General features: G+C 39.6%; 65 protein-coding genes and 1 pseudogene (1 of these 66 cut by a window edge). 42 read left to right on the forward strand and 24 right to left on the reverse strand.

The window, feature by feature from the left end:
* A protein-coding gene (locus tag ACYZ0U_RS08415; protein ID WP_461451640.1) for an HNH endonuclease domain-containing protein crosses the window boundary here: on the forward strand, window positions 1–780 show its 3' portion. Its footprint begins 309 nt before the window's first position; the window shows 780 of its 1089 coding nt (coding positions 310–1089); its start codon lies off the left edge, out of view; it ends in the stop codon at window positions 778–780.
* Here the strand turns inward: ACYZ0U_RS08415 and ACYZ0U_RS08420 are convergent.
* Window positions 737–1951 (reverse strand): cysteine desulfurase family protein, encoded by a 1215-nt coding sequence (locus ACYZ0U_RS08420; RefSeq protein ID WP_461451641.1) that lies wholly within the window; start codon window positions 1949–1951, stop codon window positions 737–739. The two genes, ACYZ0U_RS08415 and ACYZ0U_RS08420, sit on opposite strands and share 44 nt — an antisense overlap.
* A gap of 391 nt (window positions 1952–2342) precedes the next feature.
* Here ACYZ0U_RS08420 and ACYZ0U_RS08425 point away from each other — a divergent pair, with 391 nt between their 5' ends.
* From ACYZ0U_RS08425 to ACYZ0U_RS08495, 15 genes and pseudogenes are all read left to right on the forward strand, one after another.
* On the forward strand, window positions 2343–2672 hold the full coding sequence (locus ACYZ0U_RS08425) for a helix-turn-helix domain-containing protein (RefSeq protein ID WP_157526481.1): 330 nt from the start codon (window positions 2343–2345) through the stop codon (window positions 2670–2672).
* Window positions 2669–2989: a hypothetical protein gene (locus ACYZ0U_RS08430; protein ID WP_461451642.1), complete on the forward strand. Its 321-nt coding sequence runs from the start codon at window positions 2669–2671 to the stop codon at window positions 2987–2989. Before ACYZ0U_RS08425 ends, ACYZ0U_RS08430 begins: the two co-directional genes overlap by 4 nt.
* Window positions 2990–3402: 413 nt before the next feature.
* The gene (locus ACYZ0U_RS08435; RefSeq protein ID WP_461451643.1) at window positions 3403–4008 is read left to right on the forward strand and encodes a nucleotide-binding protein; all 606 of its coding nucleotides are present in this window, start codon (window positions 3403–3405) and stop codon (window positions 4006–4008) included.
* A gap of 70 nt (window positions 4009–4078) precedes the next feature.
* A complete protein-coding gene (locus ACYZ0U_RS08440) occupies window positions 4079–4339 on the forward strand; it encodes a hypothetical protein (protein ID WP_461451644.1) in 261 nt (86 codons plus the stop codon).
* A 177-nt stretch (window positions 4340–4516) separates the two neighbouring features.
* On the forward strand, window positions 4517–4939 hold the full coding sequence (locus tag ACYZ0U_RS08445) for a plasmid mobilization protein (RefSeq protein ID WP_461451645.1): 423 nt from the start codon (window positions 4517–4519) through the stop codon (window positions 4937–4939).
* A gap of 23 nt (window positions 4940–4962) precedes the next feature.
* Window positions 4963–5268, forward strand: coding sequence for a relaxase/mobilization nuclease domain-containing protein (locus ACYZ0U_RS08450; RefSeq protein WP_461451646.1), 306 nt, complete (start codon window positions 4963–4965; stop codon window positions 5266–5268).
* Between the two features lie 154 nt (window positions 5269–5422).
* On the forward strand, window positions 5423–6952 hold the full coding sequence (istA, locus tag ACYZ0U_RS08455) for an IS21 family transposase (RefSeq protein ID WP_461449803.1): 1530 nt from the start codon (window positions 5423–5425) through the stop codon (window positions 6950–6952).
* A 20-nt stretch (window positions 6953–6972) separates the two neighbouring features.
* Window positions 6973–7725, forward strand: coding sequence for an IS21-like element helper ATPase IstB (gene istB / locus ACYZ0U_RS08460; RefSeq protein WP_354431475.1), 753 nt, complete (start codon window positions 6973–6975; stop codon window positions 7723–7725).
* Between the two features lie 116 nt (window positions 7726–7841).
* A pseudogene (locus ACYZ0U_RS08465) lies at window positions 7842–7958 on the forward strand (conjugative transposon protein TraK); the annotation flags it as partial.
* A 5-nt stretch (window positions 7959–7963) separates the two neighbouring features.
* Window positions 7964–8293, forward strand: a complete 330-nt coding sequence (locus ACYZ0U_RS08470) for a hypothetical protein (protein ID WP_461451647.1) — start codon at window positions 7964–7966, stop codon at window positions 8291–8293.
* 3 nt (window positions 8294–8296) lie between these two features.
* The gene (gene traM / locus ACYZ0U_RS08475) at window positions 8297–9577 is read left to right on the forward strand and encodes a conjugative transposon protein TraM (protein WP_461451648.1); all 1281 of its coding nucleotides are present in this window, start codon (window positions 8297–8299) and stop codon (window positions 9575–9577) included.
* A gap of 10 nt (window positions 9578–9587) precedes the next feature.
* The gene (locus ACYZ0U_RS08480; protein ID WP_461451649.1) at window positions 9588–10418 is read left to right on the forward strand and encodes a DUF4138 domain-containing protein; all 831 of its coding nucleotides are present in this window, start codon (window positions 9588–9590) and stop codon (window positions 10416–10418) included.
* A gap of 33 nt (window positions 10419–10451) precedes the next feature.
* A complete protein-coding gene (locus ACYZ0U_RS08485; protein ID WP_461451650.1) occupies window positions 10452–11222 on the forward strand; it encodes a hypothetical protein in 771 nt (256 codons plus the stop codon).
* 57 nt (window positions 11223–11279) lie between these two features.
* On the forward strand, window positions 11280–11759 hold the full coding sequence (locus ACYZ0U_RS08490; RefSeq protein WP_461451651.1) for a hypothetical protein: 480 nt from the start codon (window positions 11280–11282) through the stop codon (window positions 11757–11759).
* A 100-nt stretch (window positions 11760–11859) separates the two neighbouring features.
* Window positions 11860–12207: a helix-turn-helix domain-containing protein gene (locus tag ACYZ0U_RS08495; RefSeq protein ID WP_461451652.1), complete on the forward strand. Its 348-nt coding sequence runs from the start codon at window positions 11860–11862 to the stop codon at window positions 12205–12207.
* Between the two features lie 13 nt (window positions 12208–12220).
* On the opposite strand, the gene ACYZ0U_RS08500 is transcribed toward ACYZ0U_RS08495, so the two are convergent.
* Window positions 12221–12883: an SOS response-associated peptidase gene (locus tag ACYZ0U_RS08500; protein WP_461451653.1), complete on the reverse strand. Its 663-nt coding sequence runs from the start codon at window positions 12881–12883 to the stop codon at window positions 12221–12223.
* 78 nt (window positions 12884–12961) lie between these two features.
* Between ACYZ0U_RS08500 and ACYZ0U_RS08505 the strand changes: the two genes are divergently transcribed.
* The 8 genes from ACYZ0U_RS08505 (at window position 12962) to ACYZ0U_RS08540 (ending at window position 18288) form a co-directional block, all read left to right on the forward strand.
* On the forward strand, window positions 12962–13381 hold the full coding sequence (locus ACYZ0U_RS08505) for a LexA family protein (RefSeq protein WP_461451654.1): 420 nt from the start codon (window positions 12962–12964) through the stop codon (window positions 13379–13381).
* A gap of 1 nt (window position 13382) precedes the next feature.
* The gene (locus ACYZ0U_RS08510) at window positions 13383–14747 is read left to right on the forward strand and encodes a Y-family DNA polymerase (protein WP_461451655.1); all 1365 of its coding nucleotides are present in this window, start codon (window positions 13383–13385) and stop codon (window positions 14745–14747) included.
* 98 nt (window positions 14748–14845) lie between these two features.
* Window positions 14846–15145, forward strand: a complete 300-nt coding sequence (locus ACYZ0U_RS08515) for a type II toxin-antitoxin system TacA family antitoxin (protein WP_461451656.1) — start codon at window positions 14846–14848, stop codon at window positions 15143–15145.
* The gene (locus ACYZ0U_RS08520; RefSeq protein ID WP_461451657.1) at window positions 15145–15645 is read left to right on the forward strand and encodes a GNAT family N-acetyltransferase; all 501 of its coding nucleotides are present in this window, start codon (window positions 15145–15147) and stop codon (window positions 15643–15645) included. Before ACYZ0U_RS08515 ends, ACYZ0U_RS08520 begins: the two co-directional genes overlap by 1 nt.
* A gap of 555 nt (window positions 15646–16200) precedes the next feature.
* Window positions 16201–16848: a hypothetical protein gene (locus tag ACYZ0U_RS08525; RefSeq protein ID WP_461451658.1), complete on the forward strand. Its 648-nt coding sequence runs from the start codon at window positions 16201–16203 to the stop codon at window positions 16846–16848.
* A gap of 67 nt (window positions 16849–16915) precedes the next feature.
* Window positions 16916–17044, forward strand: a complete 129-nt coding sequence (locus tag ACYZ0U_RS08530; protein ID WP_374949738.1) for a hypothetical protein — start codon at window positions 16916–16918, stop codon at window positions 17042–17044.
* A gap of 4 nt (window positions 17045–17048) precedes the next feature.
* The gene (locus ACYZ0U_RS08535) at window positions 17049–17216 is read left to right on the forward strand and encodes a hypothetical protein (protein ID WP_461451659.1); all 168 of its coding nucleotides are present in this window, start codon (window positions 17049–17051) and stop codon (window positions 17214–17216) included.
* 4 nt (window positions 17217–17220) lie between these two features.
* Window positions 17221–18288, forward strand: a complete 1068-nt coding sequence (locus tag ACYZ0U_RS08540; RefSeq protein ID WP_461451660.1) for a DUF932 domain-containing protein — start codon at window positions 17221–17223, stop codon at window positions 18286–18288.
* A gap of 509 nt (window positions 18289–18797) precedes the next feature.
* On the opposite strand, the gene gcvH is transcribed toward ACYZ0U_RS08540, so the two are convergent.
* From gcvH to ACYZ0U_RS08595, 11 genes are all read right to left on the reverse strand, one after another.
* Complete coding sequence (gcvH, locus tag ACYZ0U_RS08545; RefSeq protein ID WP_461451661.1) at window positions 18798–19178, reverse strand: glycine cleavage system protein GcvH; 381 nt, start codon at window positions 19176–19178, stop codon at window positions 18798–18800.
* Between the two features lie 10 nt (window positions 19179–19188).
* Complete coding sequence (locus tag ACYZ0U_RS08550) at window positions 19189–19359, reverse strand: hypothetical protein (protein ID WP_461451662.1); 171 nt, start codon at window positions 19357–19359, stop codon at window positions 19189–19191.
* 2 nt (window positions 19360–19361) lie between these two features.
* Window positions 19362–20054, reverse strand: coding sequence for a metallophosphoesterase family protein (locus tag ACYZ0U_RS08555; protein ID WP_461451663.1), 693 nt, complete (start codon window positions 20052–20054; stop codon window positions 19362–19364).
* Window positions 20055–20106: 52 nt separating this feature from the next.
* Entirely contained in the window at window positions 20107–21213 is a 1107-nt protein-coding gene (pstS, locus tag ACYZ0U_RS08560) for a phosphate ABC transporter substrate-binding protein PstS (protein ID WP_461451664.1), read from the reverse strand.
* Window positions 21214–21262: 49 nt separating this feature from the next.
* Entirely contained in the window at window positions 21263–22033 is a 771-nt protein-coding gene (locus tag ACYZ0U_RS08565; protein WP_461451665.1) for a metallophosphoesterase family protein, read from the reverse strand.
* Window positions 22030–23112 carry an ACR3 family arsenite efflux transporter gene (gene arsB, locus ACYZ0U_RS08570; protein ID WP_461451666.1) on the reverse strand — a complete coding sequence of 361 codons (1083 nt, stop codon included), beginning with the start codon at window positions 23110–23112 and terminating at the stop codon, window positions 22030–22032. Before arsB ends, ACYZ0U_RS08565 begins: the two co-directional genes overlap by 4 nt.
* Window positions 23113–23114: 2 nt before the next feature.
* The gene (locus ACYZ0U_RS08575; protein ID WP_461451667.1) at window positions 23115–23555 is read right to left on the reverse strand and encodes a VOC family protein; all 441 of its coding nucleotides are present in this window, start codon (window positions 23553–23555) and stop codon (window positions 23115–23117) included.
* A gap of 13 nt (window positions 23556–23568) precedes the next feature.
* Window positions 23569–24033, reverse strand: a complete 465-nt coding sequence (locus tag ACYZ0U_RS08580; protein WP_461451668.1) for an arsenate reductase ArsC — start codon at window positions 24031–24033, stop codon at window positions 23569–23571.
* Between the two features lie 67 nt (window positions 24034–24100).
* On the reverse strand, window positions 24101–24430 hold the full coding sequence (locus ACYZ0U_RS08585) for an ArsR/SmtB family transcription factor (RefSeq protein WP_461451669.1): 330 nt from the start codon (window positions 24428–24430) through the stop codon (window positions 24101–24103).
* A gap of 107 nt (window positions 24431–24537) precedes the next feature.
* Complete coding sequence (locus tag ACYZ0U_RS08590) at window positions 24538–25104, reverse strand: DUF6428 family protein (RefSeq protein WP_461451670.1); 567 nt, start codon at window positions 25102–25104, stop codon at window positions 24538–24540.
* A 49-nt stretch (window positions 25105–25153) separates the two neighbouring features.
* Window positions 25154–25477 (reverse strand): ArsR/SmtB family transcription factor, encoded by a 324-nt coding sequence (locus ACYZ0U_RS08595; protein ID WP_461451671.1) that lies wholly within the window; start codon window positions 25475–25477, stop codon window positions 25154–25156.
* A gap of 158 nt (window positions 25478–25635) precedes the next feature.
* On the opposite strand from ACYZ0U_RS08595, the gene ACYZ0U_RS08600 reads away from it, so the two are divergent.
* Genes ACYZ0U_RS08600 through ACYZ0U_RS08615 form a run of 4 tightly spaced genes read left to right on the forward strand, consistent with a single transcriptional unit; the run spans window position 25636 to window position 28364 of the window.
* Window positions 25636–26373 carry a DUF547 domain-containing protein gene (locus ACYZ0U_RS08600; RefSeq protein WP_461451672.1) on the forward strand — a complete coding sequence of 246 codons (738 nt, stop codon included), beginning with the start codon at window positions 25636–25638 and terminating at the stop codon, window positions 26371–26373.
* Window positions 26366–26701, forward strand: a complete 336-nt coding sequence (locus tag ACYZ0U_RS08605; protein ID WP_461451673.1) for an arsenosugar biosynthesis-associated peroxidase-like protein — start codon at window positions 26366–26368, stop codon at window positions 26699–26701. Before ACYZ0U_RS08600 ends, ACYZ0U_RS08605 begins: the two co-directional genes overlap by 8 nt.
* Complete coding sequence (gene arsS / locus ACYZ0U_RS08610) at window positions 26701–27750, forward strand: arsenosugar biosynthesis radical SAM (seleno)protein ArsS (RefSeq protein ID WP_461451674.1); 1050 nt, start codon at window positions 26701–26703, stop codon at window positions 27748–27750. The genes ACYZ0U_RS08605 and arsS overlap by 1 nt, the downstream gene beginning before the upstream one ends.
* Window positions 27751–27752: 2 nt before the next feature.
* On the forward strand, window positions 27753–28364 hold the full coding sequence (locus ACYZ0U_RS08615; protein WP_461451675.1) for a TIGR04282 family arsenosugar biosynthesis glycosyltransferase: 612 nt from the start codon (window positions 27753–27755) through the stop codon (window positions 28362–28364).
* On the opposite strand, the gene ACYZ0U_RS08620 is transcribed toward ACYZ0U_RS08615, so the two are convergent.
* Window positions 28361–29053, reverse strand: a complete 693-nt coding sequence (locus ACYZ0U_RS08620) for a TIGR04283 family arsenosugar biosynthesis glycosyltransferase (protein WP_461451676.1) — start codon at window positions 29051–29053, stop codon at window positions 28361–28363. The genes ACYZ0U_RS08615 and ACYZ0U_RS08620 overlap by 4 nt on opposite strands.
* 73 nt (window positions 29054–29126) lie before the next feature.
* Between ACYZ0U_RS08620 and ACYZ0U_RS08625 the strand changes: the two genes are divergently transcribed.
* The gene (locus tag ACYZ0U_RS08625) at window positions 29127–29603 is read left to right on the forward strand and encodes a TlpA disulfide reductase family protein (protein WP_461451677.1); all 477 of its coding nucleotides are present in this window, start codon (window positions 29127–29129) and stop codon (window positions 29601–29603) included.
* On the opposite strand, the gene ACYZ0U_RS08630 is transcribed toward ACYZ0U_RS08625, so the two are convergent.
* Together ACYZ0U_RS08630 and arsM are read right to left on the reverse strand one after the other, a co-directional pair.
* Window positions 29587–30576 carry an NAD-dependent epimerase/dehydratase family protein gene (locus tag ACYZ0U_RS08630; RefSeq protein WP_461451678.1) on the reverse strand — a complete coding sequence of 330 codons (990 nt, stop codon included), beginning with the start codon at window positions 30574–30576 and terminating at the stop codon, window positions 29587–29589. The two genes, ACYZ0U_RS08625 and ACYZ0U_RS08630, sit on opposite strands and share 17 nt — an antisense overlap.
* Window positions 30577–30588: 12 nt before the next feature.
* Window positions 30589–31560, reverse strand: coding sequence for an arsenosugar biosynthesis arsenite methyltransferase ArsM (arsM, locus tag ACYZ0U_RS08635; protein WP_461451679.1), 972 nt, complete (start codon window positions 31558–31560; stop codon window positions 30589–30591).
* A 171-nt stretch (window positions 31561–31731) separates the two neighbouring features.
* Here arsM and ACYZ0U_RS08640 point away from each other — a divergent pair, with 171 nt between their 5' ends.
* The gene (locus tag ACYZ0U_RS08640; protein WP_461451680.1) at window positions 31732–32433 is read left to right on the forward strand and encodes a sterol desaturase family protein; all 702 of its coding nucleotides are present in this window, start codon (window positions 31732–31734) and stop codon (window positions 32431–32433) included.
* 236 nt (window positions 32434–32669) lie between these two features.
* Here the strand turns inward: ACYZ0U_RS08640 and ACYZ0U_RS08645 are convergent, their stop codons facing one another.
* The 5 genes from ACYZ0U_RS08645 to ACYZ0U_RS08665 all read right to left on the reverse strand — a co-directional run bounded on the left by ACYZ0U_RS08645 (window position 32670) and on the right by ACYZ0U_RS08665 (window position 39070).
* Complete coding sequence (locus ACYZ0U_RS08645) at window positions 32670–34067, reverse strand: efflux transporter outer membrane subunit (RefSeq protein ID WP_461451681.1); 1398 nt, start codon at window positions 34065–34067, stop codon at window positions 32670–32672.
* 25 nt (window positions 34068–34092) lie between these two features.
* On the reverse strand, window positions 34093–36252 hold the full coding sequence (locus tag ACYZ0U_RS08650) for an efflux RND transporter permease subunit (protein ID WP_461451682.1): 2160 nt from the start codon (window positions 36250–36252) through the stop codon (window positions 34093–34095).
* A complete protein-coding gene (locus tag ACYZ0U_RS08655; protein ID WP_461451683.1) occupies window positions 36245–37243 on the reverse strand; it encodes an efflux RND transporter permease subunit in 999 nt (332 codons plus the stop codon). The genes ACYZ0U_RS08650 and ACYZ0U_RS08655 overlap by 8 nt, the downstream gene beginning before the upstream one ends.
* Window positions 37244–37248: 5 nt before the next feature.
* Window positions 37249–38421: an efflux RND transporter periplasmic adaptor subunit gene (locus ACYZ0U_RS08660; protein WP_461451684.1), complete on the reverse strand. Its 1173-nt coding sequence runs from the start codon at window positions 38419–38421 to the stop codon at window positions 37249–37251.
* Between the two features lie 61 nt (window positions 38422–38482).
* The gene (locus tag ACYZ0U_RS08665; protein WP_461451685.1) at window positions 38483–39070 is read right to left on the reverse strand and encodes a TetR/AcrR family transcriptional regulator; all 588 of its coding nucleotides are present in this window, start codon (window positions 39068–39070) and stop codon (window positions 38483–38485) included.
* Window positions 39071–39324: 254 nt separating this feature from the next.
* On the opposite strand from ACYZ0U_RS08665, the gene ACYZ0U_RS08670 reads away from it, so the two are divergent.
* On the forward strand, window positions 39325–39828 hold the full coding sequence (locus ACYZ0U_RS08670) for a cupin domain-containing protein (RefSeq protein ID WP_461451686.1): 504 nt from the start codon (window positions 39325–39327) through the stop codon (window positions 39826–39828).
* A 10-nt stretch (window positions 39829–39838) separates the two neighbouring features.
* On the opposite strand, the gene ACYZ0U_RS08675 is transcribed toward ACYZ0U_RS08670, so the two are convergent.
* The gene (locus ACYZ0U_RS08675) at window positions 39839–40180 is read right to left on the reverse strand and encodes an RNA recognition motif domain-containing protein (RefSeq protein ID WP_461451687.1); all 342 of its coding nucleotides are present in this window, start codon (window positions 40178–40180) and stop codon (window positions 39839–39841) included.
* A gap of 212 nt (window positions 40181–40392) precedes the next feature.
* On the opposite strand from ACYZ0U_RS08675, the gene ACYZ0U_RS08680 reads away from it, so the two are divergent.
* The 9 genes from ACYZ0U_RS08680 to ACYZ0U_RS08720 all read left to right on the forward strand — a co-directional run bounded on the left by ACYZ0U_RS08680 (window position 40393) and on the right by ACYZ0U_RS08720 (window position 50523).
* Window positions 40393–42789: a GumC family protein gene (locus tag ACYZ0U_RS08680; protein WP_461451688.1), complete on the forward strand. Its 2397-nt coding sequence runs from the start codon at window positions 40393–40395 to the stop codon at window positions 42787–42789.
* A gap of 9 nt (window positions 42790–42798) precedes the next feature.
* Window positions 42799–44085, forward strand: a complete 1287-nt coding sequence (locus ACYZ0U_RS08685; protein ID WP_461451689.1) for an oligosaccharide flippase family protein — start codon at window positions 42799–42801, stop codon at window positions 44083–44085.
* Between the two features lie 101 nt (window positions 44086–44186).
* A complete protein-coding gene (locus ACYZ0U_RS08690) occupies window positions 44187–44834 on the forward strand; it encodes an acyltransferase (protein ID WP_461451690.1) in 648 nt (215 codons plus the stop codon).
* A complete protein-coding gene (locus ACYZ0U_RS08695) occupies window positions 44827–46059 on the forward strand; it encodes a hypothetical protein (RefSeq protein ID WP_461451691.1) in 1233 nt (410 codons plus the stop codon). The genes ACYZ0U_RS08690 and ACYZ0U_RS08695 overlap by 8 nt, the downstream gene beginning before the upstream one ends.
* Complete coding sequence (locus ACYZ0U_RS08700; protein WP_461451692.1) at window positions 46049–46810, forward strand: glycosyltransferase family 2 protein; 762 nt, start codon at window positions 46049–46051, stop codon at window positions 46808–46810. Before ACYZ0U_RS08695 ends, ACYZ0U_RS08700 begins: the two co-directional genes overlap by 11 nt.
* 2 nt (window positions 46811–46812) lie before the next feature.
* A complete protein-coding gene (locus tag ACYZ0U_RS08705; protein WP_461451693.1) occupies window positions 46813–48114 on the forward strand; it encodes a glycosyltransferase in 1302 nt (433 codons plus the stop codon).
* Window positions 48115–48117: 3 nt separating this feature from the next.
* Window positions 48118–49275 carry a glycosyltransferase family 4 protein gene (locus ACYZ0U_RS08710; RefSeq protein ID WP_461451694.1) on the forward strand — a complete coding sequence of 386 codons (1158 nt, stop codon included), beginning with the start codon at window positions 48118–48120 and terminating at the stop codon, window positions 49273–49275.
* On the forward strand, window positions 49244–49984 hold the full coding sequence (locus tag ACYZ0U_RS08715) for an acyltransferase (protein ID WP_461451695.1): 741 nt from the start codon (window positions 49244–49246) through the stop codon (window positions 49982–49984). The genes ACYZ0U_RS08710 and ACYZ0U_RS08715 overlap by 32 nt, the downstream gene beginning before the upstream one ends.
* Window positions 49985–50205: 221 nt before the next feature.
* Window positions 50206–50523: an acyltransferase gene (locus ACYZ0U_RS08720; RefSeq protein ID WP_461453691.1), complete on the forward strand. Its 318-nt coding sequence runs from the start codon at window positions 50206–50208 to the stop codon at window positions 50521–50523.
* Between the two features lie 3 nt (window positions 50524–50526).
* On the opposite strand, the gene ACYZ0U_RS08725 is transcribed toward ACYZ0U_RS08720, so the two are convergent.
* On the reverse strand, window positions 50527–51192 hold the full coding sequence (locus ACYZ0U_RS08725; protein ID WP_461451696.1) for an acyltransferase: 666 nt from the start codon (window positions 51190–51192) through the stop codon (window positions 50527–50529).
* A gap of 235 nt (window positions 51193–51427) precedes the next feature.
* Between ACYZ0U_RS08725 and ACYZ0U_RS08730 the strand changes: the two genes are divergently transcribed.
* A complete protein-coding gene (locus tag ACYZ0U_RS08730) occupies window positions 51428–52579 on the forward strand; it encodes a DUF1972 domain-containing protein (protein ID WP_461451697.1) in 1152 nt (383 codons plus the stop codon).
* An 87-nt stretch (window positions 52580–52666) separates the two neighbouring features.
* Window positions 52667–53188 carry a hypothetical protein gene (locus tag ACYZ0U_RS08735; RefSeq protein WP_461451698.1) on the forward strand — a complete coding sequence of 174 codons (522 nt, stop codon included), beginning with the start codon at window positions 52667–52669 and terminating at the stop codon, window positions 53186–53188.
* Here ACYZ0U_RS08735 and ACYZ0U_RS08740 read toward each other — a convergent pair whose 3' ends face one another.
* Window positions 53189–55567 carry a hypothetical protein gene (locus ACYZ0U_RS08740; protein WP_461451699.1) on the reverse strand — a complete coding sequence of 793 codons (2379 nt, stop codon included), beginning with the start codon at window positions 55565–55567 and terminating at the stop codon, window positions 53189–53191.
* Window positions 55568–55954: the final 387 nt, after the last annotated feature.

A 55954-nucleotide genomic window follows, 5' to 3' on the forward strand; every position in this document is an offset into this window, starting at 1 on the left:
TCGATAGAAAATGCAAAAATAGAATTGCTGCGGTATGTACCTTATCGTTTTCTTTCAACTTGGTGCAAAGAAAATCTTGTGCAATTACACGATCACCAAAGGCATAAAAAAATAGCGGAGATAGCATTCACAGATGAAAATCTTCCATATTACTTTGTTGACAATTGCATACAAGTTCGAAAAAATTGGGTGGAATTTATAAATCTTTACGGAACACTTATACGGGGCAATATTATAAATCGCCTGAACCTATATCTGACAAAAAGAAATCCCAATGTTCCTTCAATTATTTCTAAGATTCAAGGTGCTGAAAAACGTAATTTGCTCAAAGCAAAGACTATCTGGGCTAAGTTCTTGGTTGAACATTCATTCTCTTGTATTTATTCCGCTCAGGCGATATCAGAAAGCGATTTTAGTTTAGATCATTTTATTCCTTGGAGTTACGTTGTACATGACGAAATCTGGAATATCATTCCTACTACAAAATCAATAAATTCTCAAAAAAGCGACAAGCTCCCTGCTGAAATATATTTGGATACTTTTATTCACTTGCAGTTTCAACTGTTTCATTTTATTAACGAATCAGAGGAAAATTGGGAAAAATATTTAGTGGAGTACACGAACATTTTTAAAATGGATTTAAAATCCATTTTAAAACTTGACTACGAACAATTTAGTATTTCATTCAAAAACCTGATATATCCCATGCTACAGATCGCCAGAAATATGGGATTTATCAGCGGATGGGCACTGGATTCTTCATTTCCCGCAATTGTGTGATTGTTTCTTTTAATTCGTTAACAACAGCGTCAATATCCTCTTTTGTATTGTACTTTCCTATACTGATTCTTATCGAAGAATAACAATCCTCATCAGACAAGCCCATAGCTTTCAATACGTGCGAAGGTTCTACTTTAGCTGATGAACATGCAGACCCATTGGACAACATGATGTCCTTTAAACCGACAATAAGCGCATCTGCATCAATGCCTTTGAAACGGAGATTGCAAACATTGTACATTCTGTTTGACACATCTCCGTTTATATACGATTGGTTAATTGACAGAAGGTTGCTTTCAAGATAGTCGCGTAATACCTTTATATTAAACGAATTCTGTTTAAGTTCACTTTTTGCTAAAAAGGCAGCCTGACCTAAGCCAACAATTCCTGGAACATTTAATGTCCCGCTACGAAGTCCCCGCTCATGCCCACCACCATGTAACAGCGGATTTAACTTAACCTTAAATGGTCGTCGGCTTCGTATATACAACGCCCCTACACCCTTGGGACCGTAAAATTTATGTCCTGAAAAAACCATTAAATCTGCCCCCAAATCATTTACGTCTATAAGCATTTTACCAACTGCCTGTGTTGCATCCGTCATAAAAAAGACTCCGTTTGAATGGCATATTTCAGAAATTTCCCTTACCGGTTGAATAACACCAGTCTCGTTATTTACCAACATTACAGAAACTAATATTGTTGACGGAGTTATTGCTTCTCGAATCAACTCGATATTAATTAGTCCATTAGGTTGTACAGGCAGGTAAGAAACTTGGAAACCATCAGCTTCTAAGGCACGACAAGTATCAAGTACAGCGGGGTGCTCAGTTTCGCAGGTTATAATATGATTTCCCCTTTGTTGGTTCTCTTTTGCTAATCCTTTAATAGCAAGATTAATTGCTTCAGTCGCCCCGGATGTGAAAATTAAATCAGTTGGAGCACAATTAACTAATTCACTTATTTGTTCCCGCGCCGTTTGTACCGAAGAGTTGATACTAACACCAAAAGCATGATTGCTTGCAGCATTGCCATATTCTTCGGTCAAATACGGCATCATAACCTCAAGTACCCTTGGATCAAGTTTTGTCGTTGCGTTGTTATCTAAATAAATCATCAGTTTTACTAAAATCAAATTTACAATATCTATCAATAAAGCTTTGCATTTCACGATTAATAATAATCTTATACTACTGATTTAACTTTAATTAGACATCTTTTTAAAATAGCTTTTGACTAAAAATTTAATTAACAGAATCTTGAGGAATTTAGTCATCACCATTATGCTCCCACATTTCAATAACTTGTAGATATCAGCGTTATTAGGGTTATTTTGTTTTGTCAAAAATTTTCTTAGCACGACTTGAATTGAATATTTTATAAATACCGAGCCCTTGCAAAATAGTGGCAGTTTGTTTCGTCGGTCGTTCACAACCGCCAATGTTTCAGCAATAATTCGTCGCCAAAACGTACTAAATGCATAAAAAACACCTACCTCGTACATGAGGTGTGAAAAAAATATTTTGCCCTTCCTCACATTTGCTGTGCTAAATTTTTAAGCTATGGCAAATTATAATGAAACTTCAAATGACTTTCCAAAAGTTCACCGTGATCAGTTGATCACGGTGCAGGACTTGATTGATTTTAAGCAACAGCTAATTGTTGACATTAAAAAGCTATTAAAAGAACAGACCGGCCATCCGGGGCACCAATGGCTAAAAGCGTTCGAGATCAAAAAGATGCTTCGCCTTTCGGAGAGCAAGCTTCAATACCTTCGCGACAAAGGTTTGATCCCTTTCAAAAAGTTAGGTGGTATAACTTATTACAACCTGGAAGATATTCAGGCGCTGATGAATTCCGGTAAGTTGAACGATCAAATGAAAATGGCATGAAGCGTAAAGCAAGGCGGATCGTTCCTGTCCCCAATCAATCATCCAGGAGTAGCCTGAAAATAGTTCCTCGAAATGATGACGGTTTAGGCACTTCTATACCGCCATCATTGGCCAATATTGAAATATATTTTGATCAAAAGGGAGTAATGGAGGTTGCCCGGGATTTTTATGAAGAACATGAGTTAAGGGCATGGAAAAATGCAACCGGCTACCCGATAAATAACTGGAAGGTTTGTGCAGCGGAATGGATCTATAACTATCGGCAGGAGACAAAACGAAAGTTTAGAATGTCGCCATTTTACTGCGAATCGTCTTGAATATCTAATGAAAGTTATGATGACAATTTGTCGGTTCTTGGTGGCTTGTAAATTCGGTTTCTGAAAATTTCAGTTTTATTAATAGACCCAAAATACAACGACTTTCACCACCAGCGTGACTTTTCAAAATTAAATGGTTAAGCGCAGAATTTCACACTATCGAATAATGACCTTACTGGAATTGATGAAGTGAAATGAGTGATAGACCCTTCATACATAATTACATACCTGTGTATTTACAGCAATATGTATTTATTGAATTATGCAGATAAAGAAAATTGTAGTTGTTGAAATACGGAATTACAGAAATTAGTAATTACACAAATCTGCAATTACAGAAATATGTATCTGAAGATTTACAGCATTATGCAATTACAGCATGATGTATTTATTAAAATATAGAATTACATAACATGGGAAAGATCATCACCGTAGCCCACCAAAAAGGGGGCGTTGGAAAAAGCACACTGGCAATGAATTTAGCAGTGTGTTTTCAGGATCAGCTAAACGTTGCTTTGGTTGATACGGATTTGCAAGGCAGCCTCACCCAGATCAAGGAAGAGTTGCCTGATCTCTCAGTGATAAGCAAAGACGAATTGCAGGATATTAAACATTTAGACTATGATCTGATTATCGTCGATACGCCCCCTTACCTGTCGAACAAGCTGCCGGAATTATTTGGCCTGTCGGACTTCATATTAATACCGACAAAGGCCGGATTTTTCGATGTGATGGCTATCCGCTCAACTATCGCATTGTTAAAGGATGCACAGGTAAAGAAGCCGGATATACGGGCCGGTATTGTAATGAATATGATCAAGCCGCGCTCTGGTATTACCAAGGAAGTGAGCGGCCTTTTAGAAAGCATGAAAACCCCTGTTTTGCACACGATGATCTATGACAGGGTGAGAATTGCAAGGTCATCAATTACAGCAGGGGTTTTGCAAGGAAACGATAGCAAAGCGATAACAGAAATAACAGCTTTAGCGGAAGAGATCGTAAACCGCATCAGTGCATAATTACATAAATACATATTTATGTAGTCGTCAAAATGCCTGGTCTAATAAGGTACTTAACGGAAGGTTTACAATGACAGATTATAAAGATAAACTCGGCGGCTTAGCGGACAAACTTAAAAAAGAGACGCCTAAAACCCCGATACAGGAAGTGCAGCCGATCAGGCAAAATACGGGAGTAAAAGAAGAAGAGGCGCAGTTAAATGTATGGATTCCAAAGGCGCTTTTAAAGCGTGTAAAAACCTATGGGGTAGAATTCGATGCTTCTTTAAAGGATATCAGTATCGAGGCGTTAAAGTTCTTCTTAGATGCCAAACAGAAAAAGTCAACATGATGCAGGTATTAATGGAATTAAGGCAGGTTAAAGATGTCTTTGAGAAGGAGATTGCCTCTTAACAGCAATCAGCAAGATAAACGTTTGTCCGACAAACGGATCTTGCCCCTACCTTCCGAAGTCAGTCGGGGGCCATGGGAAAATCCTCCGAGGTCGGATTTTTTAAAGATTTAAGGAATGGAAAATGAAGAAGAAAACAGGGAACGCAAAGTAACCACACGGTTCAAGCCCAACGAATTTAAAGTAATTGATACCCGCTTTAAGAAAACAAGATTTTTAAAAATGAGCGAGTACATCAGGTCTGTTTTGCTTGAAAAACCAATCACCGTAAACTACCGGGATAAATCAATGGATGATTTATTGGAAGAGCTTGCTCTGCTGCGGAGGGAACTTAATGCTATCGGTAATAATCTCAACCAGGCGGTACGGCAAATTAACAGTGCCCATGGGAATGCAGATAGTAGATTATGGCTTAATCTACTTTCGATTATTGGAAGTAAGGTTGATCCGGCAATTATGCAAATCAAAGAGCGGATGCAAAATTTCTCAGAATTATGGTCGCAAAAATTAAAACCGGACGAAGCATCGTCGGTGCAATAAATTACAATGAACATAAGGTGGGATTGGGCAAAGCAGAACTGATTTCAGCACAAGGTTATCTTAAAGACCCGCTCGATCTGACATTCAACAACAAGTTGGAAAGGCTGACGGATCTTGCGAAACGTAACCAGCTTACACTTGTCAATACCTTGCATGTTTCATTAAATTTTGCAGTAGGTGAAAATTTGGATAAAGATATTCTTCAGCAGATTGCAGATGACTACATGGAAGGCTTAGGTTTTGGAAAACAACCTTATTTAGTGTACCAGCATCATGATGGATATACCGCTGATATTGACCACCCAATTCCGGCGGAATGTGACCAGTGATTCCGCGTCAAATTGACCACCCCATTCCGGGGCAAACTGACCAGGCATTCCGGGCCAAATTGACCACCCCGAACGAGCAGCTAATGCTGTAGAAGCACCCATCTTTACGAGGTTTAATATAACCTCCAAAAGCATGGCCAACACTACGATTAGCATGAGTAAGATCAGAAAGATAATAAGGATGTACACCAATGGGCGCAGTATCATGTCGATAGCTGCCCAGGCTGATACGTCCCGGAATACCGTTAAGAAGTACCTGGCCTCGTTTAAGGATAGTGGCTTTACGTTCGAGGAGGTTGATGCGCTGAACGATAAGGAACTAGAGGACTTCTTTGGAAAAAGCAGGGAGATGCCTCCTACAGGCCGTATGCAATCTATGCTGCGGTGCTTTCCGCATGTAGATAAGGAGCTTAAACGCACCGGCGTTAACCGTCATATATTATGGGCAGAGTATTATAAAGAGTTCCCGGAAGGCTATCAGTACAGCCAGTTCTGCTTCTATTATACCCAGTGGAAAGCGAGGGTCAACCCGACCATGCATATGGATCACAAAGCAGGTGATAAGCTGTATGTGGACTTTGCAGGGCAAAAGCTGAGCATTACCGATAAGGAGACCGGCGAGATCATTACCGTTGAGGTATTTGTAGCGATACTCGGAGCCAGCCAGCTTACTTATGTAGAAGCTGTGAGTAGTCAGCAAAAGGAGGACTTTATTACGGCCTGTGAGAATACGCTGCATTATATCGGTGGCGTTCCTGATGCCATTGTACCGGATAACCTGAAAGCTGCCGTGACCAAAAGCAGCCGTTTTGAGCCCACGTTAAACGAAACATTCGCTGACTTTGCTGATCATTACGGTACTACCATACTACCAGCTCGGGCGTTCCGCCCTCGTGATAAAGCATTGGTAGAAGGTGCGGTTAAGATCATGTATACCCGGATCTATGCCCCCTTAAGAAAAGTAGTTTACCATTCGTTAAAGGATCTGAACGAAGCCATAAGAGTGGTGCTCGAAGAGCACAACAACCGGTTCCTGCAAGGGAGGAACTACAGCCGAAGGCAGCAGTTCGATGAGATAGAGCGCGAAGTGCTCAACCCTTTACCTGTTCTGCGTTACGAGCTTAAAAAGCAGTTCCATGCTACCGTGATGAAGAACGGCTATGTATGCCTTGGACCGGATAAACATTATTACAGCGTCCCTTATCGGTTTATCGGCAGAAAGATCAAGCTGCTATATTCCAGTTCTTCGGTAGAAGCCTTTTACCATTATGAGCGTATTGCCATGCATAAACGCACAAGGGGACTATATCTTTATACAACCGAGAAAGACCATCTGGCTTCCACTCATCAGTTCGTGGCCGACTGGTCAAAAGATAAGTTCCTGGGCTGGGCCTCATCCATACACGAGGATGTCAGGCTTTATATCCATAATATATTCGACCGTAAACAACATCCTGAACAGGCTTATAAGTCCTGCCTGGGTATCCTTGGCTTCTCCCGCAAAGTAGGTAATGAACGCCTGATCATGGCTTGCCGAAGAGGTCTTCACTATGGCGTTTATAACTATAAGACCATTCATATGATCCTGGAAAAGAAGATGGATCAATACGAAGAAAGCCTGTTCGCAGATGAACTTCCTATGCCCAGCCATGATAATATCAGAGGCGAAGACTATTACAAATAACCTTTTAAACAACCAATGGAATGAACACAAACACGTTAGACAAAATGCGGAAGCTCAAGTTCTTCGGCATGTACCATGCTTTTCAAAGCACCCTGGAAACAGGTAAAACAGAGGATTACACAGCAGATGAGCTACTGGCGCACCTGGTAGATGCAGAATGGGATGACCGCCATAACAGGCGTATCGAGCGGCAGATATATTATGCCAAGTTCCGCTACAAAGCCTCTGTAGAGGACGTTCACTATCATGCCGACCGAAGTATCGACCGTAACCAGATCATGCGCCTGGCGGACTGTACATTCATCGAGCGCAATGAGAATCTGCTGATCACCGGCAGCACAGGTATCGGTAAAAGCTATATCGCTTCTGCTATTGGGTACCAGGCCTGCACACTGGGCTACAGGGTCTTTTATGCCAGTACGCCCAAACTGTTCTCTAAACTCAAAATGGCGAAGGCCGATGGTTCGTATCTCAAAGAGGTTGCGAAGATCGAGCGGCAAGAACTACTGATATTGGATGACTTCGGTATACAGCCTTTTGATGCGCAAAGCAGGGCTGCGCTAATGGAGATCATTGAAGACCGGCATGGAAAGACCTCGCTGATCATTACCTCTCAGCTACCTGTAAGTAAATGGTACGATGTGATCGGTGAAAAGACAATTGCTGATGCTATACTGGACCGGATTGTACATAGTGCACACCGTATCGAACTGAAGGGGGAATCAATGAGAAAGAAACGAAGAACTGATGATAAAGAGGTCAGTTATCAATAACCACTTTTAATAACTAACTTTGAAAACGCTTTTACAGCTCTCGCTGCTATCGTTCGCCAGCTAATCGCCTGGTCACTTTGCCACGGAATCAGGTGGTCAACATCCCCGGAATATCAAGCCTGATCACTCAGGGGTATTTGCGCAATGTAGCAAGGTCAGACAATAACCCGCATGGTTTTTTGATCCTGCATTGGGAAACCTTAGCGAACAGGGACACCACTATTCAACGCTAAAAGTTATGATTTTATCAAACAGCAAAACGTCAGCACAATTGAGCGACAAGGTTGCGGCTTCGCTGGCAAAGCAAATTATCAATTTCCAATTACGTTTTTCGGCCTGGCTTAACAGGTGGTTTAACGCTTATTCTATTCGTCAAAAGAAACAGATTGCTATCGCAATCGGACTGCTAACGGCTATCATATTAATTAGCAGCTCATTTTGCAGCTTCTACACTATACCAAAAATATCACAAAACTATACGTCTGCCCACATTGGGCAGGCATCAGAGTTTCCCGATCCGCAATTCATTAAACGTCAATTAACAGATTCATTAACTAAAAAAAAGTAAATCATGAATGCAGTATTAAACAGCGGCCAATTGCCGCAGCATACTCCTGAATTTCTAAAGGAGCGCAAATTTCTAATCGTTATGCCCCTGCTTATCATCCCATTTTTAACGATGGCGTTCTGGGCATTAGGCGGCGGTAAACAATCCGCATCTGATTTTGAAAATTCCAATGTGCAGGGATTAAATTCAACACTGCCACAGGCGCAATTTAAAGACCAAAAGACCCAGGATAAAATGGGCGTTTATCAAACCGTTAAAACTGATTCCGTAAGTTCAGCCAGCAGCGGGGTTAGCGAGAGTTTCGTTAAATCAATGGGACTGGATGCCGCTAAAGCCGGGCATAGTGATTCAACTACCCAGCGTTCTACCGCCAACCTTACAGGCGGCCCTACCCTGGCAGATGTGAACGAAGCCAAAATTCAGGCCAAACTTGCCGCTATCAATCAGCAGATCAACCAGCCGGACCAGCCTAACTACGGCGGCGGCAGCGCCTCATCGCCGCAATCCACCGCCGACGTAAAACGGCTGGAATTGATGATGAAAGCCATGAACGGCAACGGCGGCGGCAACGATCCTGAAATGAAGCAGCTCACCCAAATGCTGCAACAAATTAACGATATACAAAACCCCGGGAATGCCAACAGTAAGCTACGCAATCAATCCCTGAAAAATCATGGCCGCGTTTATGCGGTGATGGCGGCGAATGACGATGACGACGATAATTCCGCATCTGATAAAATGCAGGTTAGCTATGCTTCTTACGATGGTGGCGGTAAAACAAAAAAACGTCGCTCCGCTAATGCTACCGAAACAGCAGGTAATACAATTCAGGCAGTGGTGCATGAAGATCAAACGCTCGTAAGTGGTGCCGTTATCAAACTAAGGTTGCTGGATGGCATTTATGTAAACGGCAAAATGATACCAAAAGGCAGCTTTGTTTACGGCACCTGCGCTTTGAATAACGAGCGATTAGAAGTCAAAATAACCAGTATTCGCTATCTCAATAATATCTTGCCGGTAGCACTCGCAGTTTACGACCTTGACGGTATGGAGGGCTTATATGTTCCTGGTTCCATCGGAAGGGATGCTGCAAAAAATGGCGTTGGCGATGCGGTTCAATCTATGCAACTCATGTCAATGGATCAGTCCGTAGGTACACAGGCCGCCAGTGCAGGGGTTGAAGCCGCCAAAGGCTTATTCAACCACAAGGTAAAACAGATAAAAGTTAAAGTAAAGGCCGGTTACGAAGTTCTTTTAAAGGACAGTAACGACCGTGATAATTAAACAAAATGCCATGAAAAAATCATTCATTATTTTCATTCTTGGTGCTTGGGGGACAGTTTCCTACGCACAAGATACCGCTTATGTGAGCCGTAATAAAACTACCGCGTTGTTTTTTAAATCGGCGGTAAAGATTATCAGCAAGTCAACGCCGGATTTCGATGTTGACCAAAAAGAGAATGCTTTGATTACGATTAAAGCCCTTACAACAGATTTTTCACCAACCCGCATTAATGTGCAGGAAATTAGCACTGCAAAAATCTATCACATTCCGGTAGAATATTCCTACGGACGTGCCGGACGACGAATTGAACTTGATGGAGGAGCACCAATGACAGTTCGGGTCATTAAAACTGCGGATGTTAATTACAGCGCAGTCGTTTCACAGTTAGCCGAAGGTAAACGCAAAGACGTGGTAGACCATGAAAAAACCGGAGGCGTAAAAGCCTGGGTTGATAAACTATCCCTTGCAGGAAATAGGGTTTTCTTTAGGTTAGATATTCGTAACAAATCCAATCTGCCTTATGAAATTGATTTTGTGCGATTTTATATCAGGGATTTGAAAACGGTTGCAAGAATGGCAACTCATGAACAGGAGATCGTGCCCTTAATTACAACACTCCGTAAAAAAACTTCAATTGCCCATAAACAGGAGATTGCAAAAGTTTTTGGCTTTCACCGTTTTTCCCTTTCTGATGACCAAGCGCTAAACGTTGAATTATACGAGCGTAACGGCAACCGCCATTTGTACCTGCAAATCAAACAGAAGGATTTGGACAATTTAAAAACAATAACCCCGGCAAGGCAGCAACCGGTTAATGCAATAGCTGCAAATACACTTTAATTAACCATTTATTTCATTTTTAATCATTACGTTATGAATACTCAAAATGCTGAATTTCTAAAAAAAAGCCTGCTTAACCTGGGTTTTGGCGACAAATTAAATGCTGAACTGGATAAGGAAATGGCTTCTAAAACGCCTGAATTTAAATTAGGCTTACAACATGAGTTCAACCAGAAAACGGTTGATTATACGCTGCATTTTAAAGCAGGTGATAATAAGGATATGTACTTTTTTAATAAGTATGATGCAACTATTAGCCACAAAGATGACCCTGCCAAGGATATTAATCAATCTTTTTTCATCAATAAAGGCAGCGGCATAACCGCTAAAGAGGCATTCAATTTAATGGAAGGCCGTGCCGTACACAAACAGCTTTACAATTTGGAAGGCCAGAAATATCAATCTTGGTTAACGCTTGATGATAAGAACCTAACTGAAAACGGTAATAAAAAGATCAAGCATTACCATGAAAACTATGGATATGATATTGATAAGGTGATTGCTGGAAAAGGTATCAAGGAACTGGAAGATCCTAAAGCGAAAGACGAATTAATGTATTCCTTAAAGAAAGGTAACGCCCAGCAAATAACCGTTGGCGACGATAACGGCGACAAAAAATATTTTATTGCCGCTAATCCGCAGTATAAAACTGTCGATTTGTTCGATCATCAAATGAAGAAAATTAAGCGGGAAGAATTATTGCAAACCGAACAAAAGCCGGTCAGAAACTTAAAACAACGCGAGCAGCAAAAGGAGGATGCTCCTGCAAAAAAGCAGTCGCGTAAAGCTAAAGTTCACGTTTAAATTACGAACCATGAAACAGGTCAGTCAATGACCTGTTTCTTTTTTAAAAACCAAGTCATGGCAACGATAACCACACCACGCAATCCGCTAATTCATATAAACGACCAGCAGTGGATTAAATTAGTAGAGTTTTTAACCGAAAATGTTTTGGCTTTAAACAGCAGGAAACTATTAAAAATAGAAATTCAATATACCGAGGGCGGACATTATCCGGCTATATATTTTCGCTTAACTACCATATCGGACGATCCTGCCGATCAGGATCTCAAAACTGAAGTTTCAGGATTTGTATTTGGTTTTAATAATGAATGGGATGATGATGTTTATATTCATCCGTTAAGTTCATTAGGTTTTTGGGAAGACTGGTTAAAGGCGAATGCAATTACTTCCATTTTTAATTATCACGAAGTAGGATTGCGCAAACTCGTTGCTTTCCTTGAAAATGAATTAAACCTTTGGAATATAACCGAAAATTCAAACCTGCCTGAATGTGCTCCAAATGAATGGAGAGTACTAAATGATTATAATTTCTCTTAAAATATCTGTGGCTAATTCTATTACCTGTAGTTATAATTTAAAAGCTACACTTATAGTAGATTCGCTTTAACGCCTATATTTTTACCTTAAATCTTTAAGTATGCATATAGGTAAAAACATTGCAAAAATTCGCGAATTGTTGGGCGTCAAGCAAGAAAGCCTTGCCTTCACATTAAAGATCAGCCAACAAACTATTTCAAAAATTGAACAGACCGAAAATCTGCGGGAAAATACTGTTGAACGTATTGCAATTGCTCTGGGCGTTAGTACGAGCATGATTTATAAATATAGTGATCAATTATTAATTGATTTTTTAAAAGAAGCTATTTCGGAAACTGGTCTTCCAAAAGAACAGACTTCAATGAACTTGCCTATTTTAGAAAAAATCATTGAACTTTACGAGCGTCTTATATTGTTGGAATTGGAAAAGGCGAAACTGACCAATTAAACGAATAGCAAATCTAAAAAAGCGAATTACCATCATCCTTTTTCTTCGGCAACCGTTTTCTGCCAACTTCTTTAAACTTCAAAAAAGTAGAGTTATAAGTTTGAAGCAAACCCATTAATTGCTGAAAACTTGCCTCAGGATGCATCCACAAACGCCTTTGCTCTTTATTGAACACAACCGGCATACGAATATGGATTTTGCTATAGTTATTATCTGGCTCACAGGTTGGAATGGCAAAGCTATTTACCGGAATATTCCCGTTCTCACGGTCCATCCAGGTTGTCCAAATGCCGGCAAAGTACACGTACTTTTCGCTTACATGGCTAACCTCATACTGGACTTTAAATTCACCCTCATCATGCCACTCATAATAAGACGGTACAAGATTCAAGCAACGGCTTTTCATTAAAATATCCTGCCATTTACCACTGGCGGCAATGGTTTCGGAACGAATATTTGTTAATGGCCTTAGTTCCGCGATGTTATGCGTGTTTGCAGGTATAAGCCCCCATCGCATATATTCAATCTCCCTCGGGCTTTTATGCGTGATAACCGCCGAAAGATCAGTCGGCGCACAATCACTTTTAGCCGCTCCCAGTTGAGGGGCGTTTGATACTTTAACCTTTAAATCTGTTTCCAATTCCCATGATTGGGAAGCCACTTGTCTGCCGCACATAAAACAAAGTTAAAAACTTTATTGTTAAAATACTAAAATAATTAGCAATTTTGGCGGTCATATTATGGAATTATGCGGGTGAACTTGTACAGATTAAATACAGACAGCAAAACGCTGATCCCTTTTTTTGAAGATGGCATCTTTGGAGGATTTCCAAGTCCGGCAACAGACTACTTTCGGAATGAAATAGACCTGAACGAAGAACTGATCCGCAACAAAAGCACAACATTTTTAGGCCGTGTAGAGGGTGTCAGCATGAAAGATATTGGCATCTGGTCAGGGTCACTTGCTATTATCGACCGCTCTTTAGAAGCCAAGAACAATGACCTGGTTGTTGCCTGGGTTGATGAAGGATTCACCTTAAAACAAGTACGCATTAACAATGACGGCGTTTTTTTATATCCGTTCAATGCAGAATTTAAGCCGGTAAAGATCTCCGACCAGGATGATTTTTTCATTTGGGGCAAAGTAACCTACATCATTAATTCAACGATTTGATATGCAGCTACAGCCCGATAATGAATTAGATGAATTTTTAACGGATATATCGCCGGAAAACAGCGGGATATGGCTGCTGAAATATCGTTATATGTTCGGCCTGGCTGATTTTTCCAGTTTTTATTGCGGTACACATGAGTTGTTTAACCCTAAATTACGTTTCGTGCCGCATGTTACCATGTCCAACAATCACGGCTGTATCATATCCCGGAGCAAGATTGCCAAGCAAATGGGTTACGGCATGAGCCAGAATGCTTTTGAACTGGTGAAGCAAATGAAGAAAGACGGTGTGATAGATTATTCGTCCAACTACGAATATTACCAGTCTATGAGTAACCGGGGCTTTAGCCATGTTGCACAATTCTGTGATATAGTGGAGCGCTACAGCATTGATGAACTATTTATGCTTTTTAAGCAATGGGATCAGGATGCGTTGCCGGCATTAGGCAGGGAAATAGTCCGCTCTACTACAAAGGGTGTAGGTGTCGAAATTTGCCTGGGACTGGCACCCACCAAATTGCTGGCTAAAGTGGCTAATAAACTGGCTAAAAAGTCGCCTGATAAAAGCGGGGTTGTTGTTTTACAAACGGACGAACAGATACAAACCGCCTTGCGGGATTTTCCCGTGGAAGACCTTTGGGGCATTGGCCCCGCTTATGCAAAATTTCTTGCTGGCTTTAACATTTATACCGCGCTTGATTTAGCCATGCAGCCGGAATACTGGACTAAACAAAACATGACCATACAAACGCAGCGTCTTTGGTATGAATTGCGCGGCGTTTCATGCGTACCGATGGAAGAAATACCACCCGACAAGAAGCATATCTGCACCAGCCGTAGTTTTGCGAGAACCATCGACGATTTTGACCTGATCTTAAAAGCAGTGTCCAACCATGCGGCGAGCTGCGCTTATAAACTGCGTAAAGACAAATTGAATTGTACTGCGGTAGTGGTGTTTTTGCAAACAGATAAATTCCGCACTGAACAGAAGCAATATAATAATGATATAATGGTCAAACTGGATGTTTATTCCAACTCGGCCAGAGTGATTGTAGGCAAAGCATTGGAGGGTCTGCGCAAAATTTACCGCAAAGGTTATGCATACAAAAAAACCGGGGTAATGGTCATTGATCTTATACCCGAAACACACCAGCAAACCGCTTTATTATTCGAGGAGAAAACGCACAATATGGAAGTAGAAGCCAAACTTTCCAAAGCCTTGGATTCGATCAATAACCGATATGGACGCAATACCGTGCAGTTAGGCGCGCAGGGAAATGATAAGCCATTGCAGTTGAATGCACCAAACTTGTGCCCATGTTACACTACGAGGATAGAGGATATTATGCGAATTAAGATCGGCTGATTTCTCCCAATTTATTTTAGCATCAAACACTTTTTGGCTTTTTGTTGTTTTATTTGTACGGAATTTTTCCGTATTTTTGTTTATTAATAAATGCCACTATGGAAAGAGCACTTAAAGTTGAAAAGACAAGGTTTGATACGAAGTTGACCAAAGTTCAAAAGGAACTTTTTGAATTAGCTACCAAAATTGGAGGCTACCGCACATTAACTGATTTTATGCTGTCAACAGCGGAAGAAAAAGCAAAGACCATCGTTCAGCAGCATGAAGCTATCCTGGCTTCTGAAAGGGATAAAAAAATCTTCTTTGATGCGATTATGAACCCGCCGCAGCCTAATCAACGTTTGCGGGATGCAGCTAAAAGGTACAAGGAGTTTAATAATCAGTCTGCCGAAGCTTAATGAGTTATCCTATATTACCGCTACAGTCTGGATTTAATAAGAAAGACTTTAGCTGCGGCAAGGAAATGCTGGATAATTATATCCAAAAGCAGGCCAGCCAGGATCTTAAAAGGCGTTTGAGCGCGATATTTGCCATGGTTGACGATAGCCGCGTAATAGGTTATTTTACCTTATCAAGTACAAGTGTTTCCCGTGAGCTCGTGCCGGAAGATGTTCAAAAGAAAATGCCCCCGTCTTACCATGATCTGCCTGCTACTTTATTGGGCCGTCTGGCAGTGGATCAAAATTACAAAGGTCAGCGTCTGGGTGAATATTTATTGATGGATGCCTTAAAGGTTGCGTTGGATGCCTCGGAGAAACACATTGGCTCAATGGCCCTCATCGTCGATCCCCTCGATAATGATGCCGAAGCCTTTTACACCAAATACGATTTTATTAAACTGGATTCAGGGAAGATGTTTTTGCCGATGCAAACCATAGCATCGCTTTTTAAATCGTAAATTTCTGCTTTATTACTAATAGAACTGGCTGTCCCTCCGGCCAGGCTTTCCACTTTATCTTTTCCCGAAAAGGATGACGTTGCAATCCTTGACAGGTGATTTCCTTAAGGCTGATTGGAATAAGGTCCGCTACTGCATTTTTGCTACGCTGCAAAAACATCCGCTTAATAAGTTATAACTTCTTTAAACTCCAATTAAGAGCTTCTTTCAGGACTTCACTCGTTTACCCGCGATGCCGGGAAAAGCTTCGCTTGCCTTCAATCTGCACTTAATTTCCTGCTAAAATATCAGATGCTTTCAAGGTGCTATTTTCCAAAGAAAACGGACAAAAGCGGCGTCAAGATCGGTCAGCCCGGTCGTACGAACGCATAATGTCCTCCGCTGCGCTGCGGCCACCCTTCGGGACTTATAGTTCTCCCGCCCTGGCTTTTCGACCGTCTTTTTGACTTTCTTTTTTACCGTTTTTTCTTTTGAAAAATAGCTTTTTAAGGAAAGTCTTCGGGAAAAAAGGGAAACAAAAAAACAAATTTTTAACCCTTTTAAATCATTTAAAAAATGAAAACAGCAGAAAAAAATGCAAACGGTGTACAAGGTGCAGCAGCAAAAAACAACCAAGCAGCAAACAGAGTTGAAAACCGCCCAAGCTTAACAGGAAAGGAAGCCAAACAAGATGAAACCGCTAAAGATCAAACACCTGCCCAAAATCCGCAAGTTGAGAAAACCAACCCTGCCGAGGTTAAGACCGGTAGCCCCGCTACAGTGGATAACCAACCCGCTAACGTTGCGCCCTTTACCACAGGGCAAAGCATAGACGAGCCGAAAGCTGAACCCGCCAAAACCGAAGAGGTGAAAGCCGAACCCGTTAAAGTGGAAGAAGTGAAAGCCGAGCCTAAAAAATTCGCTTTAAACTTAGAGCAAACCTTAAAATCGGTGGAGGGCTTGCACCGCCTAAGCATTCAGCGTATTACCCTTTTATCCCGCATTAAGTTACTGGAAGATTTTGAGGTGAAATTAATTGAAGAAAACGACGAACTGGAAAGTAACCCATATCAGGGGTGCAAGCTGATTATCAAAGACGATAAAGGTAGGGAGTTTGTAACCAACACGCCTAATCTTATCCGCATGGTTTCTCAATTCATTTTTGATGCCTGCCATGAAAAACTGGCCGACATTGAAGCAAACATCATTTTCCCCAATGCTTAAACAAATTATGCTCCCGGCATATTGTCGGGAGCATTTTTTTATGGTTTCACAAAAAACAGCAATTCCTATGTATGAGCAATTTATAGAACTGACCAACCAAATATTTTGGGAAGGTTACGCCGAAACTTTAGCGCAGGAAAACCCCGCACGGTTTCAATTAGAGTTAAGCGATTTTATGAACACCTATCAATTTTAAGACAATGGAGGATAGGATTTTTTTACTGATAAAAGTTACCATCAAAACCACACATACGAGAATACACGATGCTATACAGGAACTGCAAACCGAAACGGTTTTACAGGTGAGCAGTACGCCGAATGTGGAAGTATTACAAACAAAAATCATTGAACTGAACACTAAAAAATAACATCATGGCACATCAAATAAATTTCAATAAGAATACAGGCAAAAACAGCTTTATGAGTGTAAAGGAAAAAGCCTGGCACGGGTTAGGGCAAATTATAGACCGCTACCCAACCAGTAGCGAAGCGATACAGCACGCAGGACTGGATTATATAGTTGAAAAACGTCCTTTATTTACCTATGATACCGCTAACCATTTGGGCGAGGGTAGCGACGATATTATGATCCCTGAAATAGAAGTGCCTAATTTCTTTGCAACCGTTCGTGCAGATACCGAGCAGGTTTTAGGGGTAGTCGGCAATGATTATGAAGTAGTACAAAACCGTGATGCGTTTTCGTTCTTTGATGCTATCGTAGGCGGTGGCGATGGAATTTTGTACGAAACGGCGGGGGCATTGGGTAATGGTGAGCGGGTTTTTATAACTGCCAAATTACCTGATTATATTCGGGTAGGCGTTAAGGACTGGATAGAGCAATATTTGTTTTTAACTACCACGCACGATGGTTTAGGAAGCATTACCGCAGCTTTTACGCCTATTCGAATAGTTTGCAACAACACACTAAACGCTGCCAAGAATAATCATTCAGGGGCGATTAAAATCCGTCATACGGCATCTGCTACGGAGAGGCTTAAACAGGCGCATACCTTAATGGGTATTAGTAAATCATTAGGCGGTGAATTTGAAGGGTTGTTTAACCAATGGGCTAAAGTGCGTATTACGGATGCAGAGGTTAAAAAACTGATACAGATTGCAATGGCACCAAATAAAGAGGTTTTGGAAAATTTAGCCGAAGGCAAGTTAGACTTGCTATCAACCCATTATACCAATATTGTAGATAATGTGTACGAATATGCTTTAGGAAGTCAGACCCAGCAAATGGACACAACCGCAGGGACGGTATTTGGCGCATATAACAGCGTTACAGGCTATTTTCAAAATGTGCGCAGTTTTAAAAGTGATGAAGCTAAGTTTAAATCTATCATGGACGGCACAGCCAAACAACGGGCGCAAACGACTTTTAATCTTTGTCGCGATTTTGCAACACAGCGAAGCGAAGCATTAATCTATAACTAATTGCTAATAAGGGGGAGCAATCCCCCTTATTACTAAAAATGTCCGGCGGCGGGCTATCGCCCGCCCGAAGAACGCCCCCTGTTTTCTTATGGTTTTATGATCTTTGGTGAAAACAGGGGGCGGTTGGATTGACCATAAAAACCGAGCTGAAATATCTTTTATTTATCGTGAAAAATTGTAGCTTGCCATCCTTACTGGCAGGCACTCTTGCTTGCCTTGTGATAAGGTTTAGGTTGAAAGTCCCTTGCAGCGAGTGCTAAGGGACTTTTATTTTAATAGCAGAGTTTTAGATCGCATTTAAAAGAAAAAGGAAAAAAAGAAAGCCTTGAAATTTGACAGCACAAGACAAAAGGAAACGGAATAAGTCCCGCAGGGTGAAAGGGCGGGGAACACCGCCTGTTCATTATGCCGTAGTCTTTTGTGGATTTTTCTAATTAAAGAAATGCTGGCAATAAATTCGCGGTACTTTTGTTCATTTTAAAAAATGGTATAACCTCCTAACTGAAAGGTTACACTCCAACAATACTTTTGTAGCTATCTGCATTTAACAGTTGATCAATTTCCGACGGGTCGGTAAGTTCTATCTTGATCATCCATGCCGCTTCAAATGGATCGCTGTTAATCAATGCAGGATTTTTAATTAAAGCATCGTTTTTCACAGTGACTTTTCCGGACAAAGGCATAAATAGGTCACTTGTTGTTTTTACCGCCTCAACCGAGCCGAATATTTCATCAGCTTTAAAAGATTGCCCAACGTTTGGCAATTCCACGTAAACGATCTCGCCTAATTCACTTTGTGCAAATTCGGTAATACCAATTGTTCCTGTTTGGCCGTCTATACCTAGCCAGGTATGTTCTTTGGAGTATAATAAGTTTTCAGGGAAATTCATATATCTTGTTTTAATGTTTTGAATTAATAGCGGCATAAATGTAAACGCCGCCAATGAAGCCGAAGCAGCAGGGAATCAGCCAATAACGGCCATCCTTCATATTAAATCTAAGTATTGCAATCAGCGCAATCAGCAGCATCAGGACAGCCATAAAGACATAGTGTTTTCGCTGCTTCTTCATGGCTAATAACCTTTGCGCAGCATATCCGCCAATTCATTTGGCAGGGGGCTTTCTTCCACCCCTTTGGCGGCTTTCTCTACATCATAAGCCACCCGGATAAAATCAACATAAATACTATCTTTTGCCTCAACAGAACTGTTTTCATTAAGCTTAATTAGTACATAGCAACCCATCCGGTTATTGTCCTTTGGCTTACCGACCGAACCAATGTTAATCACATGCTTATAGCCCGTATCAGTTTGAATTACCCTGTGGTAAGGTTTATGTGAATGGCCAACGCAAAGCACGTGCGCTTTTGCCTCGTTCATCATTTCCAGTACGTAGGCTTCATTCGTATCAGACAATACATATTCATCGATTTTCCTGGGACTTCCGTGCGCAAGTAAAATATTTAAATGGTCGTTATTTAACTGGTATTCCAGTTTAATTGTTGCGGGAAGCGTATTTAAATAGTCGCGGTTTTCTGCCGATACCAATTCATAGGCAAACCCTTTGGTCTTTTGGTCATGATTACCGGCTAAAGTGGCAATGCCACGTTTGCGAACTTCCGCAATGATTTCATTTGGCCAAACATTATAGCCGATCAAGTCACCCATGCAATAAACAGCGTCAGGGCTGCGGCTTTTCAGGTCGGTCAGCATTGCCTCGAACGCAGGCAGATTGGCGTGTATATCAGAAAAAAGTGCTATAGTCATAATAGTAAAAATAGCCTGCTTCCTCTTGCTAAAAAGAAAGCAGGCAGTTTGATTATTTTAAAATGGGTTTTCCGTTATAGGTAGCTGATTTCAACAGGTTTTCTGCTACTGTTACCGCTGATTTAGATAAGGTCGCATAATTCAACGGCTCGCAAAATTTTTGCCCGTCATGAATGTTCCACCAAAGCAGGTCTAACAATACTTTCGCTTTCGCTGCGGAACGGTCTTTATAATTTTGCTCCTTGTAAAGCAGTGCCCAGGTAAAGCTGCTGATCGGATAACCGTCCGGGTTGCTGGTATCGGTTAGGCTTACTTTTGCATCTTCAGGCAGGTCGATATTGCTGGCTGCTGTTATAGAAGCCAAGTCTGGGTTAATAAATTTACCCGATTTATTTTTTACCTGCGCTACCGCCATTTTATTTTGGGTGGCATAGGATAATTCAATATAACCTACAGCGCCGGGAGTTTGTTTAACTAAGCCGGAAACACCTTCGTTACCTTTACCGCCTAAACCAGCAGGCCAGTTTACCGCAGTCGCTTTGCCCACTTTTGCCGCCCATTCCGGGCTTATTTTGGTCAAATAATCAGTCCAGATAAAAGTGGTACCACTACCATCTGAGCGGTGGATTACCGAAAGTTGCAAGTTAGGGAACTTGATGCCAGGATTAACGGCAGCAATTTTAGGGTCATTCCAGTTAGTGATCTTGCCTAAAAAGATAGCGGCGATCAGGTCGGGTGTCATTTTAAGCTGCTGTGTAATTCCCGGCAAGTTATAAGATACCACATCCGCGCCTGAAGCCATCGGAATATGCAAAACCGGGACACCGATTGTTTTGGTCTGTTCGTCATTTAGTGGCGCATCAGAGCCGCCAAAATCTACTGTTTTACTGGTTAATTGTTGAATGCCACCGCCTGAGCCAATGGATTGGTAATTAACTTTTACAGGATGGGTTTTTCCATATTCAGCGAACATTTTGCCAAATAAGGGATAAACAAAAGTGCTGCCTGCACCCATTAACGCGCTTTCGCTGTCGCCAGAGCTAACGGCAGTGCTATCGCCGCCGGTCTTATTACCAGAGCCGCCGCAGCCGCTCAATAGCAAATTTACAGACAAAAGGATTCCTGCAACCAGCAGGGCTGATTTTAATTTAGTTTTCATAATGTGAGTTTTAAGGGTTTACTGGATGATGGTTATTGATGATTAATGTTTAACCGTTACGTAACATATCTGCATACTCGTTAGGCAAAGGACTATCTTCAACCGCTTTGGCCGCTTTCTCTATATCATAATCAAAACGGATAAATTCAACCTTTACACTGTCTTTATTTTTGATAGAACTATCTTCATTAATATGAAGCAATACATACCCACCACGAGGGTCTTTGTCTTTCGGCTTACCGACAGAACCGATATTAATTGCGTGGCGGTAATGTGTATCTTCTGTAATTTCAGTTGGTAATATTCGATGATAGGGTTGGTGCGTGTGGCCAAAACACATTACATCTGCATCGGCTTGCTCCATTATGCGTAATAAACTTTTTTCGTCCCTATCCTCAAATAAATATTCATTCACTTTGCGGGGACTGCCGTGTACAAACAGCACATTGAGTTTGTCATTATTCAGTTGAAATTCTAAACGGATATGTGCAGGCAGGGTGCGCAAATAAGCCCTTTGTTCGTCTTTTACAACCTCATTGGTGTAGGCAATAGAGATTTTACCTAAAGCTTTTTCTTCATCGGTCTTATAAGCACAACCACAATCATCGCTGTGGCGTCCTATCCCAAAATCGTAGTTCCCGGCAATACAAGGAATTCCACGTTTGCGGATCTCATCTATAACCTCGTTCGGCCAGATATTATAGCCTACTAAATCGCCCAAACAATAAATGGCATCGGGTTTTTGCTTTTCAACATCTGCAAAAAAAGCTTCTAAAGCTGGCAGATTGGCATGTATATCTGAAAAAAGTGCAATCTTCATATAGTAGTGATAGTTTTATTGCTGTAATATTTTTTACGGAAAAAGAAAGCCAGGTTAACCAAAGCGATTAAAGCGGGTACTTCCACTAAAGGCCCTATAACGCCTGCAAAGGCTTCACCCGAATTAATGCCAAACACGCCGATAGCAACTGCAATGGCTAATTCAAAGTTATTTCCTGTGGCTGTAAATGCAATTGAGGTACTTCTTGAATAATCAGCACCGAATGACTTCCCAATAAAAAAGCTAATGGTGAACATGATGGTAAAATAGATAACCAACGGTATTGCGATACGTACCACGTCCATTGGTATTTGCACAATTAAGTTACCCTTTAAGCTAAACATGACTACGATAGTAAATAATAAAGCGATCAGGGTTATCGGCGAAATAACCGGAACATATTTATCTTTAAACCAAGTTTCACCTTTTAAAGCGATCAAAGCATAGCGGCTAATAATTCCGGCAGCAAAGGGGATACCTAAATAGATACCTACGCTTTTAGCTATTTCTAATATGGTAATGTTTACCGCCAATCCTTTTAGTCCAAATAAGGGCGGTAAAACGGTTATAAATACATAGGCGTAAACGCTGTAAAGTAATACCTGAAAAATACTGTTCAAGGCGATCAATCCGGCTGCATACTCACGGTTACCCTCTGCAAGTTCATTCCATACAACGACCATTGCAATACAACGGGCGAGGCCAATTAAAATCAAGCCTACCATGTAAGCAGGGTGATCACGCAACAAGGTAATAGCTAAAACAAACATCAATATGGGGCCTACAATCCAATTGAGTACCAAAGAAGCGCTTAGCACTTTTGTATCTTTAAATACTTCACCCATATTTTCATATTTTACTTTCGCCAATGGCGGATACATCATTAATATTAAACCGATCGCTAATGGAATATTCGTTGTTCCACTGGAAAATGAATTGATGAAACCTGATGATGATGGTATGAAGTAACCTATGGCGACCCCGATAGCCATTGCTAAAAATATCCATAGCGTAAGGAAACGGTCAAGGAAACTTAGTTTTTTTCTTTCTGCCGCAGGGGCACAATCGTTAGCGCTCATTTTTATATTGGTTTTAATATATCCCACACGCTGTTCATGCGCGGGATGTTAAATAGTTTTGGTGCAATTTTCTTTTTTTCGTTGGTACCTAATTCCCATAACAGGCCATTGGGATCTTTGATGTAAAACGGATGATTGCCGGGTTTAAACGTATTAGGGTCAATCTTTATGTATTTACTAAAGTCGTTTTTGGTAAAATCCCTGAAACGGTCGTAAACTTCTTCGTCTGAACTTAACAACAGGTTAAAGTTACCGTTTATTGGTTGTTCGACGCGAGGGTTTTCGATAAAGGTTAGTGTTAACGCAGGGTTTTTGATTGTGTACACTGCATGTCCGGGGTAAAGGTCGGAAGCCCATTCTCCTAAAAGGATGTTGTAAAAGTTTATGGTGTTGACCAAATCTTTTACCTCATATTGAATATTCAACCCGGCTATATAAAGCATTTTCCTATAAGGATTAAGCGTCAAGCTTTTGTTTATGCCAATACTCCATGTGTTTAGCTTCCTCAATAAAGGCCAATACCGCTTCCTTGATTTCGTCCCTTACCTTTCTGGTGTTTTCCAATATTTCTTCTTCGCTGCCTTTAAAGCCCGATGGATCAGAGAATGACCATCCCATTCTTCTAACTACACCAGGAAAGATAGGGCATCCTTCTGCGCTGGCTTCATCACAAACTGTAATAACTGCCTGAAACAAACGACCTTTTTTAAACAGGTCAAAAACCTCCTGTGTGCCTTTGTGACTAATGTCAATTCCGACTTCCTGCATTACCTTTACTACATTAGGGTTCAGCTTTCCGGGTTCCAAACCAGCGCTTTCGGCAGTCAAGGATTTCCCGTCATAATGGTTTAAAAACGCCTCTGCCATTTGGCTGCGTGCTGAATTATGAATGCAAACGAATAAAATGTGGTGCTTTATCATGATAATAATTGTTTAATGTCTATCTGCTTGTATATTGCAATTTAACGATGAAGCGAGGCAAAAAAAATCAACAACAGGTTTCGTCAAATTGTACGTCAATAAAGAACGATTTTAATATAGCGGCATTTGCTTTCCATTTTGCCTGATCTATACAATAATTCATTGAAGTGCCATCAATAGTGCCTTTTAATAAACCTGCGTCTTTCAACTCTCTCAAATGCTGAGAAGTTGTAGCTTGCGATAAACCTGTCACCTCTACCAAATCGCCGGTTATACATTCGTTAGCCTTTAGCAAATGGTCAAGGATTGCAATCCTTGCCGGATGTGCTAAAGCTTTAAGCATCTGCGCCAGTTGGTTTTGTCTTTCCGTAAAATTAGCTGTTTTTGTTAATCCCATCTTGTATAATGCAATATTACGATTAATTAATTAAATCCAAATATCTTTTTAAATTTTGATGGGATTAACGTGACTATTATTTGTTATACTAATCAGGCCTAATATACTTAGCAACAGCCTGAACCTGGTGTACAAGATTCGCCGGCAACGGCTAAGTTTACTAATTGTACTTTAGGCTTTTCTGCGACAGCCGGAGCACAGCATTCTTCACCTTTGTCATTAGTTCCACAGCTTCCGCCACGGCTGATCGCTTTGCATTGCACAGCATCCGGACGCAAATCAATAGTCAGTGCTTCACCATCAATTACCATTTCGTTTGGGAACATTTGACGGGTATCAAATTCTGAATTACCAAATTCGATTTTAACAGTACCGTTCGGGTTAAGTGGTAGCATTTTCTCAACAATGTCTATAATTGACAATGCCTTTTTTACTTTCATTGAACGCAATTGATCTTCATTCTCCGGTACCCATAATTGGACGATTATTTCAGTCCATGCATTCATCACGCCGCCGCAATCTACTGATGTTATTGGCGCTTGCTTAATCTCTGTTATATGGTATGCCGCATCAACTAATTTCCCTTCTGCATATTGAAATTGAAGATCAAGATCAGGATGTTGAACTAAGGTGTCCTTAAATGTTTTCCAGTTTATAGCTTCTAATTTATTCATGATTTCTAAGTTTTAATTGTAATATTACGATATATTTATATAAAAAATTTTAACAACAACCGTTCTTAACGGAACCGAAAAATAACGTCAGTTCTTTATTCAAACTTTCCCAAACTTCGGGGTTAATACAATAGCAAACGCTTACGCCCTCTATTGTTCCTTGTATAAGTCCCGCGTTTTTTAATTCTTTTAAATGCTGCGAAATAGTAGGCTGCGCAAGACCTAATTCATCTACCAAATCACCGCAAATACAGGCATTGGCTTTAATAATCTGTTGTAGAATAGCGATACGAGCCGGGTGGGCAATTGCCTTTAACAAAACAGCTAACCTGTTTTGTTCTTCTGTGAATATTTCTGTCTTTGTTAAGCCCATAATTATATTGCAATATTACGATGAAGTATTTAGATTTCCAAATTAATTCTTATTTCCATTTCATAAAGCCATAACAAATATTATTACGTAATTTATGTATGCTTTTGAAACCCTTTTTTAGAACGGCTTATATCATGTTCTTCCTGTTATTGACGGGAATGGCAAACGCACAGTTTAAAATTGCTAAAGCCACGGATTATATCAAGCTGTCTCAAAACTTTTTGTATGCGGCTAAAACAGGTGATAGCACAACTGCTTTTATGGATACTCTAAAAAAGGCAGATCAGGATATTTTAGCACAACAGTTAAATAGTGATTCGAAAAAGTTAGCATTTTGGTTAAATTTGTACAATGGCTTTACCCAAGTTATTCTAAAGAAAAATCCTGATCAATATCAAACGCGCAACTCTTTCTTTTCCAGTAAACAGATAGACGTTGCCGGGCAGCAACTCAGCCTCGACCTGATTGAGCACGGCATATTACGCCATAGCAAAGTGAAATGGAGCGAAGGGTACCTGGGTAAACTTTTCCCTTCCGGGTTTGAAAAAAAGTTTCGGGTTGCAAAACTGGATTACCGCATTCATTTCGCTTTAAACTGCGGGGCTAAAAGCTGTCCGCCCATCGCTTTTTATGAGCCGGAACAAATCGACAAACAACTGAATGTTGCGGTTAAAACCTATTTAAAAGGCGAGGTAACTTATAGTAAAGCGGCTAATACCGTTGATGTGCCTGCATTGATGGGCTGGTTCCGTCACGATTTTGGCGGAAAAAAAGGTATGCTGGAAATCTTAATCAATAATAAGATTATACCCGAAGGTACCAAACCAACTATCCATTTTAAAAAGTACGACTGGAGTTTATATTTGGATAATTATAAATCTGAAAACAATGGCTGATCATTATTACAATGCTGAAGACCTCGGCAAATTTGGGAATATAGGAGATTATCAGAAAGAAATGGCCGACAAATTCTTTTCCTATTATGGGGAAGTATTTAAAGACGGCGCACTAACTGCTAAAGAAAAATCGTTGATCGCTTTGGCGGTAGCCCATGCCGTTCAATGTCCCTATTGTATTGATGCTTACAGCAGCGATGCCTATGAGAAGGGTTTTAGCGAAGCGCAAATGATGGAAGCGGTGCACGTAGCCTCGGCCATTAAAGGAGGCGCAGTACTGGTACACGGTGTACAGATGATGAACAAAGTGAAAAAAATCAGCATGTAATGATCAAATCCTTAAAAGTCCTGCAAAACCCTTTAGCTGATAGTTCTTATCAGCTGGATATTCTGGAACATAGCCCCACGCATAAGCACGCTTCGTTCAAAGACAAAGTTGCTGCAACCGGTATGTTCCCACTGTTAGCCGGTGGTGTAGATATTTTCCAGGTGAACATGGGTAAGATGTGTAACCAGGTATGCAAGCACTGCCATGTGGATGCCGGGCCAGACCGCAAGGAGATCATGACGCGGGAGACGATGCAACTTTGTTTAAATGTGTTAGCCAGTTCGCCTATCAAAATTGTTGACCTGACAGGCGGCGCACCCGAATTAAATCCTGATTTCAGGTGGTTTGTGGAGCAGATAAAAGCATTGGGGAAGCATATTATTGTCCGCTGCAACCTTACCATTATATTGGCCAATAAGCGTTTTCATGACCTGCCGGAGTTCTTCAAGCTCCATCAGATAGAAGTAGTTTCTTCACTACCCAGCTTCACTCAGGACAGAACTGATAAACAACGTGGGGACGGTGTGTTTGAAGATTCTATTAAGGCGCTTCAAATGTTAAATGCAGTTGGATACGGAATGCAAGATAGCGGCCTAACGTTAAATTTGGTTTATAACCCGGCAGGTGCCTTTCTGCCGCCATCGCAGGATGCGCTTGAAAAAGAGTATAAGTACGAACTGATGAAGAAATACAACATTAGTTTCAATAGCCTCTTTGCCATAACCAATATGCCCATCAGCAGGTATCTGGATTACTTGTTGACGACCGGAAACTACGATAAATATATGGATAAGCTTATTGCTGCATTTAATCCCGCAGCAGTGGCCAATGTGATGTGCCGCAATACCATTTCAGTAGGCTGGGACGGCTTTTTATATGATTGTGATTTTAACCAGATGCTTGACTTGAAAGTTACACCTGCCACATCACAGCACCTCGCAGATTTTGATTTGAGATTATTACAAAACCGTGAGATCATTTTGAAACAACACTGCTATGGTTGTACGGCGGGGGCAGGTTCGAGTTGTGGTGGTGCAGTTGCCGAATAGTTATGGGTGAGATTACGGCCTTAAATACAGCACTCATCATATTTGTGCGGCACCCGGAATTAGGAAAGGTTAAAACGCGTTTGGCAAAGGTGATCGGCGATGAAAAGGCATTGGCAGTATATAATTTATTATTAAGCCATACCCGGCAGATTTCGATACCGCTAAACTGCCGGAAATTTATCTATTACACAGACCAGGTGATTGAACATGACATCTGGACTTTCCCCGGCTATACCAAACGGCAACAAATTGGTGAGGAACTTGGCGCACGGATGTCCAATGCTTTTAAAGAATTGTTTGAACAAGGTTTTAAACGGGTAATGATCATCGGAAGCGATTGCTACCAGTTACAGACACGCTTATTGGAGCAAGCGATCGACGCGCTGAATGATAACGATGTAGTTATTGGGCCTACTTTTGATGGCGGCTATTATCTGTTAGGAAGCAATCAATATATACCCGAATTATTTACGGAAAAGGACTGGAGTACGGATCAGGTCGCTACCCAGACGATTTCAACGATAAGCCAATTGAAAATGAACCATAGCTTACTTGAAAAATTGTATGATGTCGATGAAGCTGCCGATCTGGAATTGAACGGAATAAGCCTTTAACGGTAGTTTAGCATTTCCTTATATTTTGATACCATGCTTTCCTGGCTTGCTCCTTTCTGATACATTTTGACGATAGTGTAGTTAGCTTTTTGAACCGTAAACCAGCCATTGGTATCATACTTTCGGGCGGAAATCAATACTGGCTTATTGATAATTTTGTATTTGCCCTGCTTACGGGCGCGGGCACAAAACTCAAACTCTTCCATGATCTTCATTGACCCATCAAAACCGTCGGTTTGTTGAAACAGATTCTTGGTAATGAAGAGTGTTTGGTCGCCACCCATGCCACCGAAGGTATCTAACCTGCTCAACAATGCATTCATTTTAAGCAACCAACTATTACTATCGTAAGTGGAAAGATAACGGCCCATATCAAACCCCGATCTTATGGCATCTAAAATATCCCATATATAGGTTTGAGGCGGTAAAGTATCTGCATGGACAAAATAAAGCAGGTCACCTTTAGCAAGCGATGCGCCAAAGTTCATTTGTGCTGCCCGTCCCTTTTTAGGCGAGATTACGCCTGTGGCACCGGCTTCTTTGGCACTTAATAGTGTGTTATCCGTACTTCCGCCATCCACAACGATAATCTCTTCTAAACTATCACTGCCAAAATCTGTCAAGTACCTGATTAGCTCGCTGATATTATCAGCCTCATTAAAAACAGGAATAATAATGCTTACTTTCATGGATAGCTTTTTCTCATCTGCTCGTTTGAAATCTACGTATATAAATCAGTACCGGATAAAATTAAAAAAAGTCATGACAAATAAAATCATATATACCATCGCATTTAGCTTGTTGTTATCATTAAACTTGCAAGCCCAGCAGGTTAAACTCATTACTGTTTCGCAACTGGAAAGCCGCATCAAACAAGGGAAGGATACGACTTATGTCATCAATTTTTGGGCTACCTGGTGTAAGCCTTGCGTAAAAGAACTGCCTGAATTCGAAAAATATAAATTATCTGTGAAAGGTAAACCGGTTAAAGTTATTCTGATTAGTGCTGATCTGAAATCCAAACTGGAAAGCGGTGTACAGCCTTTTGTAAAAACCCACCAGTTAACCGGCGAAGTTTACTTACTCAACGAAGCGCCGAATTCCTACAACGAAAAAATAAGTGCTGATTGGTCCGGTGCGCTGCCTGCAACCCTGATCGTGAAAAATGGCAAAAAGAAGTTTCACGAAGCGGCTTATTCTTACGATGAGTTAGTGGCGGCTGTTAAACTGGTTGATTAAGCCAGTCGAGCGTTTTCCTTACACCATCGCGTAAAGGCATTATCGTATAGCCTATTTCCTGTTCTGCTTTTTGAGAGCTGACAATCCAGTGTTTGTTGTATTTGCGTACAAACGGGGGAGTAATCATAGGTTGTTTTCCAAACAATTGAGCCATCATCACCTGTACACGAGACAGGAACAGCATCACCGGCAAGGGAACATTGTACATTTTTCTTTTTACCCCGGTTAACTCATCTACCAAGCTGAAAAAGTCATTGTAGGTAGCATTAACGCCACCCAATAAATAGCGTTCGCCGGGCTTTGCTTTTTCCATCGCGGCTATCAGCCCGTTTATCGTATCATCTATGTAAACGTAATTGCCAATGCTTTTGCCGTTGCAGGGTTTGATCTTCCATTGTCCGTTAATATACATTTTCATCAAACGGGTAAAGCCGTTACTCTCAGTTAATATGCCTGGGCCATAAACTCTGCTGGGGTTAACAATCACACCACGGATACCTTTAGGAATATAGCTTTTCAGAAGCTTTTCGGCTTCCACCTTGCTTTTCTCATACAAGGTTTCAAGTTTTGGGTTGGCGTTCGTGCCTTCACATACTGGATTGCCATCTACAGAATCTCCTACAACCCCGGCAGTTGAGGTGAATAAAACGTCTTTAATGCCCGATGCCAGGCAAGCGTCCAAAACGTTTCGCAGCCCGCTCACATTGATCATGTGGAAGCTTTGCGGGTCTTTATGCCATACGGATGCCAACGCAGCGAGATGGTAAACCTGATGGCAACTCTTCATAGCAGTTAACAGAGATGGCGGATTTAAAATGTCACCCTCAAATAGCGTGATATTAGGGTGCTTCAACAACAACCTGCCTTTCTCCACATCACGTACCAGGGCATGTATCGTGTGCCCGTCGGCAGCCAGTCGTAAAGCCAGTTTCTGCCCTATATAACCGGTAACACCTGTGATAAATATCTTCATTAGCAGTTTAAATTAGCAACAACCACCGCCGTCATAAAACCAGGTGGAGTTTGAGATAAAAATGTCGTCACGATTCAACGCTGCCAGGTTTCCCGCTGTTTTGTCGCACACCGCCAAAGGTTGATTAGGCATTAGAATATGTCCTTTTTCATCATCGAAATATTCTTTTTCGCCATAATAGATAGCGGCTTTACCCGCGAACACACATGGGCCATCGGCAGGCATAGGGTCTTTAATAGCGCAAACCTCTACGCTCTCAATGTAAAGTAACTCGTCCGTAGGATATTGTCCGGGGGCTAAAATACGATACGGCCTTTTAGCCCGTATCTCAATCGTACCAAAGCCAATATCGGTGATACTTTTAATATAATCACTTAATGATAGGGAGCCGGTCAGGCATAAGGCCCTTAACCTGTCATCGCTGCGTAACGCCTCGTTCATCGGCTGGTCGCAAACCGGATCAGACATCACCAAACGCCCGCCGGGCTTTAACACGCGGTATATTTCGGTTAAGGCTTGTTTCAAATCGTTTTCCTTAAATATATTGAACAGGCAATTTTGCCCTGCTACGTCTATCGAATTGTCTTCGACGGGCAACGAAAGGGCAGAACCTTTGCGCAGATCAATAAATTCCTTTTTAAACCACGGGTTTAAATGCTCAGCTTCAATCAGGTTGGCAGCGCAGCTTTGCAGCATTTCGTCCACAATATCCACCCCGATCACACCTTGCGCGTTTCTGTTAAAATAAGAAAACTGCAACAGTTCCATACCGCCTCCGACACCTACGTACAGTATCTTTGGTTCGTTAGCCAGGTCATTGGCGCTCACAATCGAGCCGCAACCATAGTTCATTTCCTGCATGATCTGGGGTATTTTCAAGCCCGGAAACGCATTTAAGGGTGTAGTCGTACAGCAAAGGCCAACATCGGGCTTTAACGCCGCATCGCGATATACATTTACAGTTTCTTCAAGATAGTTGTCCATAGTTCTTTGGTTACAGAAAATATACGTTATTCGACGGCCGATAGCTTTTGAGCTTATCAAATAAAAACGTTTTTTGCTTATTAAAACCTAATATCAGAATTTCGTCGTAATTTAATAGGAAAAGGAATTCTTGAAACAGACTTCTATCGACTTAACGGTAAGTTCCAAGCTATGAATAATGTATTACAGCCATTAGCAATAGGTCTGCTCTTTGTATTAACTTACATTGCGGAGCATATTTTTCCGGAACAAAAAGGAATTTTAAAAAAGAGGCATGATCTGATGAATATCGCCGTTGGTATCGTCAATCTGATATTTTCTTTCATTACTGGCTATGGTTTGCAAAAACTTATGAATTACGCTGCCATACACCATTTAGGCCTGGTTCCTTTTTCAAAAATACCTGCATTCCTATCAGTGCTTATTCAAATTCTCTTAATTGATTTTTTCGTCTATTGGTGGCATCGGATCAACCATAAAATACCAATGCTCTGGAAATTCCACAAGTTTCATCATCAGGATGAAAGTATGAATTCAACAACCGCAGTCCGATTCCATACGGTAGAATTATTCTTTTCCGTATTAGCAAAGGCGGTCTTTCTGGTGCTGATGGGCATTTCAGTTACAGGATTGGTAGCTTATGGCATTTTGTTTTTCCCGGTTGTTTTGCTCGTTCATTCGAATATCTGTATCAACACTAAGTTAGACTATAAGCTAAGAAAATTGATCATAAGCCCTTTAATGCACCGGATACATCATTCTAAAATAATGTCCGAAACCAATTCTAATTATGGTTCGATTTTTCCTTTTTGGGATCGTTTCTTTAAAAGCTATACCAAAGCGCCTTCGTCGGAAATCAAGTTTGGCTTATGATATGTTGATTTTTTTATTTTCGATATTACCATCAATTTTCTCGATAAAGTGAGCAAAATTGTATATTTGTTTAGTCAATAGGGCGTGTTACCTATGTAACTACCTTAAACAACGACAACTAAAGCAAATCATTGTAAATCAATGATTTAAGGAAATAGGTTCGAGCCCAGGTGGGCGCACAAGAAAAAAGCCCTTTAGTAAAATACTAATGGGCTTTCTTATTATAATGCGTTTGTTTATTGCCAGCCTCCGCCCAGGTCAGTATATAAATTAACAATAGCTTGTAGTTGTTGTAACCTATCGCTTACACCTGCAAGTTGCGCTGCCAGTAAGTTTTGCTCAGATGTTAATACATCGGTATAATTTGTTGCCGAGCTGTAGGTTAACAACTCCTTCGTATAATCAACAGATTTGTTTAATGCATCCAATTCTTTCTTTCTAAGCTCTGCTTTTCTTAGTGCTTGTTTATAAGAAAATAGGTCGTTAGCCACTTCCTTCCCGGCAGTTAAAATGGTTTGCTGGTAGGTGTTAAATGCCTCCAATTGCTGCGCTCTAGCAATACGGTAACGGGCTTTGTTTTGTCCCTGGTTAAAAATTGGTTGGGTTAATCCGCCTACCAGGTTATAGAATATAGAATTGTTAAACAGATCCCTTAATTGCAGGGTCGACAATCCGCCTTCTGCTGTTATGGTTAGGGTTGGGTAAAAATAGGAGTGGGCTACATTGGTGTTTTCAAAGGCTGTCATGAACGCGAATTCCGATTCCTGTATATCCGGCCTGTTTTTTAGTAATTGGGTCGACAGGCCGGCATTTAGCGTCTCAATAGGTACTTGTTCAGCCAATGTCAGGCGTTTTATAGGCCCCGGCCCTCTGCCTAAAAGAATACTTAATGCATTTTCAGTTACTCTTATTTCATTTTCCAGATCAGGTATCGTAATCTCTGCAGCGTACCTGTTAGCCTCGCTTTGCACCACAGCGGCGCCTGTGACAACATCTGCTTTTAACAAGGATTTATTGGTTTCTATATCCTGAATATCATTTCGTACTGTTTGCTTTGTTATAGCCAGTTGCTGGTCATATGACAATAGTGTGTAATAGTCGTTTGCAATATTGGCGACCAATGCTGTTTGTACAGCCCGTTTAGAGGCATCGCTTTCTAAAAATTCAGCTATTGCCTGGCGTTTTAAACTGCTCAACTGTCCCCAAACGTTAACCGTCCAGCTTGCGCTTAAATCTGCCTGGTAAGTTGTGCTGTTTAAATCGATACCTAAACCAGCGGGGAATGTTTGTGCCGCTTGCGACAGCTTTTCTCCTGTAACCGAAACGCCTGCGCTTAATGTTGGGAAATATGCGGCTTTGGCTTCTTTTAATGTGGCATTAGCCTCCGCTATTTTTAATATGGCGTTTTTTAAATTCAGGTTGTTGTTGATGCCTTCCTGTATAAGGTTTTGCAACACGGTATCCGAAAATAATGATCGCCAAGGCAAAGCAGCCATTGAGCTGGAATCTGTTGCCGAGCTATCACGGTATAAATTAGCCGTATTAACATTTGGTCTTTTATATTTTTGCGACACATTACATGATGCTATGATCAACAATCCGGCTGCGGCTGATAAAAAATATTTTGTTTTCATTGGTATTTAAACTTAAGCTGAAAAATTAACTGATTACCTGCTCCTCAGGTTGAACATCCGGCTTGCCGCTGATCCTTTCCTGCAAACCCTGAAAAATGATAAATAAAATAGGTATCACAAATACACCGAATAGCGTGCCGATAAGCATACCGCCCACGGCAGCTGTTCCTATTGACTTGTTGCCAACTGCACCGGCACCTGTTGACAACATTAGCGGAAGCAAGCCCAGAATAAATGCAAATGAAGTCATCAGGATTGGGCGTAGCCTTGCAGTTGCGCCTTCAATAGCAGCATCTATTAACGATAACCCATGACGCCTGCGGGTCACGGCAAATTCAACAATCAAAATGGCATTTTTAGCCAACAACCCAATTAGCATGATCAGTGTTATTTGCAGGTAGATATTATTTTGAACGTTAAATATTTTAGCAAAAATGAATGCCCCCGCCAAACCAACAGGCAATGAAAACAGCACTGCAAATGGCAATATATAGCTTTCATATTGTGCGCTAAGCAGGAAGTAAACAAAAATTAAACACAATATAAATATATAAACGCTTTGGCTGCCACCGGCTATTTCTTCCCTGGTAATACCCGCATATTCAAATCCGTAACCTACAGGAAGTGTTTGCGCTGCTACTTCATCGATCGCTTTAATAGCGTCACCCGAGCTATAACCGGCGTTTGGTGCTCCTTGTATATCAATTGAAGTATAAAGGTTAAACCTGTTGATGGATTGCGGCCCGTATACTTTGGTAAGTGTTACAAATTCCGAGATAGGAGCCATAGCACTGGTACTGTCGCTGCGTACATAAATATCATTTAAGCTCGCTGCATTAGTGCGATAAATAGCATCGGCCTGGATCATTACACGATATTGTTTTCCAAATTCATTGAAATTTGACGCGTATACACCACCGTAGTAACCCTGGAGGGTACTTAACACTGAGTTTACTGTTACCCCTGCCTGGTGGCATTTAGCCACATTTACATTGATCATGTATTGCGGGAAGTTGGTGTTGAAAGAAGTTGTTGCGTATTGAACCTCTTTTCGTTTACCAAGCGCAGCCAGGAATTTGTTGCTGATATCATTAAATTTATTGATGTCTCCGCCGGTTTTATCCTGTAACTGAAACTCAAAACCGCTGTTAATACCAAAACCTTGTAAAGTTGGTGGGGCAAAGAATATAACCTGGGCGTTTTTAATGCCCGACGTCATGCCGAAAAGCTGGCCGGTAATGCTATTGATGTCTTCACCTTTACCGGTGCGCTTATCCCAGGGTTTTAGTTTGATTACCACCATGGCGTAAGAACCGCCTGCACCTGCAATAAAGCTTTGCCCCGTAATAGTCAAAGTCGATTCTACCGCAGGTATTGATTTAATGATATTTTCAACCTGTTTAGCAACAACGGTACTTCGTTCTAATGATGAGCCCACAGGTAAACTGATATTAGCAAACAGAACGCCCTGATCTTCGTTAGGTACAAAGCTTGTAGCGGTAGTTTTTATAAGGAAATAGAAAATCCCGGCAAAGATTAAAATGATAAGCCCAGCGATCCATTTCTTCCCGGTGAGAAAGTGGACCGAACGTTTGTATTTGCCGGTTACGGATTCAAATCCAGTGTTGAATGCGGTATAAAACCGTTGAATCAGGCCGGAATCTTTATGCTCACCTTCAGGATGTGGCTTTAAAAATAACGCGCAAAGTGCCGGACTCAACGTTAATGCGTTAACTGCCGAAATAATGATGGCAATTGCAAGCGTTAAACCGAACTGTTTATAAAACACACCCGATGAACCGGAAATGAATGACACCGGGATAAATACGGCAGCCATTACCAGTGTGATTGAAACAATGGCTCCGCTGATTCCCTGCATAGCGCTTACTGTTGCTTCTTTTGCAGATTTTGCACCCTGATCGAGTTTGGCATGTACCGCCTCGACGACGACGATAGCATCATCCACCACAATTCCGATAGCCAGTACCATTGCAAACAGGGTTAACAAGTTTATGGTAAAGCCAAATAAATTGAGGAAAAAGAATGTTCCTATAATAGCTACCGGTACAGCAATAGCCGGGATTAAGGTTGAACGGAAATCCTGCAGGAACACGAATACCACGATAAATACCAGTATAAATGCTTCTACCAGCGTATGGATAACTTTGGCAATGGATTCATCCAAAAAATCGTTCGCATTTAATAACGATGTGTATTTTACCCCCCGGCGGGAAAGATTTGGATGCCTGTGCTATAGTAGCCTCGCATTGCTGGATCAATGAGTGTGCATTTGAGCCGGCAACCTGTGATATAGCTATACCAATTGATGGATAACCATCGGTTGTGGTGAAGCCTGAATAATCCAGCGAACCTAATTCTACTCGTGCCACATCCTTCAGCAGCAAAGTTTGGCCGCTGCTGGTTGATTTTACCACAATATTCTCAAAGTCGGCAACAGATTTTAAACGCCCTTTGTATTTAAGTGTGTATTGAAAGGATTGATTACTGTTTTCACCAACCTTACCCGGCGCCGCATCAACGTTTTGTTCTGCAAGCGCGGTATTTATGTCATCAGGTATCAAATGATAGGCTGCCATAACGCTTGGTTTCAACCAAATTCGCATGGAGTAATCTTTTGTACCAAAAGCGGTGGCATCACCTACACCGCTGATACGTTTGATCTGCGGTAATAAGTTGATATTTGCATAGTTTTGAAGAAATGTTTGGTCATATGATTTATTAGTGCTCGACAGTGAGAAAATCATGATATCGCTACTTTGCTGTTTTTGCGTGGTTACCCCGGCCTCAACAACTTCGGCCGGCAATAAGCTTGATGCTTTTGAAACCCGGTTTTGCACGTTCACCGCAGCTATATCCGGGTTGGTACCTAAAGCAAAGAAAATAGTGATGGTTGCAGTACCATCATCAGCAGCAGTCGAAGTCATATAGGTCATGCCTTCAACACCATTTATCTGTTCCTCTAAGGGAACAATAACGCTGGTTAATACAACATCGGCGTTCGCACCGGAATAAGCTGCTGATACTACTACAGTAGGCGGGGCAATATCCGGATATTGGGTTATCGGCAACTCAATAAGCCCGATCAAACCCAAAATAACTAATATGACAGATATAACGGTAGATAATACCGGCCTTTCAATGAATGTCTTTATCATCTCTTTTAGTTTTTTAGATCCTGGTAAACTTTATCAGAACTCATTGGCTGCGGGGTAATTTTGGTAGAGTCTTTAAGCGATATAGTTCCGTCATAAACAATCTTATCGCCATCTTTTAAACCACTGGTAACAACATAATATTGGCCTGCTGTAAGCTCCATTACTTGTATTTCCTGGTTTTTTACCAGGTTATTAGCATCCAGAACATAAACAAAATACTTGCCCTGCAATTCATAGGCTGATCTTTGCGGAATTAATATGGCATTGGTTAATGCCTGCGGGATATCTACATTGCCTGAGCTACCGCTTCTTAACAGATGTACAGGGTTAGGGAACGCGGCCCTAAAACTTGCAGACCCTGTCGTGGTATTTAAAACACCGCTAATGGTTTCTAAATGCCCTTTTTCGGGATAAGCTGAACCATCTGCTAAAGTTAAATTAACCGGAGGTGTATTTTTTAGCTTTTCATCAAGCGTGCTGCCTTTTACCGAGCGGGAGAAATCCAATAATTGTTTTTCATTCAACGAAAAATAAGCATATACTTTTCCAATGTTTGCTACAGTTGTTAAAGGGTTAGCAGTGGTAGCAGTGATCAGGCTTCCCAAACGATAGGGGATAGAGCCCACAACGCCGTCCACAGGGCTGGTGACATAAGTATAACCCAAATTTACTTTGGCAGTAGCTAATGTGGTTTGCGCCTGTGCTAAAGCTGCTTTTTTTGTATTGAGCGTATTTTGATCTGTTTGTAATTCGTATTCGGAAATTATGCCTTTATCAACTAAAGGTTTGGTTTTATTTACTGCTATTTCTGCCGAATTGATATCAGCTTTGGCACTATTTATTGCTGCTATGGAATTGATAACAGTTTGCTCATATTCCGGGGCACTTAGCTTAAACAATAGTTGGCCTTTTTTTACAACCGAACCTTCATCAATGTAAATTTTCTCAATATAGCCATCAACCTTAGGCCGAATATCAATAGTTTGCTCACCTTGCATAACTGCAGGGTAACTGGTGTGCAACGTTGCGGCTTGTGGCGTAACTGTAAACACCTGGTAATTTGCAGGCGGTTGCGCTCCGGCATTTTTATTTGCGCCATTGCCACAAGAACTCAATACAATTATTGCTGAGCTAAATATGGCCAGGCCGAAACTTTTTTTTCTTGTTTTATTAGGCATAATATTCATATTCATTAGTAGTTGTGAGTTTTATGAGCTATTTGTTTGATATTACGTAAAATCAGTTAAATAAAATTTCAACAATCATTTTCTTTCTATCCTGCATCAGCTTTTCAAAATTAATATTGTCAAGTTCAAGCATCTGTTCAAATAACCTGCGGGTTAATAGGGGATAAGCAACCAGTGAAAGCATATTGATCATGAAATTGATGGGCAGTACTTTCTTGATCTCGCCGTTATCGGCTGCCTGTTTTACTTCCTTTAAAAATTGCTGCACGCCCTGCGATGAGTGTTTTGTAGCCAAGCTGAAACCATGAGCATTTATTTCACTGATCAAAAACGACTCTCTGTAAGGATACTTTGTCAATTCAGAAGTAAACATGTCAATAAAGGCTATCACTTTTTTTTTAAAAGGAAGAATCGAAAAAAGTACTTCGTCCATCTTGGCAGCGGTATCAGCCATGGCTTCCTTAAATACTTGTTGAAAAAGAATATCCTTTGACCGGAAATAATAATTGATTACTGTTCTGGCAACGCCTGCAGCATCGGCAATGTCTTGTGTTGTAGCATTAAACCTGCCTTCTGCAAAAAATATTTGCTTAGCAGTATCTTTTATCAGTTGTTCAGTGCCGGTATCTCTTGTCGCCATTGTCTTACAAAATTGTTTGACGTTTTTGTCAATCAAAGATATGCTTTTGTAATTTGCATTTGTGTCAACGGATTTTCATATTACCGCGAATTAACTAAGTCGAGAATGTTTTGTATAATTCATAGCCTTTTGACCAATTGTGCAAGAAATTGTTACTAACGTTTTTTTTAATTAAACATCGAAAATGCGCAAAACAAATCATTAAAAAAGGGATTGTTATATGAGCAATCCAGCTGTATATTAATTAGGCGTTTATGGACAATAGTAAAAAGCCTGCCCAAATTGTTAAAGCAGATGAAGGTAAAGGACTATCAGTTGTTGGTGATTCTTACCGGATTGTAATCTCAGGAAAAGAAACTAACGGCGCCTATGCTGTGATTGATATGCTGGTTTCACCCAATGGCGGACCGGGGCCTCATGCGCACGCCGCTTTCCAGGAAACATTTCACATATTGGATGGCGAAATAGAGTTAAAAACAGAAAATGGAACTTATTTAGCCGGCAAAGGCGACTTTGTAAATATTCCTTCAGGCGGAATAGTACACTGTTTTAAAAATAAAACTGAAAATATCGCCCATTTATGGTGTGTTGTCGTTCCGGCAGGGTTAGAGGCTTTTTTTGAAGAGATAGGCAAACCGATAGAATTCGGAAAATTTGAAACACAGCCAGATTTAACTGAGGACGATGCTAAAAAATTACAGCAAATAGCTGAAAAATACGGTCAGCAACTTTATCCGCCAAATTATTTTGATAAATAAACTGTTTGACTTAAATAGTCCTTCTCGGGCGTTTCTTTTTTTGTTCGGCGCCGTTGTAGGACGGCTTTGGACTGAATGATTTTTTATATTGGGGCTTGGCAGCAACGGGTTTTTCTTCAACAATATTTAAGGTAAGTTCACGATCGCCCATAGCTGTACCACTAAGGGCATCAATAGCAGCTTCTGCATCACTTTGCTCTGTTATTTCTAAAAAAGCATAACCTTTACATTTTTTGGTAACCTTATCCCTAACAATTTTAATAGTACTAACAGTGGCGTAAGGGCCAACCAATTGAACAATTTCCAATTCGGTACTACTTAGCGGAAAACCGCTAATAAACAATTTAACCATAGCAGATGATTGAAATGCAAAAATAAACAATCAATGCCATTAAAAAAAGCAACTGAAAATATATCTATGCGTTGAGAAAAGCGATTGTAGATGCAGCTTATTTATTTGTTTATTTTGTTCATTGTTAGTCTGATATTCAAACTGTTCATTGTTGTTTGGTTATGAATTAAAAGTGAATCTTACTGTTAACTTTCCATTAGTAATTGAACTATATGGACAACAGGGATATTTTTGCGGATAAATTAGACTTAACCTACAAGAAGGAAGAAAGCCTGGGGGAACTACGTAGCCAGCTGGCAAAATTTGTTAATTACTGGTATATTTTTCTGATAAGTGTTATCATTTGCCTTGGTGCATCGTTAATTTACATTCAATATTTACCGAATGAGTGGGCTGTAAATAGTAAAATTATCGTTGAAGATAATAAAGATAGCCCTCAAAAATCATTAACAAATGGTGTTAATGCCGATCTTGCATCGCTTTTTGAAGTTAAAAGTAATGCCGATAATGAGGTTAAGATATTAAAATCACGTAGTTTGCTAAAAAGCGTAATAACTGCCCTAAACCTTAACACCCGCATTTTTAAAAAAGACAGATTCACCAAAAAAGAAATTTTTAACGATCAGCCTTTTTTAGTAACTATCAATAATCAAAATAACGACGAGAAAGCCGCAGCATACAACGTAGAAGTGCTGGATAATAATCATTATAACATCGTTGACCCAAAAGAAGGCATCCATGCAACTGGCGTGTTCGGAAACAATGTGTTTCTTAATGATGATAGCATTACCCTAAATAAAACTAAATATTTCGCGGCTACCGGAAATTATGAGGTTACCATAAATTCTATAAAGAATGAGGAAAAAGAGCTTGCCGGAAGCTTTTTTGCTTCGCTTGATGATAAGCAGGCAACCGTTATTGACCTGCAGCTAAATTACCGTAACCCGCAGCGCGGCGAGCATATCCTGCAAACTTTAATGCAAATATACCTTCAAAATAACCTTGCTAACAAAGTAAGGCTGGCAGACAGCACAATGAAATTTATCGACAGGCGATTATTGCTTGTTGGATCGCAGTTAAGTGATGTTGAAAAGGATCTGGAACAATACAAAGTAAATAACCAGATAGCAGACATTACTGCCCAGGGAAAAGAGCTTGTGGAAGGTGAGGATCAATACCAAAATAAGCTGAATGATAATGCTGTTCAGTTGGCGGTGGTAAATAGCATGTACAAATATGTTAGTACTAATGATAAGCCCCAGCAAATACCAAGCTCATTAATCACCAAGGACGTAGCCTTTGGCACAGCTATAAACACTTACAATGAAATGTTACAGCGAAGAGAACAGCTAAAGGCCTCATTTGTGGAAACAAGCCCGGTGATATCAAATCTTGATCAGCAAATACAAGTTGCACGAGATGCGCTCAAGAATAGCCTGCTTAACTACCGAAACAGCTTACAGATTGCCCAGGGACAATTAAAAAAGCAGAACAATGTAATATCAGATAAAATTGCCGAGGCTCCTGTAAAGGAACGCGCTTACCTTGATTACTCAAGACAGCAAACGTTAAAACAGGATCTTTACCTATACCTGTTACAAAAAAGAGAAGAAACAGCTATTTCGCAAACAGCAACAATATCAAGCTGCAGAATATTAGATGATGCTGAAAGTGATGAGCGGCCTTTTGAACCTAAAAAATCAATCATATGCCTGATTGCGGCATTTATTGGCTTAGGGTTGCCCATTACTGGTTTAAGCGTGAAAGAGATGCTTAATATTAAAATACAGAACAAAGGCGATATTGACAAGCATACCAGTGTGCCTTTATTGGGCGAAATAAGCCGTAGTTTAAATCAGCAAACTTTACTTACCTATTATGATCCTATGTCTATCGTATCAGAACAAATCAGGGCGATTCGTACCAATTTAAAATATGTTACCGATAAAGGGAAATCGAATGTGATATTATTTACTTCGAGCATGAGCGGCGAAGGTAAATCATTCATTTCACTTAATCTTGCCAGTTCAATCGCATTGTCAGGTAAAAAGGTAGTGTTGCTTGAGCTTGATCTTAGAAAACCGCGCTTACTTAAAAGTATTGGTATGGATAGTGATTTCGGGTTTACCAATTATATGATATCTACCGAGAAAATGGATACCGATCTGCTTGTCAAACAGTCTACTGTAAATGAGAATTTTTACCTGGTATCATCAGGCCCTATACCGCCAAACCCGGCCGAATTGCTTATGGATGACAGGTTAAGAATACTTATTGAGGAGTTACGGGTGAAATTTGATTACGTAATTATTGACACCGCGCCAATCGGGCTGGTTTCAGATGCGTTGATCATTGAGGAGTATGCCGATATTACCTGTTTTGTACTGAGGCAAAACTATACTTATAAATCACAACTAGGTATAGTGAACGATTTATACCGTACAAAAAAAGTAAAACAGCTTTATCTGGTTGTAAACGATATTAAACTTGAAAAAAATGCGCTTACCGGTTATGGCAACGGCTACAGAGGATACGGCTATGCCATGAAAGAAGAAGAACCATCCGGGTTTAACTCATTGCTGAAAAGATTAAGACCAGTTATAAGATAATCGCGAATTATGCTTCAAAGTTTACAACTATATATTTTTAAGTTCTTTAACAAAGGGCATGAGCGCTCACTTAAAGCAAAGCGTAATATTGCCATATCTTTGTTAATTAAGTGCGGCAGTGTAATTATATCGCTACTGCTTATACCGCTTACAATTAAGTATGTAAATCCTGTGCAATATGGTATATGGTTAACGCTCAGTTCAATCATAACCTGGGCCACTTTGTTTGATCTGGGTTTAGGCAACGGGTTAAAAAATAAACTAACCGAATTTATTGCAACAGGTAATATTCCCGGGGCACGCAGCTATTTAAGTTCGGCGTATGCCATATTATCGGTAATCTCTTTATTCTTGTTTATCTCCTTTGGTTTAGTAAACAGGTATTTAAACTGGAACAATATTTTAAATACCGGCACTGCAAACGATAACAACCTTAACAATTTAGTGTTACTAATATTCGGTTTCTTTTGCATACAGTTTGTATTGCAACTAATTAATACAGTGCTTGCCGCTAACCAGGAGCCGGCTAAAACAGGTATTATAAATTTTGTAGCCCAGCTTCTTACATTCATTGCTATTTTAATACTGGCCAGGTATACGATTGGCTCATTAACAATATTGGTGTGGGCATTTGCAGGGATCCCGCTGGTGATCTTATTAATTGGCAGTATTTGGCTTTATACCCATAATTATAAGTCAGTATCACCAACTTTTAACCTGGTGGAAGTTAGCAATGCAAAAAAACTTTTAGCTACAGGGAGTACTTTCTTTATCATCCAAATTGCGGCGTTGGTAATGTATGAGAGTGATAATATTGTTATCACCAACATATTGGGTCCAAAAGAGGTTACTACGTTCAATATTGCCTATAAATTATTTTCGATCATTTTAATGTTTTTTGTGATCGTAATAACACCTTTTTGGAGTGCATTTACCGAAGCTTACACAAAAAATGATTTTGAATGGATTAAAAATGCATTAGCAAACGCGAATAAAATGTGGTTTGTATTAAGCATCTGTTCAGTATTCCTGCTACTTGTTTCACCCTGGTTGTACAATGCGTGGGTAGGCAAATCGATTATTGTACCTGTAAGCCTTTCAATTGCTATGTGTATGTATTGTATGGCTTTTATTTGGCAGGCCATTCATGTACAACTGATAAATGCAACGGGTAAAGTAAGGCTGCAGCTATACCTCGGCATATTGGCAATGCTGTTTAACATCCCGCTATGTATATTTTTAGTTAAACGCATTGGGTTGGCAGGTATAACATGGTCAAACACTATTTTTTTTTAATAATGGGGATTTGCTATTCAATCCAAACAAAAAAAATAATTAATAAAACAGCAACCGGGATTTTTAATACCTGAATCCGAATTGATTAATAGCGTAAAATAATGAGGCTGATAAGGAAATTTTATAGGGGACTAAGGGTAGTTTATTACAAGCTGGCACGGTTATATTCGTGGTTGATCACCTGTTTCAAGTTTTTCCTGAATGATGTAAAATTCTACACAGACTTTATAAGCTATGGCATTCCAATATTAGACATCAGCCCCGCCGGTAGCTTTATTATTGGGAAAAGATTCAGGTTTAACAGCGGTAAATATCATGCTATGGGCGGACGGCAGCAGCAATGTTATTTTGTTGCAACTAAAGGCGCGCATATAGAAATTGGAAATAATGTAGGAATGACCTCGACGGCGATCATATGCCATGAGCGTATTATTATTGGAGATAATGTAAAAATCGGGATCAATACAGTGATTTACGATACCGATTTTCATTCACTTGATGCGAATATCCGTAATCAATATCCTGAAAGCATCGAAGGCGTAAAAAATAAGCCAGTTGTAATTTGCGATGGCGTATTTATTGGCGGGCACACTACTATTTTAAAAGGAGTTACCATTGGTAAAAATTCTATCGTAGGGGCGGGGTCGGTGGTATTCCAGAGTATACCCGATGAGCAAATCTGGGCCGGTAATCCCGCAAAATATATCAGAGACACCTATAGTATTAAATTAAGCCTTGTTAATGAATAAACAATTGTATACCATATTGCTATTGGTAATGGTTGTAGTTTCCTACTTCCATATTCAACCTGTTGTGCTTGGGCTCTCGGCTGTAGTTATTTTTATGCCGCTTAAAAACCATTTCGCAGCAATTAAAGTAATACGCCTTTTTGCCTTACTAATGGTACCGGTATTATTGGGCCTAATTATTGGTTTACATAACGATACTTACCTGGTTTTTAAAGATCTGTATTATTTCACGATGCCTGTATTTATAATACTGTCTGGTATATTATTAGCATGTCATATGGAGATCGGTCAGTTTTTAAAGACGCTTGTTTACGCTGGCGTAGTTACTTCAATAATGGTAACCGCTATTTCTGTTAGTTATATGGGAGTTGGCGCATTAGCCGATCCATATGCTGCACATTATGCAATAGGTATTGTTGGTACGCCCGGGCCGCCGGTAGCCCTTGCATGTTTATTACTTACAAAAAAATTAGACATTAAATTATTCAGCACCTTTTGGTTCCGGTTTTTTGTAGCAATAAATACTTTAGGCATCTACATGTTTGCTTCACGCAGTTACTTTATCATCACCTTATGCTTTTTAATTTTGATGATTGCTGATCGGATCAAAAAAAGCTGGATCATACCTGTTATTGCCGTAATTGCGATGATAGATATGGTTATACCTTCTGATCTGTTTAAAACAAGTTCGTCGTCTACATTTACCGATAAAATTATTAATTCATTTGGCGAGGTAACCATAGGTAATTACAGTACCGAACAAGATATAAATCTTCGCTATCGCGGATATGAAACATTTATGGCGCTGAACAGCTATGCCGAAGGCACCGAGCCGGAGCAATTATTTGGAGGTTTGGGAAAATTAGTTGATTTAAAAACCTTTATTCATTTAGGTGAGGATGCCGATTTTAGATACATCCCCGTTTTACATAATGGCTGGATGTACCTGCTTGTAAAAACGGGAATCACAGGCGTATTGACCTACTTATTAGTTTTTTTTGGCCTTATAGTAACTAATTGGCGCAAATATACACAGTTTGCTAACCCACCGATTATCAGGTTGTTTGCCGCGCTAAATATAGGCTGTGTAATTAGCCTGTTGATAACCAATTATATAATTACTTCATTTTTTAATGTTGAAATGAGCGTGCTCATGGTCACATTAGGTTACAGCTTTTATTACATTAATTACCTGTCAGCAATACAAAATGATTATGAATACTGAAAAAATCTTATCAAAAGTATCAATAATTACAGTGGTATATAACGCGGTTAATACCATTGAAAATACAATACAAAGCGTTATAGAACAAAGCTATCCTAATATCGAATACATTATCATAGATGGCGGGTCAACCGATGGTACGCTTGATATTATCAACCTTTATAAAGCTCATATTAAAGAAATTATATCGGGCCCGGATGAGGGTATTGCCGATGCTTTTAATAAAGGTATTTCACTTGCAACAGGTGAATGGATAGGAATGATAAATGCCGATGACTGGTACGCTTATAATGCCGTTGAGCGCATGATGAAGAATGTAACCGGCGATGACGCTATATGTTGTGGCAACCTTACGCTAATGGGCGAAAATGGCTATGCTGAGTGTAAGAAAAGCAAGGTAGGTTGGCTTAACCTGGGAATGTATATCATGCATCCAACTTGCTTTATCCGCAAGAATGTGTATCAAAATGTTGGTTTATATGATATTAAGCTAAAAATTGCTGTTGATTTTGATATGTTCCTGCGGTTAAAAACAGCAGGGTACAAAATAAAATATATTGACGAAATGCTTGCTTTTATGCGTACCGGAGGTGCAAGCAGTGATGTTATTAGCATGCACCGCGAAGAACTTACCGTTATGCGCAGGTATCTGCATAGCCTTTCGTATTTAGTTTCTGCCTCTTTTAATTATTTGAATAGGCTTAGGTGGCGTTTTTTTTACAACAGCCCATTCGCTGATTCTAAATACTGATCATGAAAAAAAGAATACTCATATCTGCTTATGCTATTTCACCTGTAAAAGGGTCGGAATATGGCGCTGCCTGGAATACCGTGGTTAACCTTGCTAAGCAGCATGAATTATGGGTATTATATGGGATGTCCGACGATCACATGGGCGATACACAAACTTTAAAAAGTTATATAAAAGCTAACCCGCTGCAATCAGTAAATTTTATTGAAGTGAGGCCATCTAAATTAGCTAATGCAATTAACAGGCTTAATAAAATTGGCTTGGGGTGGTTTTTTTATTTTGCTTATTATTTGTGGCAAAAAGATGCCTTAAAAAAAGCCGAAAAATTATTGGAAAATGTACATATTGATGTAGTACACCAGCTTGGCCCAATCGGTTTTAGAGAGCCGGGATTTTTAGGAATGTTAGATAAACCCTTGGTTTGGGGGCCGATAGGTGGAATGAATATTATAAAACCTGTGCTTTTAAAAGGCATGCCCTACTTATCACAAGTTAAATTTGGTGTTAAGAATACGATCAATAAAATACAGATCAATTTTTCAAGCCGTATTGCCAATGCTTTTCAGAGGGCTGATGTCTTATTAGCTGCAACAAATAAAACTCAACATACGATCAAAGAAAAGTTCGGAAAAGATAGCTACTTGATATCTGAGCAAGGAGTTATTGGAAAAATCAGTTATGACGAAAAAAAATTTGAACGGATATATGAGCAAGTTGAACTCGTTTGGAGTGGTACTCATATCGACCGAAAAAATTTACAACTATGCCTCCAGGCTTTGGCATTGGTTAAGCAAAACAATTGGGTACTGCATATCTTGGGCGAAGGTCCGCTTACATCTCAATTAAAAAAAGAAGCTGAAAAACTTAATTTAAAAGGATTAGTAATTTGGCATGGTCACATGTCAAGAAATGAAGCAATGCATATTATGCAGCTGGCACATCTGCATATTATAACCAGCATATCAGAGGATAACCCGGCAGTGGTTTTTGAAGCAATGAGTAATGGCATACCTACTTTAACTCTCGATCATTGTGGTATGGGTGATGTGCTGTGCGATAAATGTGCAATAAAAATCCCGGTATCTACAAATCAATTAATGGCCAAAGAAATAGCTTGTAAGCTCGACTTGTTAATAAGCAATCCTGAGTTTTTGGCTAATATGGCTATCAATACGCTATCATGTGCTATAGCACATGGTTGGGATAAACGGCTTAAACTATTAAATACTTATTATAACGAGGCTATCTACAGTTATAACACCAGGATGTTGGAAAAGCATAAAATTCACCTTTATCAATGTTAGAAAATGCATAATCAAGATAATAAAAAGGTGCGCCTGGGTATTGATGCGAAGTGGTTTTTTAATGGGCCGCCGAGCGGGCACATGGTAGTAAAAAACCTGGTGACAGAAATGCTATATAATAACAATGACAGGTTTGAGATATACTTGATTATGAACCATAAAGATGAATTAAAAGCCGTTGCACATTTTGCGCCGGACACAAAAATAATCTTTCTTCCTAAAATGCCCAATATAATTTCAAATGCTTTGATTTTGCCTTTTTTAACTCGCAAATACGGGTTGAACGTGTTAATGCTTCAAAATTTTAATACTTTATGGTCTCGCAGGGTTTTTAAAGTGGTTTATATTCATGATGCTTTATTCCTGGACTATCCTCAATATTATTCTTTTTTTGAGCGGGTTCATTTTAAACAGATGAAAACCCTTGCCAAAACAGCCAATCGCGTAATCACTATATCCAACACTGAAAAACAAAGAATGATTAACCATCATTTTGCAAAAGAAAATAATATATATGTTGTATATCATGGTGTAAATTCTGGATTTAAGCCTATAACATTTTATAACCAGGATAATATAAGGCAGCTATTAAACCGGTATAATTTGCCTGAAAAATATTTGCTGTATGTAGGCAGATTAAATGCACGTAAAAATTTACATACGCTCATTCAAGCCTTGCCTTTACTGCAAGACACCGTAATTAAATTACTTATTGTGGGTGAACAGAATGATAACGGTGAATTACTTAAAGAAATTGAATTTTATCAATTATCCGACAAAATAATATTTACAGGCCATGTGCCCGAAGACGATTTACATTTAATATATGCCGCGGCCACTGTTTTTTGCTTCCCGTCTTATGCGGAAGGTTTTGGGCTGCCCCCGCTCGAGGCTATGCGCTGCGGTTTGCCGGTGGTGGTATCAAACAGAACTTGTATACCCGAAATATGCGGTGATGCGGCAATTTATATTGACCCGGATTGTGCTGCAGATATCGCTAAAAAAATAAATTCTTTGTTAAGTGATAATCAATTTTACCAGGAACGTATGGTGCACGGAATAGGTTATTCGGCTGCATTTAGCTGGAGAAAATCTGCTAAAGAAATATTAAATCTAATTACTAACGCTTATGCTGACAGAAAAGATTATTCGGAAGCTTAAAGGAGATCCATCCTACAAATTTAATGATGATTATTCTGATAAAGAGATCTTTATTGTTTTGATCGGGCGGTTTTGGCAGCTTATACGCGGCTTTTACAAACGTGTTTTTTTTAAACAAACTAATGGATTGGTTTTTATTGGCCGAAGTGTTTCTATAAAACATGCTTATCGGATAAAAGCCGGTAAAAATTTGATATTAGAGGACTATGTAAATATTAATGCGCTTTCAAGCGATGGAATAAACCTGGGCGACAATGTTACACTTGCGCGTGGATGTAATTTGATATGTACCGGTGTCATTGCACATAAAGGTATTGGTATATCTATTGGTAATAATACAGGTATAAACGCAGGCGCTTACATTGCAGGCCAGGGTGGGGTTGAGATTGGCAATAATGTGATTATTGGCCCAAGGGTGAAAATTTTTTCAGAAAATCATCTATTTAATGATATCGATGTTAATATTAAAGATCAATCGGTTTGCCGAAGTAAGGTTACCATTGCCAGTAACTGCTGGATAGGCGGCGGGGTGACTATTTTGGCCGGAGTTAACATTGGCGAGGGGTGTGTGATTGCAGCGGGATGTGTTGTAACTAAAACTATTGAGCCATATTCGGTTGTAGCGGGCATTCCGGGCAAAGTAATTAAAAGCCGGATGCCTGAGGATGATAAGGTCATCAATTTGAAGCATGCCATTGCAGGTTTATGAACAGTAAATTACAAAAATTTAAAGGAGCTATCGCTTATATATTGTGCGATACCATTGGTTTGCTGCCGTTTCATAATTTGCGGATTTTTTTGTTGAGGTTATTAAAATCAAAAATTGGTAATAAGGTGGGCCTATACAGGCGAGGCGAAGTGCGTTGCCCCAGAAAATTGGTTATTGGAAACAGTTCAATCATAGGGCATGGCGTTTTACTGGATGCAAGGATGGGATTAACTATTGGTAATAATGTAAACATCAGCACGCAGGTTGTAATTTGGACTTTACATCATGACTATAACTCACCGGATTTTGCGCAAGCCGGTAGCCCTGTAATTATTGAAGATTATGTGTGGTTATGCTCACGGGCAATTATATTGCCGGGAGTGACCATTGGTGAGGGAGCTGTTGTTGCTGCCGGAGCGGTGGTAACTAAAAATGTAGAGCCTTATACAGTTGTTGGGGGAGTACCTGCAAAATATATTGCTAAACGTAATACCAACTTAAATTATGATTTGGGTAACGCAATAATCCCCATTATATAAAATTTAATATTTCCAGGTAATATTGCTCTTCAATATCCTTACCGGATTGCCGCCGAAAATATTCTTTTCTCCTGATAATTTTTTTGTGACCACTGTATTTGCCGCTATAATGCTTCCCGATGGTATTTCAGTTCCTTTTAATAAAGTACAGCCGAAGCCTATCCACACATTATCGCCAATTATAATTTCCTTGGGATGATTAAATTCTATACCATTTTCGTCATAAATATGATGAAAGTCGGTATCCATAAGGATACTTTCCCATGATATTCCGCTACGATTGCCGATCTGTATCTTTTTTTGCGTAATAACTGTGCACTCAACACTCATGTTAAAATCGTCACCAATTATGAGTTGTGCATTTGGCATTACATTTATTTTGCAGCCCGTCATTATAAAAGCGCGGCCATTGAATATTACTTCTCCTTCAACTTCCCAAATGGCTCTTGATCGTTTAAAGTCGGTAATTCCAACCTTTCCAAATCCTATTTGAATTAATCCGGTGTTAATAGGCCCATTAATTATTACTGTTCCTTTTAACTTATGTAAAAAAACATTTTTACCAATAAGCACCGGCAGTTTGAAAGCCACGTTGAGCGGAAAATATTTAAGGTTGAACCTTATTGTGTTAAGATTGATGCGCCCAAGCAACTTAAATATCTTATTCATTCAGCAGTTATATATATAGTTAATAATAATATTATTTCTACATAAAACAAGTGTGTTTTAGTCGTTTATTTTGTTCAGTATTTTGCTTCCGTACACTTTGTTCATATCCCCCAAAAATGCCTTTTTGCCTGTTTAAATATGTAATATTAGGTATGCTTAATATAATAGCTGTGGCAGGTTATATATTATTATAAGCGTGTTATAAATATTTTATTAAAAAATAAATAAAAATAATATGCGCATATCAATTATCGGGACAAGAGGGATCCCTAATCACTACGGAGGCTTTGAACAATGTGCCGAATATCTTGCTGCAGGATTGGCAAGAAAGGGATATGATGTTACTGTTTATAACTCACACAATCATCTTTACCAGGAAAGCAAATGGAATGGTGTGAGTATTTGCCATTGCTATGATCCTGAGTATAAAATGGGTACAATGGGCCAGTTTTTTTATGATTTAAATTGCATACGCGATTTGAGAAAGAAAAAATTTGATGTGGTATTGCAACTTGGCTACACAAGCAGTTCGATATGGGGATGGCTTTTACCGCATAATACCGTAGTTACCACTAATATGGATGGAATGGAATGGAAGCGCAGTAAGTATTCAAAAAAAGTACAGAAATTTTTAATGATGGCTGAACGAATGGCCGTAAAATTTAGCGACCATTTGATTGCGGATTCATTGGCGATACAAAAATACCTGGCAGATAAATACGGACGGCAACCCGAATTTATTCCGTACGGAGCAGAATCGTTTGAAAACCCAGATGCTACCATACTTGCAGAATATGGCCTTACTGAATATGGATACGATATGCTTGTGGCCCGTATGGAGCCTGAAAATAGCATTGAAATGATACTTGATGGCGTTGTTAAGTCCGGACTAAACCGGCCGTTTTTAGTTGTCGGGTGCCCTAAAAATAAATTTGCTGAATACTTGCAAGAGAAATTCAGAAATCATAAAAACATACGTTTTTGCGGTGGAATTTATGATATGAATAAGTTGAATAACCTAAGATATTATGCTAACCTTTATTTTCACGGGCATACTGTAGGCGGCACCAATCCGTCATTATTAGAGGCTATGGCTTCTCAGGCAGTTATATGCGCTAATGATAACGAATTTAACCGTGCGGTAACCGGCGACAATGCTTTATATTTTTTAACGGCAGATGACGTTGCATTGAATTTGTTAAAAGTTGACAAAACACAAGGTGCTTATGATGCAATGATTTGGGCAAACACAACCAAAATAAAAAATGTATATAGTTGTGAAAATATTGTAAATACATATGCCGCGCACTTTGAAGCAATCGCATTTAAACCTGAAACCCGGGGAGTTTTGGCATTAAACGGAAACAATATATCCTATGCAGGGTAATAATTAATTCAGGATTTTAAAAGATGGATTGTAGGTTAGCTTATGCGGATAAACAATAGTTTACCATATATAACAGCCTGGATTAATATGTCAACAACTGTTAGTGAACATTTTAACCAATGCTGGTTGTTAAGGGCAATTACAGCGCCTTGCAGCTATTGGCTTGAGCAATATTATTATGATTACAAACGAAAGGAACTATTTTCGGTACTGCACTTGCCTGATTATAACCCCATGCTTATGATTTTGGATAAATTTAGCCTTCGTTACCCGGTGGATATAGAGGCAGATGTGGCTGTCAGGCTCGAATTGATCGCTTACAAGAGAATGAAGATAATTGAGATTGAGCGAATGAGTATTGCAGAAAAAATAGGCGTTCAAATGCAATTTCTATCCATTCTGTCAGATAAGTTACACCAATTGGAATATATGCAAACCGTCATAAATCAAAATGAAACACATGGCTTTGTATTGGATACCTTGTTAAAGCAATACCATTCGTCCAAATCCCTGGTTCCATACTGGGAGCATGTAAAATTACAGCTTGCTGCCGACTATATAAATAAACTAAAATTAAGCCGGGGTATAGATTTAACCAATGCGCGTTAATTATTTGTTAATCAGTACATAGTTACTATTATACAAGCCGCTGTTTATGTTGTGCTGATACATTAGCTTTTTGTAGTCATTATAAATTTGAATATAAAAATCTCCATTCTTTGCAGTTGATTTTTCATTTTTAAGCAATGCAACAAGTGTAATTAATAGTGATAACTTACTTCCTGATACTTCTGCTACCGCCTTTAGTTTATTGAATTCAGCTAAAACAGGCTCATCCTCTGCTAAAAGGCACTTTATTTTTAAACAGGATAAAATTGTTTGTAAAAATGGTGAAAACGTATTACCGGCGCGAGCACTTAGGTTTGAAACCGTATAGTATAATGCTGTAACCATTCTATGATCGCCAAGCCTAAAATATATGTCAGATAGAATTGCTTTTACAAAAAAGCTATAGGATACACTTGCGGTTGCAGACTCATCGCTTTTGTAAACAGATTTGATAACATTTACAAAACGAAGTGTTTTTTTAGGATTATTGCAAATAAACATAGTATACATGCCTAAAATATATAGCACATCATTTGCGGCAGTATGTTTTAATTCATGCTCGGTGCTGGGTGGCGAAAAGCAAAGGTGAGTTAATCCGGCCATGCATTCCTTTTTAGCTATACCATATTTAAAATAATGGTAAATAGCATCAAGGCAATGGGTTGGGTTAATTGCATAGTAGAGTGTATCAATAGTGGAGAAACTTTTTAGTTTAACAAGGTAAATGTATAATTCGTCAAGTTCAAGGTTTAAGGCCGAAAGTATTCCAAGGGCTGTATAAACAAGTATTCTTTTTTTATCTGAAATATTAAATTTTAACAAATATTTTAAGGTCTCTTGATAGTCTTTGTTAAACAATTCGGGAGCGAAAAAATAATCAAATAACACATCGTTTTTCTCATCCTCAAAATGGCGGAGCAAATCTTCATTGTTTTTTGTTGACGATGTTTTGGCCAACACATCACCAATAAATACAACCATCTGGAATTTATCTGCCGGGGAAAGTGGGTAAGTTGTTAAATGAACCAGGTTATTTTGTTGCCCCGTTTTAATAGCATGCAGCAAGCACCACCTTAGTACAGTTATCTTACTTGCGCTCAAAACGAACCGCTGATTAATTATATCAATAAGTTTATCATCAAATACATACCCGGTTTCGTTAAGTATAGCAAAGGCAACTGCCAAACTTGCGTAATGCTGATTGCCAAATTTTATATTTACGTTATAATCATTGCTTACACTTGTGGAATTATCCTCCATTAATATGCCTGATAGCAGTAATTCCTGGTAGGTGCAGTTATATTTTTTAACAATATAGTATATTGCTAATTTACTTACGCCTTGGTTTTCGTTATCTAAACTGATGTGTTCGGCTATTTTATTAATAATCAATTTTTTTTCAGTATAATTTGCTCCTGAATTCATTTTACCAAAGTAAAATGAATACACCAGATCGTACATTACACTGTGATCGCTATCGTCAATTGAAAAATTTTCCTTATGTTTTTTATAGTATAGCTGAAAAAACATCGGTGAATTAAATAAAGTGCTAATATTTGTATAGCTTTTTTTGTTTAAAGCAGGATTAAATTGTTTGCAAAAAGATTTTATTTCTTGTTGTGTTAATACCGGAACATTTACAGAATCATTATCTAAACCATAAAGCATTAGCCCTTCATTTAAAACAAATTCATGTTTATAATTAAGCCATGTATCGTTACGCATGCTTAAAATTATTTTCATCCATGGTTTATCATCATACAATGCAAACAGCTCATTTATTTGCCTCATTAGCAAAAAGTAATTATCTGCCTTAAAATTATAAGGATCAAATCCATCAATCACTAAATAAAATTTACTGTTTTTACGCTGCTTTTCATCCCATAAAGCATTAATGTCATTTTCATTGGTATAGCCTAACAGCCCAAGTACCCAGTCATTAATATCCCGGCCCGAGTAAATAGCATTGACGAGTGCGCTGCTGCTAAAAAATAAAATAATATCGTTACCGGCCTTTGATTCATTAAGCTCAATTTGTTCTTCTATCCAATGGCATAAAGCAATTGTTTTACCATATCCGATTGGGGCTGATATTATTGCACCTGTACTGCAGGATGCATTTAATGCAGACAGCTGATCATTAATGAATGACCGTTTTATAGTTTTATTGTAAGGTATCCCGGCCCTGCCTTTAATTGCATCAAGCGTAAATGAGGTGATTTTGTTGGTATTGCGCTGTAAATTGATCCAATCAGTTTCGTTTGATGTTAAATTTGACGATTCATATAATTGTTGATTACAAAAATCTTCCCAACCGCTATAATTGCAATATATGCTTAATGCTTCAAGCGTAAATTGTGAGGGGTTAAATCTGCTCAATGCAAATCCATAAATGCGCTTTATGGTAGTTTCACTAATATTATACTTAGTTTTTTTGAAAATAAGGCACGAAATTATTTTACAATCAGAAGGTAACACTACTTCTAAACCCGATAAATACTGAACTTTAGCCTTTAAAAGTTCGAAATTATGATTTGATAAATGCGCTGTCATAAGCAATTTTTAAAAAAATCTACAAATCGGTATAATATGATAATCAAGGTCAGATACTTATTATAGTATTGGAATATTGGATATTACTATAAATATACTTGGTATACGTAATAATAAACTAAAAGGTAATTCCCGAAAGTTGTAAAACCCGATAATGGATAGAATGAATAGAATTTACACGTAGAATTACGTATAGGAAAGTTGCGGGAATAT

Origin of the sequence: Mucilaginibacter sp. (assembly GCF_965225845.1) — a bacterium.
Lineage (GTDB): Bacteria > Bacteroidota > Bacteroidia > Sphingobacteriales > Sphingobacteriaceae > Mucilaginibacter.

Excerpts from the sequence above, each read along its gene's own strand:
- ACYZ0U_RS08425 (WP_157526481.1), top strand. The coding sequence starts at position 2,343 with ATGGCAAATTATAATGAAACTTCAAATGACTTTCCAAAAGTTCACCGT.
- ACYZ0U_RS08430 (WP_461451642.1), top strand. The coding sequence starts at position 2,669 with ATGAAGCGTAAAGCAAGGCGGATCGTTCCTGTCCCCAATCAATCATCC.
- ACYZ0U_RS08435 (WP_461451643.1), top strand. The coding sequence starts at position 3,403 with ATGGGAAAGATCATCACCGTAGCCCACCAAAAAGGGGGCGTTGGAAAA.
- ACYZ0U_RS08440 (WP_461451644.1), top strand. The coding sequence starts at position 4,079 with ATGACAGATTATAAAGATAAACTCGGCGGCTTAGCGGACAAACTTAAA.
- ACYZ0U_RS08445 (WP_461451645.1), top strand. The coding sequence starts at position 4,517 with ATGGAAAATGAAGAAGAAAACAGGGAACGCAAAGTAACCACACGGTTC.
- istA (WP_461449803.1), top strand. The coding sequence starts at position 5,423 with ATGAGTAAGATCAGAAAGATAATAAGGATGTACACCAATGGGCGCAGT.
- istB (WP_354431475.1), top strand. The coding sequence starts at position 6,973 with ATGAACACAAACACGTTAGACAAAATGCGGAAGCTCAAGTTCTTCGGC.
- ACYZ0U_RS08470 (WP_461451647.1), top strand. The coding sequence starts at position 7,964 with ATGATTTTATCAAACAGCAAAACGTCAGCACAATTGAGCGACAAGGTT.
- traM (WP_461451648.1), top strand. The coding sequence starts at position 8,297 with ATGAATGCAGTATTAAACAGCGGCCAATTGCCGCAGCATACTCCTGAA.
- ACYZ0U_RS08480 (WP_461451649.1), top strand. The coding sequence starts at position 9,588 with ATGAAAAAATCATTCATTATTTTCATTCTTGGTGCTTGGGGGACAGTT.
- ACYZ0U_RS08485 (WP_461451650.1), top strand. The coding sequence starts at position 10,452 with ATGAATACTCAAAATGCTGAATTTCTAAAAAAAAGCCTGCTTAACCTG.
- ACYZ0U_RS08490 (WP_461451651.1), top strand. The coding sequence starts at position 11,280 with ATGGCAACGATAACCACACCACGCAATCCGCTAATTCATATAAACGAC.
- ACYZ0U_RS08495 (WP_461451652.1), top strand. The coding sequence starts at position 11,860 with ATGCATATAGGTAAAAACATTGCAAAAATTCGCGAATTGTTGGGCGTC.
- ACYZ0U_RS08500 (WP_461451653.1), bottom strand. The coding sequence starts at position 12,883 with ATGTGCGGCAGACAAGTGGCTTCCCAATCATGGGAATTGGAAACAGAT.
- ACYZ0U_RS08510 (WP_461451655.1), top strand. The coding sequence starts at position 13,383 with ATGCAGCTACAGCCCGATAATGAATTAGATGAATTTTTAACGGATATA.
- ACYZ0U_RS08515 (WP_461451656.1), top strand. The coding sequence starts at position 14,846 with ATGGAAAGAGCACTTAAAGTTGAAAAGACAAGGTTTGATACGAAGTTG.
- ACYZ0U_RS08520 (WP_461451657.1), top strand. The coding sequence starts at position 15,145 with ATGAGTTATCCTATATTACCGCTACAGTCTGGATTTAATAAGAAAGAC.
- ACYZ0U_RS08525 (WP_461451658.1), top strand. The coding sequence starts at position 16,201 with ATGAAAACAGCAGAAAAAAATGCAAACGGTGTACAAGGTGCAGCAGCA.
- ACYZ0U_RS08530 (WP_374949738.1), top strand. The coding sequence starts at position 16,916 with ATGTATGAGCAATTTATAGAACTGACCAACCAAATATTTTGGGAAGGT.
- ACYZ0U_RS08535 (WP_461451659.1), top strand. The coding sequence starts at position 17,049 with ATGGAGGATAGGATTTTTTTACTGATAAAAGTTACCATCAAAACCACA.
- ACYZ0U_RS08540 (WP_461451660.1), top strand. The coding sequence starts at position 17,221 with ATGGCACATCAAATAAATTTCAATAAGAATACAGGCAAAAACAGCTTT.
- gcvH (WP_461451661.1), bottom strand. The coding sequence starts at position 19,178 with ATGAATTTCCCTGAAAACTTATTATACTCCAAAGAACATACCTGGCTA.
- ACYZ0U_RS08550 (WP_461451662.1), bottom strand. The coding sequence starts at position 19,359 with ATGAAGAAGCAGCGAAAACACTATGTCTTTATGGCTGTCCTGATGCTG.
- ACYZ0U_RS08555 (WP_461451663.1), bottom strand. The coding sequence starts at position 20,054 with ATGACTATAGCACTTTTTTCTGATATACACGCCAATCTGCCTGCGTTC.
- pstS (WP_461451664.1), bottom strand. The coding sequence starts at position 21,213 with ATGAAAACTAAATTAAAATCAGCCCTGCTGGTTGCAGGAATCCTTTTG.
- ACYZ0U_RS08565 (WP_461451665.1), bottom strand. The coding sequence starts at position 22,033 with ATGAAGATTGCACTTTTTTCAGATATACATGCCAATCTGCCAGCTTTA.
- arsB (WP_461451666.1), bottom strand. The coding sequence starts at position 23,112 with ATGAGCGCTAACGATTGTGCCCCTGCGGCAGAAAGAAAAAAACTAAGT.
- ACYZ0U_RS08575 (WP_461451667.1), bottom strand. The coding sequence starts at position 23,555 with ATGCTTTATATAGCCGGGTTGAATATTCAATATGAGGTAAAAGATTTG.
- ACYZ0U_RS08580 (WP_461451668.1), bottom strand. The coding sequence starts at position 24,033 with ATGATAAAGCACCACATTTTATTCGTTTGCATTCATAATTCAGCACGC.
- ACYZ0U_RS08585 (WP_461451669.1), bottom strand. The coding sequence starts at position 24,430 with ATGGGATTAACAAAAACAGCTAATTTTACGGAAAGACAAAACCAACTG.
- ACYZ0U_RS08590 (WP_461451670.1), bottom strand. The coding sequence starts at position 25,104 with ATGAATAAATTAGAAGCTATAAACTGGAAAACATTTAAGGACACCTTA.
- ACYZ0U_RS08595 (WP_461451671.1), bottom strand. The coding sequence starts at position 25,477 with ATGGGCTTAACAAAGACAGAAATATTCACAGAAGAACAAAACAGGTTA.
- ACYZ0U_RS08600 (WP_461451672.1), top strand. The coding sequence starts at position 25,636 with ATGGCAAACGCACAGTTTAAAATTGCTAAAGCCACGGATTATATCAAG.
- ACYZ0U_RS08605 (WP_461451673.1), top strand. The coding sequence starts at position 26,366 with ATGGCTGATCATTATTACAATGCTGAAGACCTCGGCAAATTTGGGAAT.
- arsS (WP_461451674.1), top strand. The coding sequence starts at position 26,701 with ATGATCAAATCCTTAAAAGTCCTGCAAAACCCTTTAGCTGATAGTTCT.
- ACYZ0U_RS08615 (WP_461451675.1), top strand. The coding sequence starts at position 27,753 with ATGGGTGAGATTACGGCCTTAAATACAGCACTCATCATATTTGTGCGG.
- ACYZ0U_RS08620 (WP_461451676.1), bottom strand. The coding sequence starts at position 29,053 with ATGAAAGTAAGCATTATTATTCCTGTTTTTAATGAGGCTGATAATATC.
- ACYZ0U_RS08625 (WP_461451677.1), top strand. The coding sequence starts at position 29,127 with ATGACAAATAAAATCATATATACCATCGCATTTAGCTTGTTGTTATCA.
- ACYZ0U_RS08630 (WP_461451678.1), bottom strand. The coding sequence starts at position 30,576 with ATGAAGATATTTATCACAGGTGTTACCGGTTATATAGGGCAGAAACTG.
- arsM (WP_461451679.1), bottom strand. The coding sequence starts at position 31,560 with ATGGACAACTATCTTGAAGAAACTGTAAATGTATATCGCGATGCGGCG.
- ACYZ0U_RS08640 (WP_461451680.1), top strand. The coding sequence starts at position 31,732 with ATGAATAATGTATTACAGCCATTAGCAATAGGTCTGCTCTTTGTATTA.
- ACYZ0U_RS08645 (WP_461451681.1), bottom strand. The coding sequence starts at position 34,067 with ATGAAAACAAAATATTTTTTATCAGCCGCAGCCGGATTGTTGATCATA.
- ACYZ0U_RS08655 (WP_461451683.1), bottom strand. The coding sequence starts at position 37,243 with ATGATAAAGACATTCATTGAAAGGCCGGTATTATCTACCGTTATATCT.
- ACYZ0U_RS08660 (WP_461451684.1), bottom strand. The coding sequence starts at position 38,421 with ATGCCTAATAAAACAAGAAAAAAAAGTTTCGGCCTGGCCATATTTAGC.
- ACYZ0U_RS08665 (WP_461451685.1), bottom strand. The coding sequence starts at position 39,070 with ATGGCGACAAGAGATACCGGCACTGAACAACTGATAAAAGATACTGCT.
- ACYZ0U_RS08670 (WP_461451686.1), top strand. The coding sequence starts at position 39,325 with ATGGACAATAGTAAAAAGCCTGCCCAAATTGTTAAAGCAGATGAAGGT.
- ACYZ0U_RS08675 (WP_461451687.1), bottom strand. The coding sequence starts at position 40,180 with ATGGTTAAATTGTTTATTAGCGGTTTTCCGCTAAGTAGTACCGAATTG.
- ACYZ0U_RS08680 (WP_461451688.1), top strand. The coding sequence starts at position 40,393 with ATGGACAACAGGGATATTTTTGCGGATAAATTAGACTTAACCTACAAG.
- ACYZ0U_RS08685 (WP_461451689.1), top strand. The coding sequence starts at position 42,799 with ATGCTTCAAAGTTTACAACTATATATTTTTAAGTTCTTTAACAAAGGG.
- ACYZ0U_RS08690 (WP_461451690.1), top strand. The coding sequence starts at position 44,187 with ATGAGGCTGATAAGGAAATTTTATAGGGGACTAAGGGTAGTTTATTAC.
- ACYZ0U_RS08695 (WP_461451691.1), top strand. The coding sequence starts at position 44,827 with ATGAATAAACAATTGTATACCATATTGCTATTGGTAATGGTTGTAGTT.
- ACYZ0U_RS08700 (WP_461451692.1), top strand. The coding sequence starts at position 46,049 with ATGAATACTGAAAAAATCTTATCAAAAGTATCAATAATTACAGTGGTA.
- ACYZ0U_RS08705 (WP_461451693.1), top strand. The coding sequence starts at position 46,813 with ATGAAAAAAAGAATACTCATATCTGCTTATGCTATTTCACCTGTAAAA.
- ACYZ0U_RS08710 (WP_461451694.1), top strand. The coding sequence starts at position 48,118 with ATGCATAATCAAGATAATAAAAAGGTGCGCCTGGGTATTGATGCGAAG.
- ACYZ0U_RS08715 (WP_461451695.1), top strand. The coding sequence starts at position 49,244 with ATGCTGACAGAAAAGATTATTCGGAAGCTTAAAGGAGATCCATCCTAC.
- ACYZ0U_RS08720 (WP_461453691.1), top strand. The coding sequence starts at position 50,206 with ATGGGATTAACTATTGGTAATAATGTAAACATCAGCACGCAGGTTGTA.
- ACYZ0U_RS08725 (WP_461451696.1), bottom strand. The coding sequence starts at position 51,192 with ATGAATAAGATATTTAAGTTGCTTGGGCGCATCAATCTTAACACAATA.
- ACYZ0U_RS08730 (WP_461451697.1), top strand. The coding sequence starts at position 51,428 with ATGCGCATATCAATTATCGGGACAAGAGGGATCCCTAATCACTACGGA.
- ACYZ0U_RS08735 (WP_461451698.1), top strand. The coding sequence starts at position 52,667 with ATGTCAACAACTGTTAGTGAACATTTTAACCAATGCTGGTTGTTAAGG.